Origin of the sequence: Micromonospora sp. NPDC005707, from assembly GCF_040631005.1 — a bacterium.
Lineage (GTDB): Bacteria > Actinomycetota > Actinomycetes > Mycobacteriales > Micromonosporaceae > Micromonospora.
The window spans coordinates 55501-112381 of sequence record NZ_JBEXYR010000011.1 but is presented as its reverse complement, the minus strand read 5'-3'; the positions used below and the strand labels follow the sequence as shown (position 1 = coordinate 112381).

At 73.8% G+C, this 56881-nt stretch carries 54 protein-coding genes (2 of these 54 running past the window's edge); 44 read left to right on the top strand and 10 right to left on the bottom strand.

Going from position 1 to position 56881, the window contains the following annotated elements; all coding sequences use genetic code 11:
- The 4 genes from secD to ABZ452_RS22480 form a co-directional block, all read left to right on the top strand.
- Positions 1-666, top strand: the 3' portion of a protein-coding gene (gene secD, locus ABZ452_RS22495; protein ID WP_357946108.1) for a protein translocase subunit SecD. The gene continues 1257 nt to the left of window position 1, outside the view; 666 of the gene's 1923 nt are visible here — the last part of the coding sequence; its start codon lies off the left edge, out of view; its stop codon occupies positions 664-666.
- Between the two features lies 1 nt (position 667).
- A complete protein-coding gene (secF, locus tag ABZ452_RS22490; protein ID WP_357946106.1) occupies positions 668-1861 on the top strand; it encodes a protein translocase subunit SecF in 1194 nt (397 codons plus the stop codon).
- Positions 1862-1955: 94 nt separating this feature from the next.
- Positions 1956-2522, top strand: a complete 567-nt coding sequence (locus ABZ452_RS22485; RefSeq protein ID WP_357946103.1) for an adenine phosphoribosyltransferase — start codon at positions 1956-1958, stop codon at positions 2520-2522.
- A 257-nt stretch (positions 2523-2779) separates the two neighbouring features.
- Entirely contained in the window at positions 2780-5230 is a 2451-nt protein-coding gene (locus ABZ452_RS22480; RefSeq protein ID WP_357946319.1) for a bifunctional (p)ppGpp synthetase/guanosine-3',5'-bis(diphosphate) 3'-pyrophosphohydrolase, read from the top strand.
- 72 nt (positions 5231-5302) lie between these two features.
- Here the strand turns inward: ABZ452_RS22480 and ABZ452_RS22475 are convergent, their stop codons facing one another.
- Together ABZ452_RS22475 and ABZ452_RS22470 are read right to left on the bottom strand one after the other, a co-directional pair.
- Entirely contained in the window at positions 5303-6142 is an 840-nt protein-coding gene (locus tag ABZ452_RS22475; protein WP_357946101.1) for a peptidylprolyl isomerase, read from the bottom strand.
- A gap of 56 nt (positions 6143-6198) precedes the next feature.
- Complete coding sequence (locus tag ABZ452_RS22470) at positions 6199-7068, bottom strand: peptidylprolyl isomerase (protein ID WP_357946098.1); 870 nt, start codon at positions 7066-7068, stop codon at positions 6199-6201.
- A gap of 258 nt (positions 7069-7326) precedes the next feature.
- On the opposite strand from ABZ452_RS22470, the gene ABZ452_RS22465 reads away from it, so the two are divergent.
- Genes ABZ452_RS22465 through ABZ452_RS22455 form a run of 3 tightly spaced genes read left to right on the top strand, consistent with a single transcriptional unit; the run spans position 7327 to position 10425 of the window.
- On the top strand, positions 7327-8046 hold the full coding sequence (locus tag ABZ452_RS22465; RefSeq protein WP_357946095.1) for an MBL fold metallo-hydrolase: 720 nt from the start codon (positions 7327-7329) through the stop codon (positions 8044-8046).
- Between the two features lie 51 nt (positions 8047-8097).
- Positions 8098-9438, top strand: a complete 1341-nt coding sequence (gene hisS / locus ABZ452_RS22460) for a histidine--tRNA ligase (protein ID WP_357946093.1) — start codon at positions 8098-8100, stop codon at positions 9436-9438.
- Between the two features lie 51 nt (positions 9439-9489).
- Positions 9490-10425: an acyl-ACP desaturase gene (locus tag ABZ452_RS22455; protein WP_357946090.1), complete on the top strand. Its 936-nt coding sequence runs from the start codon at positions 9490-9492 to the stop codon at positions 10423-10425.
- 85 nt (positions 10426-10510) lie between these two features.
- On the opposite strand, the gene ABZ452_RS22450 is transcribed toward ABZ452_RS22455, so the two are convergent.
- A complete protein-coding gene (locus tag ABZ452_RS22450) occupies positions 10511-11020 on the bottom strand; it encodes a PaaI family thioesterase (RefSeq protein WP_357946088.1) in 510 nt (169 codons plus the stop codon).
- A gap of 56 nt (positions 11021-11076) precedes the next feature.
- Between ABZ452_RS22450 and ABZ452_RS22445 the strand changes: the two genes are divergently transcribed.
- Positions 11077-11550: a helix-turn-helix domain-containing protein gene (locus tag ABZ452_RS22445; RefSeq protein ID WP_357946085.1), complete on the top strand. Its 474-nt coding sequence runs from the start codon at positions 11077-11079 to the stop codon at positions 11548-11550.
- Positions 11551-11759: 209 nt separating this feature from the next.
- Positions 11760-12809 (top strand): S1 family peptidase, encoded by a 1050-nt coding sequence (locus ABZ452_RS22440; protein ID WP_357946082.1) that lies wholly within the window; start codon positions 11760-11762, stop codon positions 12807-12809.
- Positions 12810-12862: 53 nt separating this feature from the next.
- On the opposite strand, the gene ABZ452_RS22435 is transcribed toward ABZ452_RS22440, so the two are convergent.
- On the bottom strand, positions 12863-13546 hold the full coding sequence (locus ABZ452_RS22435) for a DUF998 domain-containing protein (RefSeq protein ID WP_357946080.1): 684 nt from the start codon (positions 13544-13546) through the stop codon (positions 12863-12865).
- A 136-nt stretch (positions 13547-13682) separates the two neighbouring features.
- On the opposite strand from ABZ452_RS22435, the gene aspS reads away from it, so the two are divergent.
- On the top strand, positions 13683-15488 hold the full coding sequence (gene aspS, locus ABZ452_RS22430) for an aspartate--tRNA ligase (RefSeq protein ID WP_357946077.1): 1806 nt from the start codon (positions 13683-13685) through the stop codon (positions 15486-15488).
- A gap of 109 nt (positions 15489-15597) precedes the next feature.
- Here the strand turns inward: aspS and ABZ452_RS22425 are convergent, their stop codons facing one another.
- Positions 15598-16194 (bottom strand): TetR family transcriptional regulator, encoded by a 597-nt coding sequence (locus ABZ452_RS22425; RefSeq protein ID WP_357946074.1) that lies wholly within the window; start codon positions 16192-16194, stop codon positions 15598-15600.
- 194 nt (positions 16195-16388) lie between these two features.
- Here ABZ452_RS22425 and ABZ452_RS22420 point away from each other — a divergent pair, with 194 nt between their 5' ends.
- On the top strand, positions 16389-16946 hold the full coding sequence (locus tag ABZ452_RS22420; RefSeq protein WP_357946072.1) for a hypothetical protein: 558 nt from the start codon (positions 16389-16391) through the stop codon (positions 16944-16946).
- 205 nt (positions 16947-17151) lie between these two features.
- On the opposite strand, the gene ABZ452_RS22415 is transcribed toward ABZ452_RS22420, so the two are convergent.
- Complete coding sequence (locus ABZ452_RS22415) at positions 17152-18387, bottom strand: low temperature requirement protein A (protein ID WP_357946070.1); 1236 nt, start codon at positions 18385-18387, stop codon at positions 17152-17154.
- A gap of 197 nt (positions 18388-18584) precedes the next feature.
- On the opposite strand from ABZ452_RS22415, the gene ABZ452_RS22410 reads away from it, so the two are divergent.
- From ABZ452_RS22410 to ABZ452_RS22400, 3 genes are all read left to right on the top strand, one after another.
- Positions 18585-19394: a sugar nucleotide-binding protein gene (locus tag ABZ452_RS22410; protein ID WP_357946067.1), complete on the top strand. Its 810-nt coding sequence runs from the start codon at positions 18585-18587 to the stop codon at positions 19392-19394.
- A gap of 86 nt (positions 19395-19480) precedes the next feature.
- On the top strand, positions 19481-20074 hold the full coding sequence (locus ABZ452_RS22405) for a helix-turn-helix domain-containing protein (RefSeq protein WP_357946065.1): 594 nt from the start codon (positions 19481-19483) through the stop codon (positions 20072-20074).
- On the top strand, positions 20071-21453 hold the full coding sequence (locus ABZ452_RS22400; RefSeq protein ID WP_357946063.1) for an MFS transporter: 1383 nt from the start codon (positions 20071-20073) through the stop codon (positions 21451-21453). The genes ABZ452_RS22405 and ABZ452_RS22400 overlap by 4 nt, the downstream gene beginning before the upstream one ends.
- Positions 21454-21603: 150 nt before the next feature.
- Here the strand turns inward: ABZ452_RS22400 and ABZ452_RS22395 are convergent, their stop codons facing one another.
- Complete coding sequence (locus tag ABZ452_RS22395; protein ID WP_357946061.1) at positions 21604-22344, bottom strand: GNAT family N-acetyltransferase; 741 nt, start codon at positions 22342-22344, stop codon at positions 21604-21606.
- Positions 22345-22370: 26 nt separating this feature from the next.
- On the opposite strand from ABZ452_RS22395, the gene ABZ452_RS22390 reads away from it, so the two are divergent.
- The 12 genes from ABZ452_RS22390 (at position 22371) to ABZ452_RS22335 (ending at position 36427) form a co-directional block, all read left to right on the top strand.
- Positions 22371-22955, top strand: a complete 585-nt coding sequence (locus tag ABZ452_RS22390) for a GNAT family protein (protein WP_357946059.1) — start codon at positions 22371-22373, stop codon at positions 22953-22955.
- A 111-nt stretch (positions 22956-23066) separates the two neighbouring features.
- On the top strand, positions 23067-23279 hold the full coding sequence (locus ABZ452_RS22385) for a hypothetical protein (protein ID WP_357946056.1): 213 nt from the start codon (positions 23067-23069) through the stop codon (positions 23277-23279).
- A gap of 74 nt (positions 23280-23353) precedes the next feature.
- The gene (locus ABZ452_RS22380) at positions 23354-24844 is read left to right on the top strand and encodes a replication-associated recombination protein A (RefSeq protein WP_357946053.1); all 1491 of its coding nucleotides are present in this window, start codon (positions 23354-23356) and stop codon (positions 24842-24844) included.
- A 2963-nt stretch (positions 24845-27807) separates the two neighbouring features.
- Complete coding sequence (locus tag ABZ452_RS22375) at positions 27808-28425, top strand: hypothetical protein (RefSeq protein WP_357946316.1); 618 nt, start codon at positions 27808-27810, stop codon at positions 28423-28425.
- Positions 28426-28577: 152 nt separating this feature from the next.
- Positions 28578-29039 carry a DUF948 domain-containing protein gene (locus ABZ452_RS22370; RefSeq protein ID WP_357342426.1) on the top strand — a complete coding sequence of 154 codons (462 nt, stop codon included), beginning with the start codon at positions 28578-28580 and terminating at the stop codon, positions 29037-29039.
- 31 nt (positions 29040-29070) lie between these two features.
- Complete coding sequence (locus ABZ452_RS22365; RefSeq protein ID WP_357946049.1) at positions 29071-29376, top strand: hypothetical protein; 306 nt, start codon at positions 29071-29073, stop codon at positions 29374-29376.
- On the top strand, positions 29373-32051 hold the full coding sequence (alaS, locus tag ABZ452_RS22360) for an alanine--tRNA ligase (protein ID WP_357946046.1): 2679 nt from the start codon (positions 29373-29375) through the stop codon (positions 32049-32051). The genes ABZ452_RS22365 and alaS overlap by 4 nt, the downstream gene beginning before the upstream one ends.
- A gap of 74 nt (positions 32052-32125) precedes the next feature.
- Positions 32126-32587, top strand: coding sequence for a Holliday junction resolvase RuvX (ruvX, locus tag ABZ452_RS22355; RefSeq protein WP_357946043.1), 462 nt, complete (start codon positions 32126-32128; stop codon positions 32585-32587).
- Positions 32584-33804 carry an endolytic transglycosylase MltG gene (mltG, locus tag ABZ452_RS22350; RefSeq protein WP_357946040.1) on the top strand — a complete coding sequence of 407 codons (1221 nt, stop codon included), beginning with the start codon at positions 32584-32586 and terminating at the stop codon, positions 33802-33804. Before ruvX ends, mltG begins: the two co-directional genes overlap by 4 nt.
- A complete protein-coding gene (locus ABZ452_RS22345; RefSeq protein WP_357946037.1) occupies positions 33804-34619 on the top strand; it encodes a shikimate dehydrogenase in 816 nt (271 codons plus the stop codon). Before mltG ends, ABZ452_RS22345 begins: the two co-directional genes overlap by 1 nt.
- A gap of 123 nt (positions 34620-34742) precedes the next feature.
- The gene (gene aroC / locus ABZ452_RS22340) at positions 34743-35921 is read left to right on the top strand and encodes a chorismate synthase (RefSeq protein WP_357946035.1); all 1179 of its coding nucleotides are present in this window, start codon (positions 34743-34745) and stop codon (positions 35919-35921) included.
- Complete coding sequence (locus ABZ452_RS22335; protein WP_357946032.1) at positions 35918-36427, top strand: shikimate kinase; 510 nt, start codon at positions 35918-35920, stop codon at positions 36425-36427. The genes aroC and ABZ452_RS22335 overlap by 4 nt, the downstream gene beginning before the upstream one ends.
- Here the strand turns inward: ABZ452_RS22335 and ABZ452_RS22330 are convergent.
- Together ABZ452_RS22330 and ABZ452_RS22325 are read right to left on the bottom strand one after the other, a co-directional pair.
- Complete coding sequence (locus ABZ452_RS22330; RefSeq protein WP_357946029.1) at positions 36417-37190, bottom strand: cytochrome c oxidase assembly protein; 774 nt, start codon at positions 37188-37190, stop codon at positions 36417-36419. The genes ABZ452_RS22335 and ABZ452_RS22330 overlap by 11 nt on opposite strands.
- Positions 37187-37711, bottom strand: a complete 525-nt coding sequence (locus ABZ452_RS22325; RefSeq protein ID WP_357946026.1) for a DUF2243 domain-containing protein — start codon at positions 37709-37711, stop codon at positions 37187-37189. Before ABZ452_RS22325 ends, ABZ452_RS22330 begins: the two co-directional genes overlap by 4 nt.
- A gap of 138 nt (positions 37712-37849) precedes the next feature.
- Between ABZ452_RS22325 and aroB the strand changes: the two genes are divergently transcribed.
- The 4 genes from aroB to nusB all read left to right on the top strand — a co-directional run bounded on the left by aroB (position 37850) and on the right by nusB (position 40502).
- Complete coding sequence (gene aroB, locus ABZ452_RS22320; protein WP_357946023.1) at positions 37850-38926, top strand: 3-dehydroquinate synthase; 1077 nt, start codon at positions 37850-37852, stop codon at positions 38924-38926.
- Positions 38923-39363, top strand: a complete 441-nt coding sequence (aroQ, locus tag ABZ452_RS22315; RefSeq protein ID WP_357946021.1) for a type II 3-dehydroquinate dehydratase — start codon at positions 38923-38925, stop codon at positions 39361-39363. Before aroB ends, aroQ begins: the two co-directional genes overlap by 4 nt.
- A 147-nt stretch (positions 39364-39510) precedes the next feature.
- Positions 39511-40068 carry an elongation factor P gene (gene efp / locus ABZ452_RS22310; protein ID WP_151461581.1) on the top strand — a complete coding sequence of 186 codons (558 nt, stop codon included), beginning with the start codon at positions 39511-39513 and terminating at the stop codon, positions 40066-40068.
- Between the two features lie 23 nt (positions 40069-40091).
- Positions 40092-40502 carry a transcription antitermination factor NusB gene (gene nusB / locus ABZ452_RS22305; RefSeq protein WP_210406048.1) on the top strand — a complete coding sequence of 137 codons (411 nt, stop codon included), beginning with the start codon at positions 40092-40094 and terminating at the stop codon, positions 40500-40502.
- 103 nt (positions 40503-40605) lie between these two features.
- Here nusB and ABZ452_RS22300 read toward each other — a convergent pair whose 3' ends face one another.
- Entirely contained in the window at positions 40606-41094 is a 489-nt protein-coding gene (locus ABZ452_RS22300) for a helix-turn-helix domain-containing protein (RefSeq protein ID WP_013285505.1), read from the bottom strand.
- A 285-nt stretch (positions 41095-41379) separates the two neighbouring features.
- Between ABZ452_RS22300 and pyrR the strand changes: the two genes are divergently transcribed.
- From pyrR to ABZ452_RS22230, 14 genes are all read left to right on the top strand, one after another.
- Positions 41380-41961: a bifunctional pyr operon transcriptional regulator/uracil phosphoribosyltransferase PyrR gene (pyrR, locus tag ABZ452_RS22295; RefSeq protein ID WP_357946019.1), complete on the top strand. Its 582-nt coding sequence runs from the start codon at positions 41380-41382 to the stop codon at positions 41959-41961.
- Positions 41958-42884 (top strand): aspartate carbamoyltransferase catalytic subunit, encoded by a 927-nt coding sequence (locus ABZ452_RS22290; RefSeq protein WP_357946017.1) that lies wholly within the window; start codon positions 41958-41960, stop codon positions 42882-42884. Before pyrR ends, ABZ452_RS22290 begins: the two co-directional genes overlap by 4 nt.
- Entirely contained in the window at positions 42881-44158 is a 1278-nt protein-coding gene (locus ABZ452_RS22285; protein WP_357946014.1) for a dihydroorotase, read from the top strand. Before ABZ452_RS22290 ends, ABZ452_RS22285 begins: the two co-directional genes overlap by 4 nt.
- The gene (carA, locus tag ABZ452_RS22280) at positions 44158-45333 is read left to right on the top strand and encodes a glutamine-hydrolyzing carbamoyl-phosphate synthase small subunit (RefSeq protein ID WP_357946012.1); all 1176 of its coding nucleotides are present in this window, start codon (positions 44158-44160) and stop codon (positions 45331-45333) included. The genes ABZ452_RS22285 and carA overlap by 1 nt, the downstream gene beginning before the upstream one ends.
- Entirely contained in the window at positions 45326-48673 is a 3348-nt protein-coding gene (carB, locus tag ABZ452_RS22275; RefSeq protein WP_357946009.1) for a carbamoyl-phosphate synthase large subunit, read from the top strand. Before carA ends, carB begins: the two co-directional genes overlap by 8 nt.
- 97 nt (positions 48674-48770) lie before the next feature.
- The gene (locus ABZ452_RS22270; protein WP_357946007.1) at positions 48771-49787 is read left to right on the top strand and encodes a quinone-dependent dihydroorotate dehydrogenase; all 1017 of its coding nucleotides are present in this window, start codon (positions 48771-48773) and stop codon (positions 49785-49787) included.
- Between the two features lie 17 nt (positions 49788-49804).
- Complete coding sequence (locus tag ABZ452_RS22265; RefSeq protein WP_357946005.1) at positions 49805-51079, top strand: adenosylmethionine--8-amino-7-oxononanoate transaminase; 1275 nt, start codon at positions 49805-49807, stop codon at positions 51077-51079.
- Between the two features lie 85 nt (positions 51080-51164).
- Positions 51165-52004, top strand: a complete 840-nt coding sequence (gene pyrF / locus ABZ452_RS22260) for an orotidine-5'-phosphate decarboxylase (RefSeq protein ID WP_357946003.1) — start codon at positions 51165-51167, stop codon at positions 52002-52004.
- Positions 52005-52179: 175 nt separating this feature from the next.
- Positions 52180-52497 carry an integration host factor, actinobacterial type gene (mihF, locus tag ABZ452_RS22255; protein ID WP_013285515.1) on the top strand — a complete coding sequence of 106 codons (318 nt, stop codon included), beginning with the start codon at positions 52180-52182 and terminating at the stop codon, positions 52495-52497.
- A 25-nt stretch (positions 52498-52522) separates the two neighbouring features.
- The gene (locus ABZ452_RS22250) at positions 52523-53056 is read left to right on the top strand and encodes a guanylate kinase (protein WP_357946000.1); all 534 of its coding nucleotides are present in this window, start codon (positions 52523-52525) and stop codon (positions 53054-53056) included.
- 46 nt (positions 53057-53102) lie between these two features.
- A complete protein-coding gene (gene rpoZ / locus ABZ452_RS22245; RefSeq protein ID WP_007075826.1) occupies positions 53103-53366 on the top strand; it encodes a DNA-directed RNA polymerase subunit omega in 264 nt (87 codons plus the stop codon).
- Between the two features lie 15 nt (positions 53367-53381).
- Positions 53382-54590: a bifunctional phosphopantothenoylcysteine decarboxylase/phosphopantothenate--cysteine ligase CoaBC gene (gene coaBC / locus ABZ452_RS22240; RefSeq protein ID WP_357945998.1), complete on the top strand. Its 1209-nt coding sequence runs from the start codon at positions 53382-53384 to the stop codon at positions 54588-54590.
- Positions 54591-54688: 98 nt separating this feature from the next.
- On the top strand, positions 54689-55879 hold the full coding sequence (gene metK, locus ABZ452_RS22235) for a methionine adenosyltransferase (RefSeq protein WP_357945996.1): 1191 nt from the start codon (positions 54689-54691) through the stop codon (positions 55877-55879).
- A gap of 59 nt (positions 55880-55938) precedes the next feature.
- Positions 55939-56881: the 5' end (the start) of a primosomal protein N' gene (locus ABZ452_RS22230; protein ID WP_357945993.1), read on the top strand. Its footprint extends 1181 nt past the window's final position; 943 of the gene's 2124 nt are visible here — the first part of the coding sequence; its start codon is at positions 55939-55941; its stop codon lies off the right edge, out of view.

Here is a 56881-nt window from a genome sequence, read left to right as displayed (position 1 = left end):
CAGCTCCGCTACGGCGCCCTGCCGGTGACCTTCGAGCCGCAGGAGCAGCAGAACGTCACCGCGACCCTGGGCGACAGCCACCTCAAGGCGGGCCTGCTCGCGGCCGGCATCGGCATGCTGCTGGTCATCATCTACTCGTTCTTCTACTACCGGCTGCTCGGCTCGGTCATCTTCCTGAGCCTGGTGCTCTCGGCGCTGCTGGTCTTCGGCGCGCTCGTGGTGCTCGGCCGGTCGATCGGGTTCACCCTCACGCTCGCCGGCATCGCCGGCATGATCGTCTCGCTCGGTGTGGCGGCGGACTCGTTCGTCATCTACTTCGAACGGCTCAAGGACGAGATCCGGGAGGGGCGCAGCCCCCGCAGCGCGGTGCCGCGGGCCTGGGTCCGGGCCCGGCGGACGATCATCTCGGCCAACGCCATCACCCTGATGTCAGCCGTGGTGCTCTACATCGTCTCGGTCGGCGCGGTGAAGGGCTTCGCCTTCGCGCTCGGCCTGGCGACCGTCCTCGACCTGGTCGTCGTGTTCCTCTTCCGTCACCCGATCATGACGATGTTCGCCCGCACCCGGGCGTTCCTGTCCCCGCGGGTCAGCGGCCTGGGCCGGGCGCTCCCGGCCCGGTCGGCCGAGGCGGGCACCGGCCGCAACCCGCGCGTCAAGGAGGCCTGAGATGGCTAAGAGTGGTCTGGCCGCCCGGCTCTACCGGGGCGAGGCCGATCTCAACATCGTCGGCAAGCGCAAGCTCTGGTTCGGCGTGGCCGGCCTGCTGGTGCTGATCGCCGTGCTGAGCTTCGCGATCAGCGGCTTCAAGCTCGGCATCGAGTTCGCCGGCGGCAACTCGTTCCAGGTGCCGGCCAGCGTCGGCACGCTGGAGCAGGCCGAGACGAAGGTCAATGCCGCGCTCGCCGCCAAGGGCGGCGGTGCCGAGGTCGTCACCGCGCAGAAGGTCGGCAGCACCAGCGGCGAGTACTACGAGTTGCGCACCGGGCAGCTCACGGCGGAGCAGGCCAACCAGGCCAAGACCGAGATGGCGCAGTCGTTCGGCATCCAGGCCGACCAGATCAGCGGCAGCCAGGTTTCCGAGGCGTGGGGCAGCCAGGTCACCTCCCGCGCCCTGCTCGGCCTGGTGATCTTCGTGGCCGTGGTGGCGATCTACCTGATCCTCCGCTTCGAGTGGCGGATGGCGGCCGCCGCGATCGCGTCGCTCTTCACGAACCTGCTGCTCACCGCCGGCATCTACTCGCTGGTCGGCTTCGAGGTCACCCCGTCGACGATCATCGGCTTCCTCACCATCCTGGGCTTCGCGCTCTACGACGTGGTGGTGGTCTTCGACAAGGTCCAGGAGAACACCCGCGGCATCACCGCCAACAACAACCAGACCTACGGCGAGGCCGCCAACCTGGCGTTGAACCAGAGCCTCATGCGGTCGCTGAACACCTCGGTGGTCGCGCTGCTCCCGGTCGGCGGCCTGCTCTTCATCGGTGCCGGCCTGCTGGGCGCGGGCACCCTGAAGGACCTGGGTCTGGTGCTCTTCGTCGGTATGGCGGTGGCCTTCCTGACCTCGATCCTGCTGGCCACCCCGCTGCTGGTGCTGCTCAAGAACCAGGACCCGCGGATCAGCGCGCACAACAAGCGGGTGCTGGCCCGCCGGGGCGCCATCGCCCGTGGCGAGGTCACCCCGAAGGGCGCGCCGCGGGCCGCGGCGGCCAGCGCCGACGAGGCCATCGACCCCGAGGCGGCCGCCCTGGCCGGCGCCGCCCCGAAGGTCGGCGCCCGGCCGGCCGCCAAGCGCCCCACCGGCGCCCGGGGCGGGCGCCCGGCCGGTGGCGGAGGCAACCGGCCCGGTGGCGCGAAGCGTCGCTGACCGCACACCCGGTAGGGATCGACCCGGCGGCGTCCGCCATGCTGTGAAAGCGGCATGACGGACGCCGCCGTCGTTCGAGAGGACATGGGACACCGTGACGGAGACCCACACCACCGGGGTACGAGGAGACAGCGGCCCGGAGGTCGCCCGCCTGGTCGCCAGCCGCGTGCTGGACGTGCCGGACTTCCCGAAGCCCGGGGTCATGTTCAAGGACCTGATGCCGCTCTTCGCCGACGGCACGGCCTTCCGCGAGGTGATCGACGGGATCATCGCGTACCACGGGCGGGACTCGTTCGACGTGGTGGTCGGCATCGAGGCGCGCGGCTTCGTGCTCGCCGCGGCGGTCGCGTACGCCACCGGGGTCGGCGTGGTGCCGGTGCGCAAGGCCGGCAAGCTGCCCCGGGCCACCCACGCGGCCTCCTACGCCCTCGAGTACGGCGAGGCGACCCTGGAGGTGCACCAGGACGCCTTCACCGCCGGGCACCGGGTCCTCGTCCTGGACGACGTGCTCGCCACCGGCGGCACCGCCGAGGCCACCCTGGATCTGGTGGAGCGGGCCGGCGGCACGGTGGTCGGGTTCACGGTCCTGATGGAGCTGGGCTTCCTCAAGGGCCGGGAGCGGCTCGCCCCGCGTCCGGTCCATGCCCTGCTGACCGTTTGAGCCCACCGACCCGTCGGGCGGACCCGGCGCGGTCCGTCCGGCGGAGCGGCGGCGTACCCTGCGTACGGGTAGCATTGCCCTTTGCTTGACCGGGCGGGTGACCGTCCGGCGGCGCGGGGCTGCCGGGGCCGCGAGGTTCCGATGCCCGGCGCGGAACAACTCCGGCCCCTCGGCCGGTTGGACAGGACGTCGGCCGGACGGCCGGCGCTTCCCGGCGAGCGGTGAGGAGGCCGGTGTCCCACGATGTCGTCCCTCCGGTGGAGGGCACGGTGCACCCGACAGGCGACGCGGACGGCTCGGTGACCGAGCGCAGCGGCAACCCGCCGGCGCGGGTGACCGGCGCCGGTGCCAGCGGCGGGCCCGACGGGAAGGCGGACGGCGGGGCGGTCGTGGTGCCGTTCCCGCCGGACGCGGCCGCGGACCCCGCGTCCGGCGGCGGCTTCGCCCTCTCCAACGCGCCGACCGGCCGGAGGGTGCGCGCCCGGCTGGCCCGGTTCAACGCGCCCTGGCAGACCTCGCAGGTCAGCGAGGTGCTGGAGCCGCTGATCGCCACCCATCGCGAGAACCACCCCAAGGCCGACGCCCGGCTGCTGCAGCGCGCCTTCGACACGGCCGCGCGCTGGCACTCGGGTCAGTACCGCAAGTCCGGTGACCCCTACATCACCCACCCCCTCGCGGTGGCGACCATCCTGGGCAACCTGGGTATGGACACCACCACGCTGGTCGCGGCGCTGCTGCACGACACGATCGAGGACACCGAATACACCCTCGACCAGATGCGCGCCGACTTCGGCGGCGAGGTGGCCCTGCTGGTCGACGGCGTCACCAAGCTCGACAAGGTCAAGCTGGGCGACGCGGCCAAGGCGGAGACGATCCGCAAGATGGTCGTGGCCATGGCGAAGGACCCGCGGGTCCTGGTGATCAAGCTGGCCGACCGGCTGCACAACATGCGCACCCTGACCTTCCTGCCCCGCCCCAAGCAGGAGCAGAAGGCCAAGGAGACGCTGGAGATCCTCGCCCCGTTGGCTCACCGCCTCGGTATGAACACCATCAAGTGGGAGCTGGAGGATCTGGCCTTCGGCACCCTGTTCCCGAAGCGGTTCGAGGAGATCAACCGGCTGATCGGGGAGCACCAGCCGCAGCGCGAGGCGCTGCTGCGCCAGGTGACCCAGAAGGTGTCCACCGACCTCAAGGCCGCCAAGATCAAGGCGGAGACCACCGGCCGGCCGAAGCACCTCTACTCGATCTACCAGAAGATGATCGTGCGGGGGCGCGACTTCAACGACATCTACGACCTGGTCGGGGTGCGGATCCTGGTCGACACGGTGCGCGACTGCTACGCGGCGCTGGGCGTCATCCACGCCAACTGGCAGCCGGTGCCGGGCCGGTTCAAGGACTACATCGCCATGCCCAAGTTCAACATGTACCAGTCGTTGCACACGACGGTCATCGGGCCCACCGGCAAGCCGGTGGAGATGCAGATCCGCACCTACGCGATGCACCGCACCGCGGAGTTCGGCATCGCCGCGCACTGGAAGTACAAGGAGCACAAGGGCGTTCCGGTGGTCGGCCCGCCGGCGCACATCGACGAGATGACCTGGCTGCGCCAGCTGCTGGACTGGCAGCGGGAGGCGGCCGACCCGAGCGAGTTCCTCGACGCGCTGCGGTTCGACCTGTCCAGCCAGGAGGTCTACGTCTTCACCCCGAAGGGTGACGTCATCCCGCTGCCGACCGGGTCGACGCCGGTGGACTTCGCGTACGCCGTGCACACCGAGGTCGGGCACAAGTGCATCGGCGCCCGGGTCAACGGCAAGCTGGTGCCGCTGGAGTCGACGCTGTCCAACGGCGACGTGATCGAGATCTTCACCTCGAAGTCCGACACGGCCGGCCCGACGCAGGACTGGCTCGGTTTCGTCAAGAGCCCGCGCGCCCGCACCAAGATCCGCCAGTACTTCAACAAGGAGCGGCGCGAGGAGGCGATCGAGGCCGGCAAGGACTCGATCGTCAAGGCGATGCGCAAGCAGGGCATGCCGTTGCAGCGCATGCTCACCTCGGACGCGCTCATGGCGATCGCCCGGGACCTGCACCTGGCCGACGTGGCCTCGCTCTACGCGGCGGTCGGCGACAGCCAGGTCTCCGCGCAGTCGGTGGTGCAGAAGCTGATGGCCGCGTACGGCGGCGAGGAGGGCGCGGCGGAGGACATCGCCGAGACCGCCGTCGCCACCCGGCCGCCGCGCAGCCGGCAGAGCAGCGCCGACCCGGGCGTGGTGGTCCGCGGGGTCAGCGACGTCTGGATCAAGCTGGCCCGCTGCTGCACCCCGGTCCCGCCGGACGCCGTGTTCGGCTTCGTCACCCGCTCCGGCGGGGTGAGCGTGCACCGGGACGACTGCGCCAACGCCGAGGACCTGCGGGCGCAGAGCGAGCGGGTGGTCGAGGTCAGCTGGAAGCTCACCTCCGCCTCCACGTTCCTGGTGGCCATCCAGGTGGAGGCCCTCGACCGGCACAAGCTCCTCGCGGACGTGACCCGGGTGCTCTCCGACGAGCGGGTCAACATCCTCTCCGCGACGGTCACCACCACCCGCGACCGGGTGGCGGTGAGCCGGTTCAGCTTCGAGATGGCCGACCCGAAGCACCTCGGGCACCTGCTGGCCGCGGTCCGCAAGGTCGACGGCGTCTTCGACGCCTACCGGGTCACCTCGGGCGCCTGACAGCGACAGGGGCACACGGAGAAGCGCCCGCCGGCGGTCTGCCGGCGGGCGCTTCGTCGTCGTGCGGGCGGGTCAGCCGCCCTGGATGTCGCTCAGGCTCATCTTGGTGATGACGATCTCCTTCTTCGGGTGACCGCCGCCGGCCTGCTGGGCGAAGGCGCCGTCGTCACCGGCCGCGGCCACCTGCTTCACCACGTCCATGCCGCCGGTGATGGTGCCGAGCACCGTGTAGTTCGGGTCGAGCTGCGAGTCGCCGTAGACGATGAAGAACTGGCTGCCCGTGCTGCCCGGCTGGCCGGAGTTGGCCATCGCGATGACGCCCTCCGGGTACGGGGGCCGCTTGTTGGTCGGCAGGTTCTCCTCGGCCAGGTTGTAGCTCGGGCCGCCGGTGCCGTCGGTCTCCCGCCAGCCGTTGCCGGTCGCGCTCGGGTCGCCGCACTGGAGCACCTTGATGCCCTCGGTGACGAGCCGGTGGCACTTGGTGTTGTCGAAGAAGCCCTTGCTGGCCAGGTGGGTGAAGCTGCCGGCGGTGCAGGGCACCAGGCCGCGGTCGAGCTTCGCGGTGATCGGGCCCAGGTTGGTGTCGATCGTCATCGTCTGGGCGCCCTTGTTGGCCTGCTGGGCCGGGGGCAGCCCGACGTCCTTGATCTGCTTCGGGCGCCCCTCGGCGGGGACCTCGGTGTAGGCGCACTGGGAGAACCCGTCGCCACCGGCGGCGTTCTGCTTCTTGTCGTCACCGCCGAGCGAGGTGGCGAGCCAGACGGTGCCGGCCACGACGAGCACCAGCACGGCCGCGGCACCGACGATGGCCTGGGTCTGCCGGCGCTTGCGGGCCTTGCCGGCGCGCTCGGCCATCTCCCGCTCGAGGCGGGCCCGCGCCGCCGCGCGCTGCCGCTCTCTCGTGGACGTCACGGTCACTCCTCACATGCTTCTCGGGTACGGCGGTGCTCGCCGCTGCTCAGGATGGGTCAGCCGGCGCTGGGGCTCGCGGCCGGCGCGCTCGTGGCGGCCGGCGCGGCGTTCGGCTCGCCGACGGTGAGGCTCTGGATCACCACGTCCGTCTTCGGCTTGACCTTGGCCCCACTCCCATTGTCCACGGTCGGCAGGGCGCCGATCTTCTCCACCACGTCGAGGCCGCCGGTGACCTTGCCGACGACGGTGTACGCCGGCGTCGCCGGGCTGAAGTCCTTGAAGAAGATCAGGAACTGGCTCCCGTTGCTGCCCGGCGGGTTCCCGATCATGGCGACCGTGCCCTTCGGGTAAGCCGGGGGCTGCGCCGGCGCCGGCGAGGCCGACGGGCTGGCCTCCGGCGTGGTGGGGACGTTCTCGTTGTAGAACGAGTAGGTCGGGCCGCCGAGGCCGCTGCCGCTCGGGTCGCCGCAGCGCAGCGCCCCCTCGGCGGTGATCTCGTGGCACTTGGTGTTGTCGTAGAACGACTTGCCGGCCAGGAACGAGATGCTCGCGGCGCCACACGGGGCGGCGGCCAGGTCCAGGTCGGCGGTGATCGGGCCGCCCTGGTTGGTGGTGACCGTCATCGCCCGGGTGCCGGAGGTGGGCAGGCCGGTGGTGGCCGGGGTGCCCACGTCCTTGAGGTTCGTGTTGGCCGTGGCGTCCTGCGGCGTCCAGAGGCAGGTGTCCTCGGCGGCCTGCTTCTTCGGCTCGGAGTCGAAGGCGCCGAGCGCCCAGGCCGAGCCGACCACGATCAGCGCGAGCACCACGGCGGCGCCGACGCCGGCCTGGATCTGCCGGCGGCGCTTCGCGGCCGCGGCCCGCCGGGCCAACTGCCGGTCGAGCTTGGCCCGCGCCAGTTTGCGCTGCCGGTCCCTGCTGGAAGCCACCCGTGCTCCCCTTCCTCTACCCTGGTCCTCGCCGGCGCCGGGCGCTGCCTGCCCGCTGTCGCGGAGGTGCGCCACGCCACACGCCCGCCAGAGTGTACGGGTACGGGCTGGGAAAGTGGTGTACGAGGTCGGGCCTCGGTTTATCGGGCGTTGTCACTGTTGCTGGCGGGGCCACCGGGGCCGGTGGTCGGCGAAAGCCGGTGGCTCGTGCGACTAGGCTGCTGACAGGGACGACGACCGGACGGAAGGGGAGCGGACGTGCTCGTGGCCGGCTTTCCCGCGGACGCCTTCGGCACCAACTGCTATGTGGTGGCGACCGCGCCGGGGGAGCAGTGCGTGGTGGTCGACCCCGGCATCGGGGTCCTCGACCGGCTCGACGCCGTGCTCGCCGAGCACCGCCTGCACCCGGCCGCCGTGCTGCTCACCCACGGCCACCTCGACCACACCTTCTCGGTGGCCCCGGTCTGCGGCGCGCGGGGCATCCCCGCGTACGTCCACCCGGAGGACCGGGAGCTGCTGGCCGACCCGGCCAAGGCGCTCTCGATGGACCTCACCCAGCTCTTCGGCGGCCGGCTGCCGTACGCCGAGCCGGAGGACGTGGCGGAGCTGACCGACGGCGCGACGTTGTCGCTGGCCGGGTTGGAGATCACCGTCGACCACGCTCCGGGCCATACCGGCGGGTCGGTGCTGTTCCGGATGCCCGGCGCCGGCTCGCCCTGGGAGGCCGAGCAGATCTGCCTCTCCGGTGACGTGCTGTTCGCCGGCTCGATCGGCCGCACCGACCTGCCGGGCGGCAGCATGCCCCGCATGCTGGCCAGCCTCCGGGAGAAGGTCCTCCCGCTGGCCGACGACACCGTCGTCCTGCCCGGCCACGGCCCGCAGACCACCATCGGCCGCGAGCGCGCGACCAACCCGTACCTCGTCGAGGTGTCGGGCACCGGCGGCGCGCGCCCGGCCGCGCCCACCCGCGGCCTGTAGCCGCACCCACGACCTCCCCACGCGGTCCGCGTGGGACGCAAGGAGTACGCGATGAGCAAGCCCACGCCCATCTCCGGTTTCCCGGAGTGGACGCCCGCCCAGCGGATGATCGAGCAGTTCGTGCTCGACCGGATCCGCGCCACCTTCGAGCTGTACGGCTTCGCGCCGCTGGAGACCCGCTCGGTCGAGCCCCTCGACCAGCTGCTGCGCAAGGGGGAGACCTCGAAGGAGGTCTACGTGCTGCGCCGGCTGCAGGCCGACACCGACGGCCCCGCCGGTGACGACGCGCTCGGCCTGCACTTCGACCTGACCGTGCCGTTCGCCCGGTACGTGCTGGAGAACGCCGGCAAGCTCCAGTTCCCGTTCCGCCGCTACCAGATCCAGAAGGTGTGGCGGGGCGAGCGCCCGCAGGAGGGGCGCTACCGGGAGTTCCTCCAGGCCGACATCGACATCGTCGACCGGGACACCCTGCCGGCCCACTACGAGGCCGAGATGCCGCTGGTGATCGGCGACGCGCTGCGCTCGCTGCCGATCCCGCCGGTGCGGATCCAGGTCAACAACCGCAAGATCTGCGAGGGCTTCTACCGGGGCGTCGGGCTGACCGACCCCGAGGCGGCGCTGCGGGCGGTCGACAAGCTCGACAAGATCGGCCCCGCGAAGGTGGCCGAGCTGCTGGCGGAGACCGCCGGGGCGAGCGAGGCGCAGGCCAAGGCGGTCCTGGCCCTCGCGGAGATCTCCGCGCCGGACGCCTCGTTCGCCGACGCGGTGCGCGCCCTCGGGGTGACCGACCCGCTGCTCGACGAGGGCATCGCGGAGCTGGTCGGGGTCGTGGAGACCGCCGCGGCGCACTCGCCCGGTCTCTGCGTCGCCGACCTGCGGATCGCCCGCGGCCTGGACTACTACACCGGCACGGTCTACGAGACGCAGATGATCGGCTACGAGCGGTTCGGCTCGGTCTGCTCCGGTGGCCGGTACGACAACCTGGCGAGTTCCGGCGCCACCCGCTTCCCGGGGGTGGGCATCTCGATCGGGGTGACCCGGCTGCTCGGCCTGCTCTTCGGCGCGGGCGCGCTGTCGGTGTCCCGGGACGTGCCGACCTGCGTGCTGGTCGCGGTGACCGCCGAGGAGGAGCGGGCGGCCAGCAACCGGGTGGCCGAGGCGCTGCGCTCCCGGGGCATCCCGACCGAGGTGTCGCCGAGCGCGGCCAAGTTCGGCAAGCAGATCCGGTACGCCGAGCGGCGCGGGATCCCGTACGTCTGGTTCCCCGGCGCCGAGGGCGACGAGGTGAAGGACATCCGCTCGGGCGAGCAGGTGGCCGCCGCGGCGGGGGAGTGGACGCCGCCCCGGGCCGACCTCAAACCGCTGGTCGGACCCGCGACCGCTGGCGCCTGACGACGATTGGACCTACGGTGGCGTAAGTTACGCCACCGTAGGGAGATCGCCGTGACCGTGCTCAGCCAGACCGCCCTGCTCCTCGAACTCGAACCCGTGGTCGAGAAGAACCTCGACCGGCACCTGTCGCTGGCCAAGGAGTGGTTCCCGCACGAGTACGTGCCGTGGAGCGAGGGGCGGACCTTCGACGGCCCGCTCGGCGGCGAGCCGTGGGCGGAGGGCGACTCGACCATCCCCGAGGTGGCCCGGACCGCGCTGATCGTCAACCTGCTCACCGAGGACAACCTGCCCTCGTACCACCACGAAATCGCCACGCTGTTCGGGCGGGACGGCGCGTGGGGGACCTGGGTGCACCGGTGGACCGCCGAGGAGGGGCGGCACGGCACGGCGATCCGCGACTACCTGACGGTGACCCGGGCGGTCGACCCGGTGGCCCTGGAGCGGGCCCGGATGACGCACATGTCGGCGGGCTACGTGAACACCCACGACGACGAGGTGCTGCACTCGCTGGCGTACGTCTCGTTCCAGGAGCTGGCCACCCGGATCTCGCACCGCAACACCGGCCGGGCGACCGGCGACCCGGCCTGCGAGGCGCTGCTGTCCCGGGTGGCCGCCGACGAGAACCTGCACATGGTCTTCTACCGCAACCTGCTCGGGGCGGCCATCGAGCTGGCACCGAGCCAGGCCATGCGGGCCGTGGCCGACGTGTTGGCCGACTTCCAGATGCCGGGCGTGGGCATCGACGGCTTCGCCCGCAAGTCGGTGGCGATCGCCCTGGCCGGCATCTACGACCTGCGGCAGCACCGGGACGAGGTGGTGGTGCCGGTGCTGCGCCAGTGGAACCTGTTCGAGGCGACCGGCCTGGACGCCGACGGCGAGGCCGCCCGCGACCAGATCGCCGCCCAGTTGGAGAGCCTGGAGACCCAGGCGGCCCGGTTCGAGGAGAAGCGCGCGGCCCGCGCCGCCCGCCTCGCCGCGGCGCGCTGAGCGCAGGCTCCGGGCGCGGCCGCCGGCGGCTCTCGGGACGGCGGCCGGCGCGCGGAGCGGCTCTCGCGCTCCACGCCGGCCCCGGTCAGGCCGGCTGGTCGAGGGGGAAGAGCAGGCAGCTCGACGTGGCGTGGGCGATCAGCCGGTCCCGCCCGTCGGTAAGCCGGGCCTCGGCCAGGGCGGTGCGGCGGCCCCGCTGGAGCACGGTGCCCTCGCAGCGCAGGGTGCCGCTCGCGACGGTGACGGGGCGGAGGAACTTCACGTTCAGGTCCAGCGAGGTGTAGCCGACGCCGGCCGGCAGGGTGGTGTGCACGGCGCACGCGGCGGCGGTGTCCAGCAGCGTGGAGAGGACGCCGCCGTGCACGGTGCCGAGCGGGTTGTAGTGGAACTCCTGCGGCACCAGCTCGACCGCGACGCGGCCCTCGTCGGCCTCCATCCGGGCCATGTCGATGAGGTGCATGACCGGCGGCGCGGCCAGCTCCCCGGCGATCATCGCGCGGAGCAGCTCCAGGCCGCCGCGCCGGCCGATGTGGGCGGCCCCGGCGACCGGGTCGGACCAGGTGAAGGTGCGGCTGCGCTCCTGCGTCTGTGTCATGGACTCAGCCTCGCAGCGCGTTGCTGAGTCTGTCAATCAGACCTAGCCTGGTCGGCATGAGACCCGCGGCACTGGACTGGTCGGTGGAGAACTGCACGATCGCCCGCGCCATGGAGATCCTCGGCGAGCGGTGGACCCTGGTCGTGCTCCGGGAGGTCTTCAACGGCGTGCGCCGCTTCGACGACATGCGGGTGCGCACCGGCATCCCCCGGCAGGTGCTCACCAACCGGCTGGCCATGCTGGTCGAGCAGGGCGTGCTGCGCCGGGAGCCGTACCGGGAGCCGGGCAGCCGGCTGCGGCACGAGTACCGGCTCACCGACAAGGGCCTCGACCTCTGGCCGGTGCTGGTGGCGGTGCTCGGCTGGGGCGACCGCTACCTGGCCGATCCGGACGGCTCGCCGCTGGCCGTGGCCCACCGCGACTGCGGCGCCGAGGTGCGGGTGGCGCTGCGCTGCGCCGAGGGCCACGAGGTGGCCGACCCGCGCGACGTGCTGCCGCGACCCGGCCCGGGGGCCCGCCGCCGGGCCTGAGCGTACCGGCCGGCTCTGACAGCCGATGTCGATGATGTTGCTTCGCGGTTACATCGCACAGCCCTGCGAATTCGGGCAAAGCCATGTCTTGCTTACGATCTTAAATATGTGAATACTTTGGTGACCCGGCCGGTTTCCCCAGGTCGGCCGGGTTGTCCCCGGGCACGTCCGCATGACAGTGCCCGTCACCCCCATCCGGAGGTTGTTACATGCGACCCACGAGGTCCACGCTCCGCCGCGCCATGGTCGTCGCGGTGGCCGGCACCCTGGTCACCGGATCACTGCTCGGCGCTCCCGCCCAGGCGGCCCCCGCCTCGCCCGCCTCGCCCGACGCCGCCGCCGCCCTCGCCACGAAGCTCGGTGACCGCGCCGCCGGCGCGTACGCCGACAGCAGCGGCAAGATGGTCGTCGCGGTGACCGACGCCGCGGCCGCCCGCCAGGTCCGCGCCGCCGGCGCCACGCCGAAGCTCGTCACCCGGGGCGCCGACAAGCTCCGTTCCGCCACCGCGGAGCTGGAGAGGTCCGCCAAGATCCCGGGCACCGCCTGGTGGACCGACGCCGTCACCAACCAGGTCGTCGTCTCCGTCGACAGCACCGTCACCGGCGCCAAGCTGGAGCGGGTCAAGGCCGCGGCCGCGCGTACCGGCGGCACGGTCCGGATCGAGGCCGAGGCCGGCGTGCTCAGCACCCGGATCTCCGGCGGCCAGGCCATCTACACCGGTGGCTACCGCTGCTCGCTGGGCTTCAACGTGCGCAGCGGCTCGACCTACTACTTCCTGACCGCCGGTCACTGCACCAACCTGGGCTCGACCTGGTACTCGAACTCCGGCCAGACCAGCGTGCTGGGCACCCGTACCGGCACCAGCTTCCCGGGCAACGACTACGGCATCGTGCGGCACAGCAACTCGGCCAACGCGACCGGCAACGTGTACCTCTACAACGGCACCTACCAGGACATCACCACGGCCGGCAACGCCTACGTCGGCCAGTCGGTCCGCCGCTCCGGCAGCACCACCGGCGTGCGCAGCGGCTCGGTGACCGCCTTGAACGCCACCGTCAACTACGCCGAGGGCAGCGTCTCCGGCCTGATCCGCACCACCGTCTGCGCCGAGGGCGGCGACAGTGGCGGCTCGCTCTTCGCCGGCAGCACCGCGCTGGGCCTCACCTCCGGTGGCAGCGGCAACTGCTCCTCCGGCGGCACCACCTACTTCCAGCCGGTCACCGAGGTGCTGAGCCGCTACGGCGTCAGCGTCTTCTGACCGATCGCACGTGAACGGGCCGCCGGGCGACCGGCGGCCCGTCCGCGTGCGGATCACCGGACCGGGCGCCGCCGGGACTCCTTCGCCACCGGCGGGTCGGGGCGCCGCGCCGACCAGTTGCGGTGGGCCCGGCGGGCGGAGAGGACCGCGGCCAGCGGCCAGAGCGCGACGGCCAGCGCGGCCACCCGCTCGGCCAGCCCGGTCCGCGAGCCGCCGGTCACCTCGACGACGAACCAGCCGAAGAGGACCAGCAGCAGCGCGGTCGCGGCCAGCGCCACCGGCCGGCGGAACGCCCACGGCGGCGTGCCGGCGGGCGCGGCCGCCACACCACGCCGGACGGCCCGGGGCAGCCGCAACGCCGACCCGGCCGGCCAGAGCGACAGGGCCAGCACCGCTACCGTCGCCACCGTCCCGTGCGCCGGCGATCCGCCGACCTGCGGCCGGGGGAAGGCGATCAGCGCGATGGTGGCCGTCCCCCCGAGCGCGAGCAGGAACCGGCTGGGCAGCCCGGCCGCGTGCAGGACCAGTGCCGTGCCCACGTAGCAGCAGCCGAGCAGCACCAGGCAGGCCGCCATCAGCCACGAGTCGGTCGCGCCCTCGCCGGCCAGCTCGCTGATGCTGTCCCGGACCGGGTCGTAGCCCGGCGGCTGCCGGGCCCCGGCCACCGTCCAACCCGCCACCAGCAGGACCGGCGCCGCCGCCGCCGTGGCCACGGCCCAGCTCGGTACGGCACGCACCCGGCCACGGTAACCGCCGCGACCGGCCCCGGCCCGGGGTTCGCGGCGGCCCGTCCCGCCGGGTGCCGGGGAGCCGGCCCGCCCGTCCTGACAGAATGCGGGAAGCAGACGTGGACCAGATGAGGAGACGCAAGCCGTGATCCGTACCCACAATGCCGGAAGCCTGCGCGCCGCGGACGCCGGCTCGACGGTGACGCTCGCCGGGTGGGTGGCCCGCCGGCGCGACCACGGCGGTGTCATCTTCGTCGACCTGCGCGACGCCTCCGGCGTCGTGCAGGTGGTGTTCCGCGAGGAGGACGCGCACGCGCTGCGCAACGAGTTCTGCGTCAAGGTGACCGGCGAGGTGACCCGCCGCCCCGAGGGCAACGAGAACCCGGACCTGCCCACCGGCGAGGTCGAGGTGACCGCGACCGCGCTGGAGGTGCTCTCCGAGGCCGCGCCGCTGCCGCTGCCCGTCGACGACCAGATCGAGGCCGGCGACGACATCCGGCTCAAGTACCGCTACCTCGACCTGCGCCGCGGTGGCCCGGCGAAGGCCATGCGGCTGCGCTCGCGGGCCAACCAGCTGGCCCGCGCGGTGCTGCACGAGCGGGACTTCCTGGAGATCGAGACCCCGACGCTGACCCGCTCCACCCCGGAGGGCGCCCGCGACTTCCTGGTCCCGGTCCGCCTCCAGCCCGGCAGCTGGTACGCGCTGCCGCAGTCGCCGCAGCTGTTCAAGCAGCTGCTCATGGTCGGCGGCATGGAGCGCTACTACCAGATCGCCCGCTGCTACCGCGACGAGGACTTCCGCGCCGACCGGCAGCCGGAGTTCACCCAGCTCGACATCGAGATGTCCTTCGTCACCGAGGACGACGTGATCGACCTCGGCGAGGCGATCGTGGCGAAGCTCTGGTCCGACCTGGCCGGCTACGAGATCCCCCGGCCGATCCCGCGGATCACCTGGCACGACGCCATGTCCCGGTACGGCTCGGACAAGCCGGACCTGCGCTACGGCGTCGAGCTGACCGAGCTGACCGACTACCTGCGCGGCACCGAGTTCCGGGTGTTCGCCGGCGCGATCGACGCGGGCGGCTACGTGGGCGCCGTGGTCATGCCGGGCGGGGCGAGCCAGACCCGCAAGGAGCTGGACGGCTGGCAGGACTGGGCCAAGGCGCGCGGCGCGCGGGGCCTCGCGTACGTGGTGCTCGACGCGGAGACCGGCGAGGCGCGCGGCCCGGTGGCCAAGAACCTCTCCGAGGCGCATCTGGCCGGCCTGGCCGACGCGGTCGGCGCGAAGCCCGGCGACGCCGTCTTCTTCGCCGCCGGCACCGACGCCCGGGAGGCGCAGGAGCTGCTCGGCGCCGCCCGGATCGAGATCGCCAAGCGGGCCAAGCTGGTCGACGAGAGCGCCTGGGCCTTCTGCTGGGTCGTGGACGCGCCCATGTTCGAGAAGACGGACGAGGGCGGCTGGACCGCCGTGCACCACCCGTTCACCTCGCCGAACGCCGACTGGGTGGACCGGTTCGAGGAGGCTCCGGACCGGGCGCTGGCCTACGCGTACGACATCGTCTGCAACGGCAACGAGATCGGCGGCGGCTCGATCCGTATCCACCGCGGCGACGTGCAGCAGCGGGTGTTCGACCTGCTCGGCATCACCGCCGACGAGGCACAGGACAAGTTCGGCTTCCTGCTGGAGGCGTTCAAGTACGGCGCGCCGCCGCACGGCGGCATCGCGTTCGGCTGGGACCGGGTCTGCATGCTGCTGGCCGGCGCGGACTCGATCCGCGAGGTCATCGCCTTCCCGAAGACCCGCGGCGGCTTCGACCCGCTGACCGGCGCGCCGACGCCGATCACCGGCCAGCAGCGCGCCGAGGCCGGCATCGACGCCAAGCCGAAGGCGCCCACCGGCCCGCGCGCCGGCACCGCCGGCCCGGCCGCCCCGGTGGCCGACCCGACCTGACCCACCGCTCCCTCGCCGCCGATCATGAGGTTGGCCGTGGCCGCTCCGGCGTGTCGCGCCGCTTACCTCATGATCGGCGTGTGTGAGGGGTGGGTGGGTCGAGCTGGAGTCAGGCTGGCCGGCGTGCGGCGTGGGTGCGGATGAGTTCCTCGACACCGCGGCGGAAGGTCTCCGAGATCAGCGCGGGGTCGAAGAGGCAGCCGGCTGCCATGGCGCCGTCGCGGAGCATGACGAAATGCCGCGCGGCGGCCTCGGCCTCGGTCTCGTCAATGCTCGCCAGCAGGGTGTTGATCGTGTCGAGGAACCACTGCCGGTGCGCGAGGACGGCCTGGTGCACGGGGTGGTCGGGGTCGGGATACTCCGCCACGGCGTTCAGGAAGGCGCAGCCGCGGAAGCCGGCGGACTGGATGTCCCCGGCGATCGACTCCGCGACGGCCCGGAGGGCGTCGGGCGCCGGAAGGGCGGCGGCGGAGGCCGCGTCCACCTGGTCACGGATGGCTTGATCCGCCGCCTGCAGATACGCGAGGACGAGGTCCTCCTTGCCCGGGAAGTGCCGGTAGAACGTGGCCCGGGTCACTTTCGCCTCGGCGATGATCCGGTCGACACCCACCGAGTGGATTCCCTCGCCGTAGAAAACCCTGGTCGCGGTGGCGAGGAGCCGCTGTCGCGCCTCGGACGGCCGGACGCCGGATTCGCTGCGTGCCATGAGGCCCACGATAACGAACAGAACGTTCGGTCACTACTTCCGACCGGGCGGGTGGGTAGAACGTTCGGTCTTGACGATGCGGCGCATGGCCGCTACCTTGACAACAAGACAGAACGTTCGTTCTACCTGGTGACGCTCCGGTCGCACGCCCCTGCTGGACGCGGCCCCCCTCGGGCGCCACCGAAAGGATCACCATGACCACCGTTGCCGCACCCCGCACCTCGACGACGGCGTCCGCCTTGCGGCGGCTGTACTTCGTCCGCTTCGCCTTCGCCATCGTCTGGGCCGGCGTGACGTTTGCGATCGCCGGAGACCTCACCCCACTCGCCGTCACACTCTTCGTGGTCTACCCGCTGTTCGATGTGGCCGCCGCCGTCATCGACGCCCGCGCGTCGCGCGCCACCGGATCGCCCACCCTGCTCTACGTGAACATCGCGGTCAGCCTGCTCGCCGCGATCGGCCTGGCCGTCGCCGGCACCTCCGGTGTCCCGGCGATGCTGCAGGTCTGGGGTGCCTGGGCGATCGTGGCCGGGCTGGTGCAGCTGCTCGTGGGGGTGACCCGCCGCAGCCTGGGCGGCCAGTGGCCGATGATCATCAGCGGTGGCCTCTCCGTGCTCGCCGGCGGCTCGTTCGTCGCGGCCGCCGCCGCGGACAACCCGGCGCTGGCCAACGCGATCGGCTACGCCATCCCCGGCGCCATCTTCTTCCTCATCTCGGCCGTCCGCCTCGGCCGCGCCGCGAAGGCGAACTGACCTGGAGAACCCGGGTACGACGTGGTCGTCGACGGCGCGGGGCCGGTGGGCTGGCGGCGGTCTTGTGCAGACCGGTGAGACTCGGGGAGTGCGAGAGAACCATCGCCACCGGCCGGTCACGTCGCTCGCTAGCCGGAGGCTGCGTCGTCTGATGCGGCAGCGTCGCTCGCACGGGCGGCCGCGTTATCCGACCGCTGACGGCGGGTCACGCCTCGGGGTCGCGATCGCCGGATGCCTCCCGCGTGATCGGCGAGGCGGAAGGCTCCAGCGGCCGTCCCCGACTGCGCAGCGCGTCGAGCAGCGCGACCAGGGCCAGCACTCCGGCCACCACGCTCAGCCCGACCATCGGTGTCCAGCGGGCCAACGCCGGCGTGAGCAGCAGCAGGGCCACCAAGCCGCTCACCCGGGACAGGGAAACCCGGCCGAAGATCTCGTACTCCAGCAGCGTACGGGCGACGAGGAAGAGCACCGGGCCGCCCACCACGAACAGGAGCCAACTGGGCCGCGACGGCCCGTACGGGTGATCGATCACCAACTCGTAGCCGACCGCGGTGACGAGCACGCTGAGCACGATCAGCAAATGCGTCCGTTCCGACACCGTGCCCAGCCGGCCGGGCATACCCGCCCGACCCAGCGCCTCGGTCAGCAGCAGACCGGCGCGGTGGTAGTAGATCCGCCAAATCAGCGCGCTGGTGGCGAACGCGACCCCGAAGGCCGCTGCCCGCACCGAGGAGTAGTCCGTGCCGCTGAAAACCAGGCCGATGACCAGGATCGTCTCACCGAGTGCGACGAGGAACATCTGCTGGTGACGATCGGCAAGATGCGTCCCGGCGATCCGCCAGCGGCGCACCGCTGAGGCCCCGAGCCGCGGCAGCGGCCAGCCCAGGACCCAGGCGAGGTAGTCGACGGTGAGGGCGGCAGCCCACAGCGGCAGGCGAAGTGGGTCCGGGCCCAGCGCGCCGACCAGCCAGAGCGGCGCGCTCGCCGCAGCCCAGGCGGCAAGCCGGAACGGCACCAGTCGTCGCGGATGGCCACGCAGCGCGGCGGCGATCACCAGCGGCCGCACCAACATCACCATCAGGTATGCGGCCGCGAACGGCAGCGCTCGCTCCTCCATGGCTCGTGGCAACGTCACGGCCATGACCAGGCCGGCGAGCATGGTGCCGACCACGACGGCCTGGATGATCGACCGCTCTGGTTCGTAGCGACTGGTGATCCAGGTGGTGTGCGACCAGATCAGCCACAGCGCCAGGAAGAGCAGCAGGGTACGGCCGAGCCCTGCGACGAGCGCCCAGCCGGTGTCACCGCTCAGGTCGACGAATCGTTGCGTGACCCGGGTGAGGGCCACGACGAAGGCCAGGTCGAAGAAGAGCTCCAGGAACGTGGCGCGGCCCGAACTCGTGGGAGGGCGCAGCAGGTCGGCACCGCGTCCCGCCGCCATCATCCGCCTCCGTCCACCACTCGTCGCACAAACGAGCCAGCCGCCGGAGACGTTGCGTCAGCCTTCGACGGTGACCCCTCACCCCGCCGCGGTGACACGTGGCGAAACCGGAACTCCAGCCGGGGCACCGAGCCGGCTGGGGCGGTGCCCGTTCACCGCGTCATGATGACGCGGGCTTTCGACGGCTGGAGGACGGGATGAACCTGCTCGTGGTGGGGGCCAGCGGCTTCCTCGGCGCCGAGGTGTGCCGGCAGGCGGTCGCCGCCGGGCACCGGGTGACCGGCACGTACCACTCGGCCGCCGTCGCGGTGCCGGGCGTCGCGCCGCGCCGGCTCGACGTCACCGACCGGGCCGCCGTGCGCGCGCTGCTGACCGGGGTACGTCCCGACGCCGTCGTGGCCACCCCCTACCGGTACGACGACTGGCGGGTCACCGCGGACGGGGCGGCCCACATCGCGTGCGCCGCCGCCGAGGTGGGGGCGCGGCTGGTGCACCTGTCCAGCGATGCGCTGCACGCCGGCCGGCCGACGCCGTACGCCGACGACGACGTGCCCACGCCGCTGCACCCGTACGGGGCGGCGAAGGCGGCCGCCGAGACGGCGGTACGCGCGCTCGATCCGGGCGCGGTGCTGGTGCGGACCTCGTTGATCGTGGGGGAGGGGAGCAAGCAGATCCAGCTCTGCCGGGACGCTCTGGCCGGCCGGGCCGTCCTCTTCACCGACGAGGCCCGTTGCCCCGTGCACGTGACCGACCTGGCCGCGGCGGTGCTCGAACTGGTGCCCACCGACCTGGCCGGCCCGCTCAACGTGGCCGGTCCGGAGGCGGTCAGCCGCGCCGAGATGGGGCTGCTGGTGGCCCGGCACGAGGGCCTCGACCCGGCGGGCCTGAAGACGGCGACGATCGCCGAGGCCGGCCTGCACCGTCCCGCCCAGGTGCGCCTCGACTCGTCGCGGGCGGCCGGCCTGGTGCGTACCCGGCTGCGTGGCATCAGCGAGGTGCTGGCCTGAGCCCGGTGCTGGCCTGAGCCTTCCCATGCACAACTTCTATGCAAAACTCTTGTGCATAGAAGTTGTGCACAGATATTGTGCACGGCATGGAGAACGAGGGGTCGCGTCCCGAGCCGCGCGAGGTGCGGCTGGACCATCGACAGGTGCGGGTGCTGGCCCACCCGCTGCGGATGCGCCTGCTCGGCGCGCTGCGGGTGAAGGGCCCGTCCACCGCCACGGCGCTCGCCGAGATCCTCGGCACCAACACCGGCGCCACCAGCTACCACCTGCGCCAGCTCGCCGAGGTGGGGCTGGTCGTGGAGGACCCCGAGCGGGGCACCGGCCGGCAGCGCTGGTGGCAGGCCGCGCACGACGTCACCAACTGGGAGCCGACCGACTTCGACGGCGACCCGGACGCCCGCGCCGCGATTGACTGGATACAGGGCGACCAGGTGCGTCTCCTGGCGCATCACGCGGAGCAGTGGTTCGCCACCCAGCACGAGTGGGCGCCGGCCTGGCGGGACGCCTTCGGCATGAGCGACATCTTCATGACCGTCCCGGCCTCCCGGCTCGAGGCGATCACCGCCGAGGTCTGGGCGCTGCTCGAACGCCACCGCGCCGAGGCCGACCCGGCCGAGCCCGGCGCCGAGCCGGTCCAGATCTACCTCGCCACCTACCCGCTGCCGAAGGAGTTCCGGTGACCGCGCTGTCCGTACGCCAGGTCCGGTTCCGCTACCTCACCCTCTACGGCCTGCGCTGGCTGCCCACCGGCCTGCTCACCCCGGTGATGATCCTGCTCATGCAGGAACGCGGCCTGTCGCTGTCCCAGATCGGCCTGGTGGCCACCGCCCAGGGCCTCGTCGTGCTGGCGCTGGAGCTGCCCACCGGTGGTCTCGCCGACGCGCTCGGCCGCAAGCCGGTGCTGGTCGTCGCCTGGGCGGTCTGCCTGGTCTCGCTGGTGCTCTTCGTGGTGGCCGACTCGTTCTGGATGTTCTTCCTGGTCTGGGCGTTGCAGGGCGTCTACCGGGCGCTCGACAGCGGCCCGCTGGAGTCCTGGTACGTCGACGCCACCCTGGCCGCCGACCCGAAGGCCGAGTACGAGCGCGGCCTGGGCTGGGCCGGCACCGTCATCGGCGTCGCCATCGGCGCGGGCGCGCTGCTCGGTGGCGGCCTGGTCGCGCTCGGGCCGGTCGGGCCGCTCAGCGCGCTGACCCTGCCCGTGCTGGTGGCCATCGCCCTCCAGGTGGCCGCGCTGGTCGCGCTCACCGCGCTGCTGGTCGAGCACCGGCACGCCCAGGGCGCCGCCGCGGTCCGCGCCTCGGTGGCCGAGGCGCCCCGGATGGTCGGCCAGGCCGTCGGCCTGCTGCGCCGCAACCGGGTCCTGCTCGCGCTGGTCGCCGTCGAGCTGTTCTGGGGCTTCGGCATGATCACCTTCGAGTCGCTGCTGCCCGTGCGCCTCGCCGAGGTGGTCGGCGGCGCCGACCGGGCCGCCGCGCTGCTCGGCCCGGCCAGTTCGGCGGCCTGGCTGGCCAACGCGGCCGGCGCCGCGCTGACCCCGCTGCTGCTGCGCCGCCTCGGCGCCGCGCCCGCCGCCGCGCTCATGCGGGTGCTCCAGGGCGTCACCGTGGTCGGGATGGGCCTGCTCGCCGGCCCGGTCGGCGTGCTCATCGCCTACCTGGCCTGCTACACCGTGCACGGCGCGTCGAACCCCCTGCACATGGGGCTGCTGCACCGGCAGGTCGACGGCCCGTACCGGACCAGCGTGCTCTCGCTGAACTCGATGATGGGCCAGCCGGCCGGCGCGCTCGGCGCGGTGGTGCTCACGGCCGTGGCCGACGCCACCAGCATCACCGTCGCCATGCTGGTCGGCGGCGTGGTGCTCGCCGTGGCCGCCCCGCTCTACCTGCCCGCCTGGCGGGCCGGCCGCCGGACGCCCGGCCCGGTGGCGGAGTCCGACCGGGGCGAGCACGGTCCCGGTGAGTCGGCCGCCGGCCCGGGCCATCCCGGCCCGGCGCTCGACCCGGCCGGCCCGGTCGACCCGGTCCTGGCCGCCGTCTCCGCGCCCGCTCGGTCGGACTGAGCGCCCCGTGCCCGGCCCCGCCGCTTCGGCCCGACCTCGCCAGGTCGGCGAGCTGGCGGGGCCGGGGCGGTGGGTGAGCCGCCGACTCGGCGAGGTGGCCGGGCCAGGTTGACGGGGAAGCCGCAGTGGGAGGTGGCCGTGATCGGCGGGTCAGCCCAGGTGGACCGAGGTACGGGGCTCGGTGCCGGTGTAGCCGAGCCGGCGGTAGAGCCGGACCGCCCCGACGTTGGCGGTGTAGACGCCGAGCGCCACGTGGTCGTACCGGGCCAGCAGGGCGCGGGTCATCCCGGCGGTGAGGGCCGCGCCGAGCCCGCGGCCCCGGTGGCCGGGCGCCACGGTCAGCCCGGCCAGGAAACCGACGTCGCCCCGGCTGCGGTCGGCGCCGCACGCCACCAGCCGGTCGCCGTCCCGGATGCCGTACCAGTCGACGATGCGCGGGTCGCCCGGGCGGGACGTCGTGCTCGGAAAGGCCTCCTCGATCAGCGCGGCCAGCGCGGGGTGGTCGGCCTCGGTGAGGCGGACCACGCGCCCCTCCTCCGGCTGCTCCGGCGGGGCGGCGGTGGTCCAGAGGAAGTCCCACTCGTCGAGCCGGGCCACGGCGACCCGGCCGGCCACCTCCGCCGGGTCGGTCCGGGGCAGGTGCAGCCACTGGCCGGCGTGCAGCGTCCCGCCCGCCACCAGACCTGCGAAGACGTCCAGCGCCGGCCCGGCCGCCCCGAGCGCGCCCCCGGCCGGCCCGTGCTCCGGCGGGAGCAGCCAGCCCACCGCGCCGTCCCGGCGCCAGCCCCGCGCCTCCCGGTCGCGCCAGAGGGCGTGCCGGGCGTACGGGTGGTGGCCGGTGGCGGCGAGCAGGGTGTCCCGCCCCGACAGGACCTCCTCGGCAGTGATCATGCGGCCAGCCTACGAGAGGAGAACTCATGACCCCCCTCCACTCCGTACGACCGGTGCGCCTGCCCGGCCCGCGCTGCGTGCTGCGGGAATGGGCCGACGACGACGTGCCGGCGCTGCACGCGCTGCTGACCGAGCCACGGGTGTGCGACCGGATGCTGGACGAGCGGGCCCCCACCCGGGACGAGGTTCACGCCGCCCTGTCCACCTGGCGGGAGGCGGCGGTCGGCGAGCCGCGGCCCGCGTACCGGCTGGCCGCCGTCGAGCCGGCCCACGACGACACCGGGTCGGCAGGTCGGGCGCCGCTGCTCGGGCTGGGCACCCTCACCGTGGAGAGCGTGGCGCACCGGCGGGGCGAGATCGGCTACGTGGTGCACCCCGACCACTGGGGCCGGGGGCTCGGCACGGAGATCGCCGGCCTGCTGCTCGACCTGGCGTTCGGGCCGGTGGGGTTGCACCGGGTGGAGGCGACGACCCGGCCGGACCACGCCGCCTCGCGGCGGGTGCTGGAGAAGGCCGGCATGCGATGCGAGGGGATCAGCAGGGACCACCTGCTGGTTCGGGGCTCCTGGTGGGACTCCGTCCGGTACGCGATCCTCGCCACCGACCGCTGACGCGAAACCGCCGCCCGCCGACGGGGCGTTCCATGGTGGAGATTGACGAACAGACCGATCGGGTACATCCGTGGCCGACCTACTGGGACCCCCCCCACCGGAGGAACGACCATGCTCGCCATTCTCGCGGCCATCGTGTTCGGCTTCGCCCTGTTGATCGACTTCCTGGACACGAACCTCGGCGCGCCCGACCTGTTCAACACCCACACCCTCATGCTCATCGGCTTCCTGCTGCTCTCCCTCTACCTGGCCGGGGTCGGCTCCGGCACCCGGGGCGGGGGCGGCGGCCGCTGGTACCGGGGCCGGCGTCCGGGTCGCGGCTGACCGGAAACGACCATCCCGGGCCGGGCGGCGGCGCGATTCCAGCGTCGTCGGCCCGGCCCGGTACTGTTCTCGTGATGGAATCCGACGCCCTCTTCACCCTCGGCGAACCCGCCGGAGCGCCCAGCGCCCCCGCGGGTTCCGGCGGCGTCGACGGGTTCACCGCCGCCGCGACGGATTCGCCGCTGCCCGTCCGGATGCGGCCGGCCAGCATCGACGAGCTGGTCGGTCAGGACCACCTGCTCGCGCCCGGCGCCCCGCTGCGCCAGCTCGTCGAGGCCGCGGCACCGATGTCGGTGATCCTCTGGGGGCCGCCCGGCAGCGGCAAGACCACCATCGCGCACCTGGTGGCCCGGGCCACCGATCGCCGCTTCGTCGCCATGTCGGCGCTGACCGCCGGGGTGAAGGACGTCCGCGCGGTCATCGAGACCGCCCGCCGGCAGCGCCGCGCCGGGGGCCCGCCGACCGTGCTCTTCATCGACGAGGTGCACCGGTTCAGCAAGACCCAGCAGGACTCGCTGCTCGCCGCCGTCGAGGACCGCACGGTCACCCTGCTCGCGGCGACCACCGAGAACCCGTACTTCTCGGTCATCTCACCGCTGCTCTCCCGCTGCGTGCTGCTGACCCTCCAGCCGCTGGACGACGACGCCGTACGCGGCCTGCTGCGCCGCGCGGTCGCCGACGAGCGCGGGCTGGGTGGCGCGCTCACCCTGGCGACCGACGCCGAGGACCACCTCGTCCGCCTCGCCGGCGGTGACGTGCGCAAGGCGCTCACCGCGCTGGAGGCGGCGGCGGCCACCGCGACCGCGCGCGGCGTCGACCGGATCGACCTCGCCGTCGCCGAGCAGGCGGTCGACGTGGCGGCCGTCCGCTACGACCGCGACGGCGACGCCCACTACGACGTGACCAGCGCGTTCATCAAGAGCATGCGCGGCTCGGACGTGGACGCCGCGCTGCACTGGCTGGCCCGGATGCTGGTCGCCGGCGAGGACGCCCGGTTCATCGCCCGGCGCATGGTGATCTTCGCCAGCGAGGACGTCGGCATGGCCGATCCCACGGCGCTGACCGTCGCGACCGCCGCCGCGCACGCCGTCGAATACGTCGGCCTGCCCGAGGCCCAGCTCAACCTGGCCCAGGCGGTCATCCACCTGGCCACCGCCCCGAAGTCCAACTCGGCCACCACCGCCATCGGCGCGGCCATCGCCGACGTACGCGCCGGTCGCGGCGGGGCGGTGCCGCGCGGGCTGCGCGACTCCCACTACGCCGGCGCTCGGGGCCTCGGGCACGGTGCCGGCTACCGCTACCCGCACGACGACCACCGTGGGGTAGTCACCCAGCAGTACGTTCCGGACGACCTCGTCGGGACCGACTACTACCAACCCAGCGGGCACGGCGCGGAGCGGGCGGTGGCCACCCGGCTGCCGTTGCTGCGCCGGATCGTGCGCGGGCTGCCCGCGCCGCCGGCGCGGGTCGAGGCGGCGGTGAGCGGCGGCCGCCCGGCGGACGCCGCGCGGGCCGACGGCGCGAACGAGGGCGGCAGCGACGCCGTGGGGGAGGGTCAGCAGTGATGGCGCGTGGTCCGGAGCAGCCGACGGACGGCCCCGACGAGCGGCGGGACCCGCGCGCCAAGGGCCGCCGGTGGGGGCGCGGCAAGGCCGACGCGGAGCCCGCCGAGGCGACCGCCGGCGAGGAGTTCGGCTGGATCGACGACCTGCGGACGGCCAAGCAGCAGCGCAACGACCTGGGCCCGGGCGGGGAAGCGCCCGGCGCCGTGCCGCCCGCCGCTCCGGGTCCCCGGCCCGGTCCGCCCGCGCCGGAACCGCCCGGGGCGGCCCGCCCGGGCGCGGTGCCACCGCCCGCGCCCGCCCGGCCCGGGCCGCAGACCCCGCCGGCCCGCCGTGCCCCCGAGGCCGGACCGGCTGGCCCCGTCGACGGCCCCTGGCCCGGCGCACCCGAACCGACCCGGCGTCCCGCCGAGCCCACCCGCGCCCCCGGTGAGCCGTCCCGCCCGCCCCGCCGCAACCCCGACGCCCCGGCCGGCCAGCAGCCGCCGGCTCCCGGCCGGGTGAGCGGCCCGCCCGGCCCGCGTGTCGCGCCCCCCGCCGGCCCGGTTCCCGGCCGCGCCGGTCAGGGCGCCGGTCCCGGCCCCGAACGCGGTTACGGTGGCCCGAATCCCGGTCCCGGCTGGCCCGGCCCGGACGGCGCCCGGAACGCGGTTCCGCCCACCCCGCGCGGTCGCCACGGCGCCGAGGCGCCCGCCGGCCCGGCCGGCGGCCCCCGGCCGGGTGGCGTCGACCCGGCGGTGCGACCCGTCTCCGGTGGCGGCCGGCGGGCCCTGCCCGACGGCGCCGAGCCGGGCGTCCGCCCGGTCTCGGGCGCCGGTCGGCGGCCAGCCCCGGAGGGCGGCGTGCCCGCGCCGGGCCGTCGCGGCGTATCCGACCCCGGTCCCGGCGTCCCGCCGGCCGCCGGCGGTGCCCGTCGGGCGGTGCCCGACGGTGCCCCGCCCGCCGCCGGGCGTCGGGCCGCCGCGGGTCCTGCCGATCCCGCGGTCCGGCCCGTCTCCGGTGCCGGCCGGCGGGCCACCGCGGCGCCAGGCCGCGCCGGTGCGCCCTCGGAGTCCGGCCGGGCCGGTGTGCCCTTGGAGTCCGGCCGCGCCGGTGCGCCCTCGGCGCGCGCCGCCGCGCCCGGCGTTAGCCGGCCCACCGATCCGGTGAGCGGCGGGCCGCAGCCGGGCGACCCCGGGCCGGGCCGTGGCCGCGCCCCGCAGCGCCCCGAGCCGTCCACCGCCGGAATGCCCACGATGGACGGTGCCGGCGGTCGGCCCGGTGGCCGCCGGCGCGCCGGGGAACCGGACCACCCGGCGGTGCCGCGCAGCGGAAACGCCCCGCCGGTGCCGGGCGCCGGTCCCGACGCCGACCGTCGACCGGACGGCGCCACCCCGACCCCGCGCCGCGCCCAGGCCGGCGCCGCACCCGGCACCCGGCCCGCTGCCGACGTCCCGCCGCCGACCGGCCGGCGAGCCGGCGCCGTCCCGGCGTCCCCGCCCGGCCGCCGGGCGGCTCCCGACGGGCCGGCGGTCCCGCCGGGTCGCCGGGGCGCTCCCGACGACGTCGCGCCGCCGACCGGCGCGCCCGACATCGCCGCCGTGCCGCGTGGCCGCCGGATCGCTCCCGACGAGGCGGCGATGCCGTCGGGTCGACGGCCCGCCGCCGGTGACCCCGGAACGCCGCCGGGCCGTCGGGGTGCTCCCGACGGCGCGGCCACGGCTCCCGGCCACCGTGCCCCCGGCGACGCCCCGCCCGCGGCCGGCCACCGCGCCGCGCCCGACGCCGGCCACCGTGCCGCGCCCGACGCGCCGGCCGGTCGCCGTGCCGCGCCGGACGCCCCGGCGGGCGGTCACGCCGCGCCCGAGGCCCCGGCCGGCCGCCGCGCCGCCCCTGACGTCCCGACCGGCCGTCGCGCCGCCGCTGACCCGCCGGGCGGACCCGGTGCCACCGGCGGCGCTCCGCCGGCCGCACGGCGTGGGGCCCGTGAGGCCGCGGACGAGTCCCGCCCGTCGCGGCCCGAGCGGCCCGCCGACTGGCTGCGCCAGGCCGGCCGCACCTCGCACAGCGACCCCGCCATGCCGGCGGTCCGCCGCCCGGGCGGCCCTCCGGCGGACGAGCCGACCGCCGCGCGGCGCGGCGGCCCGGCCGCCCCCGACCGTGGCGCGACCGGCCGCGTCGGCGCAGCGGTGCCTCCGCTGAAGCCCGACCAGCCCGGTCCCGCGCGCGGCCCGGCCCGGCCCGGCGGACGCCCGCCCACCGACGACCCCGCCCGCACCGGCGGTTTCCCGGCCGGCGGTGACGCCGCCCGCACCGGCGGTTTCCCGGTCGGCGGTGACCCGGCGCGTACCGGTGGTTTCCCGGCCGGCGGTGACCCGGCGCGCACCGGTGGCTTCGCCGCGGGCGACCCCGCACGGACCGGTGGCTTCCCCGCCGGGGGCGCCCCCGAGCGGACCGGCCCCGACGCCGGCCGTCGCCCCGTGCCGCCGGGACGCCCCGGAGCGGGTCCGGCCGGCGGCGACGCGCGTGGTCCGGCCCGCGGCTCCGCCCGCCCGGACGGCGGCGACCCGACCGGCGACCCGCGCGCCGCGGCCGGTGGCCCCCCGGTGGCCCGGGCGGCCGCCCCGGTGGCCCGCCCCGCGGGGCCGGACGAGCGGCCGGCCGGCCGGGCGAACCCGCTCCCGCCGGAGCCCACCCGGCCCGGAACGAATGGCCCGGGCGCCGTGCCGCAGGGGCCCGGCGCGCCGGCGGTGGCGCGGGCCGCGGCGGCCGTACCCCCCGGGGAACCGGCGGTGGCGCGGGCGGCGGCGGTCGTACCCGCCGGGGAGCCGGCGGTGGCGCGGGCCGCGGCCGTCGTACCCCCGGCAGAGCCGGCGCGGCCGGGCGATGGCGCCGGACCGGCGCTGCGTCGGGCCGAGGCCGGGCCGGCGGACGCCGACGACGCGGCGGGCGGCCTGCGGGGCGCCCGCTCGGAACTGCGCCGGCAGATGCGCGAGCGGCGGCGGCTGCGGATGGGCATCCTCGCCCTGGTCAGCGTCGTGCTGCTCGGCGCGTTGCCGCTCTACTTCGGGCTGCGCACGCTGAGCCACGACCCGGTCTTCGACACCCTCGACGCGTTGAACGTGCCGTCCTGGGCGGCGGCGAAGACGGTGGACAACGTCAGCGGCAGCCGGTGGTGCCTCCAGGACTGCCGGCTGCGGGAACGCACCGTCGAGTCGCAGAAGCCCTGGAAGGAGACCGCGCAGGCCTACGAGGCGGCCCTGTCCGGGGACGGCTGGCAGCGGTGGAAGGTGGACCGCTGCCCGGAGCAGAAGGTCAAGGGGAGCTACACCTGCTGGCGCCGGGACGAGCTCACCCTCGACCTCTGGGTGCGCGAGCCCACCTGCGTGCCGCCACCGGTGGCGGGCGAGCCCCCGCCGTCTACGGCGCCCGCGCCCGCAGCGGGTGAGTGCACCGGCTCGTTGGTGTCGGTGAAGGTGCGCAACGCGATCGACGACGAGCGGACCGGACCACAGCCGACCACCGATCCGTCACTCACCGGCGAGGACCCGTACCCGACCCTCACCGACGACCCGCTCGGCGAGTCGGCACCCTCACCGTCGTGAGCCGGTTTCCATCACGGACGGTAGGGTCTGGGGCTGGCGGGCCCGCCCGCGCCCGTTGACCGGTCACGGGTCGGCGCGCGGCGGACCGGGTAGGTACGGTCGCGCGTCCCGGGGCGTCGGGTCCCGGGACACTGCTTGAGGAGGACATGCGCGTGAGTGGTGGAGAGATCGCTGCGCTGATCGCGGCCGGCGCGTTCCTGATGCTGGTGCTCGTGCTGGCGGTGCCGATCCTGCGGCTGCGGCACACCGTCGACGCGACGACCCGCATGATCGCCGACCTGAACGACCGCACCGCGCCGCTGCTCGGTGACGTGAACACCACGGTGAAGAACGTCAACACCGCCCTGGAGCAGGTGCAGACCTCCCTCGACGGTGTCAACCTCCAGCTGGCCAAGGTGGACACCATGACCACCCACGCGCAGAACGTCACCGCCAACGTGGCGAACCTGGCCGCCGTGGTCTCCGCCGCCGCCGCGAACCCGCTGGTCAAGGTCGCGGCGTTCGGCTACGGCGTGCGCAAGGCCGCCGCCGCGCGCCGGCACGCCGAGACCGAGCGCGAGGTGCGCGACACCATCAAGCAGCAGCGCCGGGCCGCCAAGCGCGGCAACCGCTGACCCGGCCGGCTGACAGCGGGAGGATGAGAGCATGAGGCGCTTGTTCTGGCTGGGCATCGGCCTGGCCGTGGGCGTGCTGGTGGTCCGCAAGGCCACCCGGACCGCGCAGGCGTACACGCCGGCGGGCATCGCCAGCGGGCTGTCCGAGTCGGCCGGCGGTCTCGTCGAGTCGGTCCGCAGCTTCGTGGACGACGTCCGGGTCGGGATGGCCGAGCGTGAGCAGGAGATCCACGAGGCCTTCGCCCGCGGCGAGGCGTACGACGACCAGTTCGCCGAGCTGCGGGAGGACCCGCGGATCGGTGACCGAGAGATTTTCCCGGAGGAGCACCAGCGATGAAGACGGCGGAGATCAAGCGGCGGTACCTCGCCCACTTCGAGGCCAACGGCCACGCCGTGGTGCCGTCCGCTCCGCTGCCCGCCATCAGCGACCCGAACCTGCTGTTCGTCAACGCCGGCATGGTGCAGTTCGTCCCCTACTTCCTGGGCCAGCAGACCCCGCCGTACCGGCGGGCGGTCAGCGTGCAGAAGTGCATCCGGACGCCGGACATCGACGAGGTCGGCAAGACCAGCCGGCACGGCACGTTCTTCCAGATGAACGGCAACTTCTCCTTCGGCGACTACTTCAAGGACGGCGCCATCCCGCTGGCCTGGGACCTGGTCACCAAGCCGGTCGAGGCGGGCGGCTTCGGGCTGGACCCGGAGCGGGTCTGGCCGACGGTCTACCTGGACGACGACGAGGCGTACCAGATCTGGCGGTCGGTCGGCGTGCCGGCCGAGCGGATCGTGCGCCGGGGCAAGGCGGACAACTTCTGGTCGATGGGCATCCCCGGCCCGTGCGGCCCCTGCTCCGAGCTGTTCTACGACCGTGGCCCGGAGTACGGGCGCGAGGGCGGGCCGGCGGTCGACGAGGACCGCTACATGGAGTTCTGGAACCTCGTCTTCATGCAGTTCGAGCGGGGGCCGGGCACCGGCAAGGAGGACTACCCGATCCTCGGTGAGCTGCCGGCGAAGAACATCGACACCGGCATGGGCCTGGAGCGGATGGCCTCCATCCTGCAGGGCGTCGACAACCTCTACGAGATCGACGAGGTCCGGCCGATCCTGGCCCGGGCCGCCGAGCTGACCGGCAAGCGCTACGGCGCGCACTCGGGTCACGTGGCCAGCGAGTCGCACCCGGACGACGTGCGCCTGCGGGTGATCGCCGACCACGTGCGCACCGCGCTCATGCTGATCGGCGACGGGGTGACCCCGTCGAACGAGGGCCGTGGCTACGTGCTGCGCCGGATCATGCGCCGGGCCATCCGCGCGGTCCGCCTGCTCGGCTACCAGGACCGGGCGCTGCCCGAGCTGCTGCCGGTGGCCCGGGACTGCATGGCCCCGTCCTACCCGGAGCTGGCCGAGGACTTCGGCCGGATCTCGCAGTACGCGTACGCCGAGGAGGACGCCTTCCTCGCCACGCTGCGGGCGGGCACCACGATCCTGGACACCGCGATCGCGGAGACCAAGTCGGCCGGGCAGGCGTCGATCTCCGGCGACAAGGCGTTCCAGCTGCACGACACGTACGGCTTCCCGATCGACCTGACCCTGGAGATCGCTGCCGAGCAGGGCCTGCAGGTCGACGCCGAGGGCTTCCGCCGGCTGATGGCCGACCAGCGCAGCCGGGCCAAGGCCGACGCCCAGGCACGCAAGACCGGGCACACCGACGTGTCGGCGTACCGGTCGGTGCTCGACGGCGGCGGCGCGGTTGAGTTCACCGGTTACACGGAGCTGACCCGGGAGTCCCGGGTGCGGGCGCTGCTGGCCGGCGGCGCCGAGGTGGCCGCGGCGGTCGAGGGCGACACGATCGAGCTGGTGCTCGACACCACCCCGTTCTACGCCGAGGGCGGCGGCCAGCAGCCCGACCAGGGCCTGATCACGGTCGGTGGCGGCCAGCTCGAGGTCTTCGACGTGCAGCAGCCGGTGCCGGGGTTGATCGTGCACCGGGCCAAGGTGCTCCGTGGCGAGGTGCGCGCCGGCGAGACCGGCTACGCCGAGATCGACGTGTCCCGGCGGCGGGCCATCTCCCGTTCGCACACGGCCACGCACCTGGTGCACCAGACCATGCGCAACTTCCTCGGGGAGTCGGCCACGCAGGCGGGTTCGCTGAACGCGCCGGGCCGGCTCCGGTTCGACTTCAACACCCCGACCGGGGTGGCGCCGAGCGTGCTGCACGACGTGGAGCAGCAGGTCAACGAGGTGCTGCTGGCCGACCTGGAGGTGCACGCCTTCGTCACCTCGCAGGAGGAGGCGCGCCGGATCGGCGCCATGGCCCTGTTCGGCGAGAAGTACGGCGAGCGGGTCCGGGTCGTCGAGGTCGGCGACTACGCCCGCGAGCTGTGCGGCGGCACGCACGTGGCCCGCTCGGCGCAGCTCGGCCTCGTCAAGATCCTCTCTGAGGCGTCGGTGGGTTCCGGCGTGCGCCGGATCGAGGCGCTGGTCGGCATGGACGCCTTCGGCTTCCTGGCCCGCGAGCACCTGCTGGTCTCCCGACTCGCTGAGCTGTTCCGGGTGCCGGGCGAGCAGGTCGCCGACCGGGTGGAGCAGACCGTCACGCAGCTCCGCGACGCGGAGAAGGAGCTGGAGAAGCTCCGCGCCCAGCTGGTGCTCGGCGGGGCCGCGGCCCTGGCGGCGCAGGCGAAGGACGTCCGCGGCGTCGCGTACGTCGGCACCGAGGCGCCCGAGGGCGCGGCCGGCAACGACGTGCGGACCCTGGCCCAGGAGATCCGGGGCCGGATCGACCCGGCCCGCCCGGCCGTGGTCGCGGTGGCCGCCCGGTCGGGCGGCAAGGCGTCGCTGGTGGTGGCCGTGAACCAGGCCGCCCGGGGCCGGGGCCTGACCGCGAAGGACCTGGTGAAGGCGGCCTTCTCCGGCCGGGGCGGCGGCAGCGACGACCTCGCGCAGGGCGGCGGCCTGCCCGCCGCGGAGGCGCCGAACCTGCTGGCGACCGTGGAGAAGGCGATCGCCGACGTCTGATGTGCGCACCGATGGAAGCCAGGGCGGACCGCTCGGTCCGCCCTGGCCCGTACCGGGGGAAAGGTGTCCGGTAGATGGCTGAACTGTCCCGTGGTGTCCGGCTCGGCGTCGACGTCGGCCAGGTCCGGGTCGGGGTGGCCCGCTCCGATCCGCACGGCATCCTGGCCACCCCGCTGGTCACCCTGGCCCGTGACCTGACGACCGGGCCGGACGCGGTGCCCACCGACATCGCCGAGCTGGTCCGGCTGGCCGCCGAGCACGAGGCGGTGGAGATCGTGGTGGGTCTGCCGGTCAACCTCGCCGGAAAGCACGGCCCCGCGGCGGCGAACGTCTCAACGTACGCTGACCGGTTGGCCGATGTAATGGGGCCGATTCCGGTGACGCTGACGGACGAGAGGATGTCGACCGTGGTCGCGAGTCGTAGGCTGGCCGAACGGGGCGTCCGGGGAAAGCGCCAACGGGCGGTGGTCGACCAGGCCGCCGCGGTGGAGATTCTGCAGAGCTGGCTGGACGCGCAGCGGAGGCGGACGCAATGATCGACGATCTTGATCTGGGGTTCGACGAGGCGGAGAGGGGGGAGAAGGGCCGGCACCGGCGCAGCGCCGTGCGCAAGCGCAACGGCGGGTCGGGTGGCGGCCGGGGCAAGACCATCTTCGCCCTGCTCATGGCGATCGTGCTGCTGGGCGGCATCGGCGGCGGCGTGTACGTGGGCTTCGACCGGATCCGCAACCACTTCGTCACCCCGGACTACGACGGCCCGGGCACGGGCGAGACGCTGGTCGAGGTGAAGGCCGGCGACACCCTCACCGACATGGGCATCACCCTCTACGAAGCCGGTGTGGTGAAGAGCACCAAGGCGTTCATCGAGGCCGCCGACGCGAACTCGCGCAGCAAGAACATCCAGGTCGGCCGCTACAAGGTCCGCAAGCAGATGAAGGCCGCGGACGTGATCACGCTGATGCTCGACCCGAAGAGCCGGGTGGTCAACGGGGTGACCATCCCCGAGGGCACCATCAGCCTGAACATCTATCAGATCCTCTCGAAGCAGACGAAGATCCCGGTCAAGGACTTCCAGACCGCCGCGAAGGATCCGGTCAAGCTGGGCGTGCCCGCCTTCTGGTTCAACCGGGAGGACGGCAAGAAGGGCCCGAAGAGCATCGAGGGCTTCCTCTACCCGTCCACCTACGAGATCCCGCCGAAGGCCACCGCCGAGCAGATCCTGTCGATGATGGTGGACCAGTTCATGACCGTGGCCGGGCAGCTCGACTTCGTCGACCGGGCGCAGAAGGAACGGAAGATCTCCCCGTACGAGGCGCTGATCACCGCCTCGATCGCCGAGGCCGAATCGGTCAACGCGGTGGACCTGCCGAAGGTCTCCCGGGTCATCTACAACCGGGTCTACGCCGGCAAGATCGGCTGCAAGTGCCTCGGCATCGACAGCGGCATCAACTACTACTTCCGCCTGCAGGGCAAGGACCCGAAGGACTCCGACGACCTGCTGCAGAGCGAGATCAACGACCTGAAGAACCCGTACAACACGCACAACGTGGCCGGCCTGCCGATCACCCCGATCAGCAACCCGGGTGAGGCCGCGCTCAAGGGCGCCCTGGAGCCGCCGCCCGGCGACTGGATCTTCTTCATGACGATCGACCAGAAGGGCACCATGGGCTACGGCTCGAACGACGCCGACTTCCGTCAGCTGCAGAAGAAGATGTGCGACAACAAGGTGCTCACCGGGGAGAACTGCACCTGATGAAGGCCGCCGTCGTCGGCCGGCCGATCGCCCACTCGCTCTCCCCGGTGATCCACAACGCCGGGTACGCGGCGGCCGGGTTGACCGGGTGGTCGTACACCCGGATCGAGTGCGCGGCCGACGAGCTGCCCGGCCTGGTCGCGGGCCTGGGCCCCGAGTGGGCCGGCCTGTCGGTGACCATGCCGGGCAAGGAGGCCGCGCTCGCGCTGGCCGACGAGGCCTCGCCGGTCGCCGCCGCGGTCGGCGCCGCCAACACGTTGGTACGCCGGCCCGACGGCACCTGGTACGCCGACAACACCGACGTCGCCGGCATGGTCGACGTGCTCACCGCCGCCGGGTGCGCCTCCGGTGCCACCGTCACCGTGCTCGGCGCGGGCGGCACCGCCCGGGCGGCCGTCGCGGCGGCGGCCCGGATCGGCGCGGCCGAGGTGACCGTGGTGGCCCGCCGGCCGGAGGCGGTACGGGAGCTGGGCTCGACGGCCGAGGCGGTCGGCGTCCCGCTGGTCGGCGCGCCCTGGGACGGCGCCCCGGCGCACGCCCGGGCCGACCTCGTGGTCTCCACGGTGCCGAAGGGCGTGGCCGACCCGCTCGCCGACAACTTCGACTGGCGGCCCGGAACGGTCTTCTTCGACGTGGTCTACGACCCGTGGCCCACCCCGCTCGCCGCGGCGGCGGTCGCCGCCGGCTGCCGGGTGGTCTCCGGGCTGGACCTGCTGCTGGCCCAGGCGGTCGGCCAGTTCGAGCACTTCACCGGCGTGTCCGCGCCCCGGGAGGCGATGCGCGCCGCGCTGGCCGAGGCCCGCGCCCCGGCCTGACCCGGGGGCCGCCCGATTCCCGGAGCCGCGCCACGCGCCCGCCGCCCGGACGGCCGCGTCCGCAGGGCGGGACGCGGCGGGCAGTGCGAGGTGTCGCACACCGGGCGTGACAGACTGACCGCTGTGTTGCGCTGGCTGACTGCAGGTGAATCGCACGGACCCGCCCTCGTCGCGCTGCTGGAGGGGGTGCCCGCCGGCATCGAGGTGACCACCGCGGAGATCTCCGGCGAGCTGGCCCGGCGCCGGCTCGGCTACGGCCGGGGCGCCCGGATGTCCTTCGAGCAGGACGAGATCGAGATCATCGGCGGGCTCCGGCACGGCGTGACCATCGGCAGCCCGGTGGCCGTCCGGGTGGGCAACTCGGAGTGGCCGAAGTGGCGCACCGTGATGGCCGCCGACCCGGTCGACGCGGAGGAGCTGGCCGGTCAGGCCCGCAACGCCCCGCTCACCCGCCCCCGCCCCGGCCACGCCGACCTGGCGGGCATGCAGAAGTACGGCCACACCGACGCCCGGCCGATCCTGGAGCGGGCCAGCGCCCGGGAGACCGCCGCGCGGGTCGCCGTGGGCGCCGTCGCCAAGGCCCTGATCAAGCAGGCCCTCGGCGTCGAGATCGTCTCCCACGTGGTGGAGCTCGGCCCGGTCGGCGTCAAGCCCGGCCTGCGGCCCGCCCCGTCCGACGCCGCCCGGATCGACGCCGACCCGCTGCGCTGCCTCGACCCGGAGGCCAGCGCCCGGATGGTCGCCGAGGTCGACGCCGCCAAGAAGGCCGCCGACACGCTCGGCGGCGTGGTCGAGGTGCTGGCGTACGGGGTGCCGCCGGGCCTGGGCAGCCACGTCCAGTGGGACCGCAAGCTCGACGCCCGGCTGGCCACCGCGCTGATGTCGATCCAGGCCATCAAGGGCGTGGAGATCGGCGACGGCTGGTCGCAGGCGCGCTCGCGCGGCTCCGAGGCGCACGACGAGATCCTGCCCACCGCCACCGGCGTGCGCCGGGTGACCGACCGGGCCGGCGGCCTGGAGGGTGGCATCACCACCGGCGAGCCGCTGCGGGTGAAGGCGGCCATGAAGCCGATCTCCTCGCTGAACCGGGCGCTGTCCACCGTCGACGTGCTCACCGGCGAGCCCGCCACCGCGATCAACCAGCGCTCGGACGTGTGCGCCGTGCCGGCCGCGGCCGTGGTGGCCGAGGCCATGGTGGCGCTGGTGCTGGCCGAGGCGGCGGTGGAGAAGTTCGGCGGCGACTCGGTCGCCGAGATGCGCCGCAACCTGTCCGGCTACCTCGACGCGCTGGTGATCAAATGAGCACCCGGCCGGTCTGCGTGCTGGTCGGGGCGCCCGGCTCCGGCAAGACCACGGTGGGGCGGGCGCTCGCCGGTGCGCTCGGCGTCGAGTTCCGGGACACCGACGCCGACATCGAGCAGCTCGCCGGCAAGCCGATCCCAGAGATCTTCGTGGACGAGGGCGAGGATCACTTCCGTACCCTCGAACGGGCCGCGGTGGCGGCGGGGCTGGCCTCGCACGCGGGCGTGCTCGCCCTCGGCGGCGGCGCGATCCTGGCCGAGGAGAACCGCGCCGCGCTGATCGGGCACACCGTGGTGCACCTGTCCGTGGAGCTGCCCGACGCGGTCAAGCGGGTCGGTCTCGGGTCCGGCCGGCCGCTGCTGGCGCTGAACCCGCGCGCCACCCTCAAGCACCTCATGGAGCAGCGCCGCCCGCTCTACGCCGAGGTGGCCACCGCGACCGTGCTGACCGACGGGCGTGCCCCGGAGGAGATCGCCGGCGAGATCGCGGCCCTGCTCAAGCCCTGACCGCCGCGGGCCGGGGCGCCCGCTCCGGCCGCCAGGTGACGAGCAGGGCGAGGGCCAGCAGGATCTCGGCCAGGTCGCCGCCGTAGTACATGACCGTCGCGCCGGCCCGCAGCTCGTCCCCGGTCGCCGTCACGTCCACGAGCACGCCGGCGTAGAGGAGCTGGGCGAGCACGGCGTGCGCCGCCACCCCCACCCCGAGCACGACCAGCCGGACCGGGACCCGGGGCCGGTGCGGGCCGGGATCCGGCCCGGCGATCGACCAGGTGAACAGGTACCCGCTGAGCACGAAGTGCAGCAGCACCAGCCCGTGCAGCGCCGGATGGGTCAGGGTGGCCCGGTGGAGCGGGGTCAGGTACAGCAGCCAGAGCCCGCCCGCCGTGAGCAGCAGCCCGGTCACCGGGTGGGCGAGCGCCTGGAGGGCCGGGCGGCGCAGCACCCGCAGCGCCGCGCGACCGACCCGCCGGTCCACCGTCCGCAGGGCCAGCGTGCCGGGTGCGCCGAGCACCAGGGCCAGCGGCGCCAGCATGCCGAGCAGCAGGTGCTGGGCCATGTGCCCGGGCAGGTCGGCGGCGGGCAGCAGCAGCCCGGCGGCGAGCAGCGCGGCGCCGAGGCCGAAGCTCGCCGTCCGCCGGTGGTCCCATCCGGGCCCGCCCGGGTCCCGCTGCCGCAGCGCCGCCGCCAGGTAGGCCCAGAACAGCACCGGGGGTACGAGCGCGGCGGCCGGGAAGGCGCCGGCGGCGTGCCCGGCGTGGGCGAGGCTCACCGCCGCTCCGGAGCGCAGAGGTCGACGGCGGACGCCCGCCGCTGCACCGCCCAGCCGACCGCGACGAAGACCGCGCCGAGCGCCAGGAAGCCGAGGTCCCACCAGAGCTGCTGCGGACCGCCGTGCACGTGGTGGATGCCGAGGATCTGGTGGTCGACGAGCCCTTCGACCAGGTTGAACAGGCCCCAGCCGACCAGCGCCCAGCCCCACAGCGCGGGGGAGCGCCACAGCCGGCCCCGGGACCGGGTGACCCGGGCGTACAGCAGGGCCAGGCCGGTCAGCACCGCCACCCAGGTGACCGTGTGGAACAGCCCGTCCCAGAGCGTGTTCATCCTCAGCCCGGCGACCGTGTCCACGGGGTAGTACCTGATCCCGATCCGGTCGGTGTCGGTGCTGCTCAGCAGGTGGTGCCACTGGAGTACCTGGTGGAGCAGGATGCCGTCGACGAAGCCGCCGAGGCCCACGCCGAGGATCGTCGCCGGCACGCGGATGTCCGCGCCGTCCATGGTTGGTCGGGTCATGCCTGCACCTCCGCCGTCGGGGGGTTCGTCCCCACCGTTACTGCCCGCCCCTGCCCGGTCAAACGTCGGCGACGGCGGATCGGCCACGGAGTGGACAGTCGCCGCCCCGGCGCAGCCCGCTCGACTAGGCTGCCCGCGATGGACGAGGTGACCCGGATCCCGGTCGGCGGCGAGCGGCCGTACGACGTGCTGGTGGGACGCGACCTGCTCGACCCGCCGCCCCGGCTGCTGCCCGACGCCGAGCGGGTGGCCTTCCTGCACGCGCCCCCGCTCAAGGGGCTGGCCGAGGAGCTGGCCGAACGGGTGCGCGCGGCCGGGGTGACCCCGCTGCTCATCGAGGTGCCCGACGCCGAGGCGGGCAAGCACGTCGAGGTGGCCGCGGCCTGCTGGGACCGGCTCGGCGAGGCGGGCTTCACCCGCACCGACGCGGTGGTCGGGGTCGGCGGCGGGGCGGTCACCGACCTGGCCGGATTCGTCGCGGCCAGCTGGCTGCGCGGGGTGCGCTGGGTGCCGGTGGCGACCTCCCTGCTCGGCATGGTCGACGCCGCCGTCGGTGGCAAGACCGGGATCAACACGGCGGCCGGCAAGAACCTGGTCGGTGCCTTCCACCCACCGGCCGGGGTCATCTGCGACCTGGCGACGCTGGACAGCCTGCCGCCGGCCGACCTGGCCGCCGGCATGGCCGAGGTGGTCAAGTGCGGCTTCATCGCCGACCCGGTGATCCTCGACCTGGTGGAGCGGGACCCGGCCGCCGCGCTGGACCCGACCGGGCCGGTGACCCGCGAGCTGATCGAGCGGGCGGTGCGGGTCAAGGCGGACGTGGTCTCCGGTGACCTGCGCGAGTCCGGGGTGCGTGAGGTGCTCAACTACGGGCACACGCTGGCCCACGCGATCGAGAAGGTGGAGGGCTACCGCTGGCGGCACGGGCACGCCGTCGCCGTGGGCCTGGTCTACGCGGCCACGCTGGCGCGGCTCGCCGGGCGGCTGGACGCGGCCACCGCGGAGCGGCACCGGGCCGTGGTGGCGGCGCTCGGCCTGCCCACCGGCTACCGGGCCGACGCCTGGCCGGAGCTGCTGGCCGCCATGCGGGTGGACAAGAAGGCCCGGGGCAGCCGGCTGCGCTTCGTGGTGCTGGACGGCCTGGCCCGCCCGGCGATCCTGGAGGCGCCGTCGGACGAGCTGCTGGCGCGGGCGTACGAGGAGATCAGCGGATGAGGGTCCACGTGCTCAACGGGCCGAACCTGGGCCGGCTCGGCACCCGCCAGGTCGACGTCTACGGGGTCACCAGCTACGCCGACCTGGTGACCCTCTGCGAGGAGACCGGTCGCGAGCTGGGGCTGGACGTGGTGGTGCGGCAGACCGACGCCGAGCACGAGCTGCTGGGCTGGCTGCACGCGGCGGCCGACGAGGGCGCGGCGGTGGTGCTCAACCCGGCCGCCTGGTCGCACTACTCGATAGCGGTCCGGGACGCCTGCGCCCTGCTGCGCGGCCCGCTGGTCGAGGTGCACATCTCCAACATCCACGCCCGCGAGGAGTTCCGGCACCACTCGGTGGTCTCCGCGGTGGCCACCGGGGTGATCTGCGGGCTGGGCGTGGACGGCTACCGGCTGGCCCTGCACCACCTGGCCGGGCGCCTCGCCGACGGCGCCTGACGAGCGGTCCCGCTGCGTGACGTTCCGCACGTCCGGGCCGGTGCGCCGGGCTCGGCGGGGCCCGGCCGGCGAGCAGCCCGGCGACCCGGTTCGACACAGCTAGTAGACTTCGTAGGTCTGTCCGCCAATTGAAGATCAAGGCAGGAAATGGCCTCCACCAACGACCTCAAGAACGGCCTGGTACTCAACCTCGACGGGGAGCTGTGGGCCGTCGTCGAGTTCCAGCACGTCAAGCCCGGTAAGGGCGGTGCGTTCGTGCGTACCACGCTGAAGAACGTGCTGTCCGGCAAGGTGGTCGACAAGACCTTCAACGCGGGCACCAAGGTCGAGACCGCCACCGTCGACAAGCGCACCATGCAGTACCTCTACGCCGACGGCGAGGACTACGTCTTCATGGACCTGGAGACGTTCGACCAGATCACCGTTCCCGGCGGCACCGTCGGCGAGGCGGCCAACTACCTCCTCCCCGAGGCCGAGGCCACCGTCGCCACCCACGAGGGCCTGCCGCTCTACATCGAGCTGCCGACCTCGGTGGTGCTCGAGATCACCTACACCGAGCCGGGCCTGCAGGGCGACCGGTCGACCGGCGGCAACAAGCCGGCCACCGTCGAGACCGGCGCCACCGTCCAGGTGCCGCTCTTCATCACCACCGGCGAGAAGATCAAGGTCGACACCCGCGACGGCCGTTACCTCGGCCGAGCCTGATGGCGGAGGGTGCCAAGCAGCAGATGCCGGCGCGCCGCAAGGCGCGCAAGCGGGCGCTGGACGTGCTCTTCGAGGCCGACCTGCGGGACCGGCCGCCCGTCGAGGTCCTCGCCGGCTACCTGGAGCGGATCGAGAAGCCCCGCCCCGAGCACGTCGGCTACGCGGTCGGCCTGGTCGAGGGGGTCGCCGCGCACCTCGACCGGATCGACGAGGTGATCGCGAGCTACGCCGAGGGCTGGACGCTGGACCGGATGCCGGCGGTCGACCGCAACCTGGCCCGGATCGCGGTCTACGAGCTGCTCTACGTCGACGAGATCGACGACGCGGTGGCGATCAGCGAGGCCGTCGAGCTGGCCCGGCAGATGTCGACCGACGACTCGCCGCGCTTCCTCAACGGCATCCTCGGCCGGATCGCCGAGTACGCCACCCGCTGACGCCGCGGCAACGCCAGCTCGCGCGTCCCGGCGCCGCGACCCGGAGCCGCAGACAAACGAAAGGGCCCGCGCCGAACGGCGCGGGCCCTTCGTGTCGGGCGCGTCAGGAGGCGAAGAACGCCCGCGGGTCGGCGACCAGCACACCGTGCTCGGTGAGCCGCTCGATCAGGCCCGACGGCGAGGCGTCGTAGACGATCGCGAGGGCGCGCAGGTCGTCGGCGCGGATGGAGAGCACCCGGCCGTTGTAGTCGCCGCGCTGCTGCTGGATGGCGCGGGCGTACCGGGCGACGTAGGCCAGGTCCTCGGAGGCCTCGTCGTAGAGCCGCTCCAGGTCCAGAACGATCTTGCTGGTGGGCTCGTGGCGCACCCCGCTGCCGTCGGGCAGCAGCTCCGAGACGGGAACTCGGTAGAAGTCGGCCAGCTCCGCCAGGCGGGACACGGTGACGGCGCGGTCGCCACGCTCGTACGAGCCGACCACCACGGCCTTCCACCGCCCGTTCGACTTCTCCTCCACACCCTGCAGGGACAGGCCCTGCTGCTGGCGGATGGAGCGCAGGCGGGCGCCCAGCGACTTGGCGTATTCAGAGGGCATTCGGACACTCCCAGTGCTGCTCGGGGTTCTCCCAGCTATCGCTACGGAGCGTGACGGTACGGGGATTGCGACACGCGGTCAAGTGTTCGTGACGACCCCGGTAGGCCCGGCGTACGGGTTGTCCACATTTCTCCACGCTGACCGGCTGGTCAGTCCCGGCGGTGGCCGGCCCGGTGACCGCTGGTAACGTGGCGTGAAGCCCCGGTCCGGGCCCTGCGCGGCCCGCCGGAGTCAACCAGACGTCCTTTAACGACCCGTCCCGTGAGGCGGGGAAGGAGGTCCGCCGTGGCCTACCCACCGGCTGCCCACCCGTCGCCGCCGCGACAACCCTCGGTGAAGGTCATCCTCGCCGCCGCCGACGTGTCGCGGGTGGTCGACCGCATCGCCCACCAGATCCTCGAGAAGACCCAGGGCGCCGCCGACACCGTGCTGCTCGGCATCCCCACCCGCGGGGTCCCGCTCGCGAGGCGCCTCGCCGCCCGGATCAGCACCTTCGAGGACGTGACCGTCCCGGTCGGGGTGCTCGACATCACGCTCTACCGCGACGACCTGCGCCGGCACGCCACCCGCGCGGTCGGCCCCACCGACCTGCCCCCGGGCGGGATCGACGGCCGGCGGGTGGTCCTCGTCGACGACGTGCTCTTCTCCGGCCGCACCGTGCGGGCCGCCCTGGACGCGCTCAGCGACGTCGGCCGCCCGGCCTCGGTGCAGCTCGCCGTCCTGGTCGACCGGGGGCACCGCCAGTTGCCGATCCGCGCCGACTACGTCGGCAAGAACATCCCCACCGCGCTCGCCGAGAGCGTCAAGGTCACCCTGGCCGAGACGGACGGCGCGGACGAGGTCCGGCTGCACGGAGGCGCCGCATGATCCGTCACCTGCTCTCCGGGGCCGACCTGGACGCGGCCACCGCCACCCGGATCCTGGACACCGCGGCCGAGATGGCCACGGTCGCCGGCCGCGAGGTCAAGAAGCTGCCGGCGCTGCGCGGCCGGACCGTGGTCAACCTCTTCTACGAGGACTCCACCCGGACCCGGATCTCGTTCGAGGCGGCCGCCAAGCGGCTCAGCGCCGACGTGATCAACTTTTCCGCCAAGGGCTCCAGCGTGACCAAGGGCGAGAGCCTGAAGGACACGGCGCTCACCCTCCAGGCCATGGGCGCCGACGCGGTGGTCGTCCGGCACCCCGCCTCCGGCGCCCCGCACCGCCTGGCCAACTGGGTGGACGGCTCGGTGGTCAACGCCGGCGACGGCACCCACGAGCACCCCACCCAGGCGCTGCTGGACGCCTACACGATGCGGTCCCGGCTGGGTCGCCTGGACGGCCTGCACGTGGCGATCGTCGGCGACGTGCTGCACTCCCGGGTGGCCCGCTCCAACGTCCTGCTGCTCTCCACCCTGGGCGCGAAGGTCACCCTGGTCGGCCCGCCGACCCTCATCCCGGTCGACATCTCTCCCGCACTGGCACCCGGCACCGACGTCTCCTACGACCTCGACACCGTTCTTCCCGGTGTGGACGTGGTGATGATGCTGCGGGTGCAGCGGGAGCGGATGAACGACTCCTACTTCCCCTCCGCCCGCGAGTACGCCCGCCGCTACGGGCTGGACGGGCCGCGGATGCGCCGGCTGCCGGAGCACGCGATCGTCATGCACCCCGGCCCGATGAACCGGGGGATGGAGATCACGCCCGAGGTGGCCGACTCGCCCCGCTCCACCATCGTCGAACAGGTCGCCAACGGGGTCTCCGTGCGGATGGCCGTCCTCTACCTGCTGCTCGGAGGGAACAACCGGTGACCGCGTACCTGGTCAGGAACGTGAGTGTGGTCGGCGCCGCGCCGACCGACCTGCTGATCCGCGACGGCGTCGTGGTGGAGACCGGGGCCGGCCTGGCCGCGCCCGACGCCACGGTGCTCGACGCCACCGGCCTGGTGGCCCTGCCCGGCCTGGTCGACCTGCACACCCACCTGCGCGAGCCGGGCCGGGAGGACGCCGAGACCGTGGAGTCCGGCTCCCGGGCGGCGGCGCTGGGCGGCTACACGGCGGTCTGCGCCATGGCGAACACCTCGCCGGTGGCCGACACGGCCGGCGTGGTCGAGCAGGTCTGGCGGCTCGGCCGGGAGGCCGGGCTGGTCGACGTGCAGCCGATCGGCGCGGTCACCGTCGGCCTGGCCGGCGAGCGGCTCGCCGAGCTGGGCGCGATGGCCGACTCGGCGGCCCGGGTGCGGATCTTCTCCGACGACGGACACTGCGTCGCCGACCCGAAGCTGATGCGCCGGGCGTTGGAGTACGTCAAGGCGTTCGACGGGGTGATCGCCCAGCACGCCGAGGAGCCCCGGCTCACCGAGGGCGCCCAGATGCACGAGGGCGAGGTCTCCACCCGGCTCGGGCTGACCGGCTGGCCGGCGGTCGCCGAGGAGGCGATCATCGCCCGCGACGTGCTGCTGGCCGAGCACGTCGGCAGCCGCCTGCACATCTGCCACGTCTCCACGGCGGGCAGCGTCGAGGTGCTGCGGCACGCCAAGGCCCGGGGGGTGAAGGTCACCGCCGAGGTGACCCCGCACCACCTCCTGCTCACCGACGAGAAGGCCGCCAGCTACGACCCGGTCTACAAGGTCAACCCGCCGCTGCGCACCGCCGCCGACGTCGCCGCGCTGCGGGCGGCCCTGGCCGAGGGCGTGATCGACATCGTCGCCACCGACCACGCGCCGCACGCCGTGGAGGACAAGGAGTGCGAGTGGGCGTACGCCCGGCCGGGCATGCTCGGTCTGGAGACGGCGCTCTCCATCGCGCTGGACGTGCTCGGGCCGCAGTGGGACCTCATCGCCGAGCGGATGTCCCGCGCCCCGGCCCGGATCGCCGGGCTGGACTCCCACGGCCTCGACCCGGCCCCCGGCGTGCCGGCCAACCTGACCCTGGTCGACCCGGCCGCCCGCCGGGTCGTCGAGCCGGCGGAGCTGGCCAGCCGCAGTCGCAACACCCCGTACGCCCGCATGACGCTGCCGGGTCGCATCGTGGCGACCTTCCTGCGCGGCGAGCCGACGGTCCTGGACGGAAAGGCTGTCAAGTAATGGCGAAGCGCAGAAGCGCGATCCTCGTCCTGGAGGACGGGCGCACGTTCCACGGCGAGGCGTACGGCAGCGTCGGGGAGACCTTCGGTGAGGCGGTCTTCAACACCGGCATGACCGGCTACCAGGAGACCCTCACCGACCCCTCCTACCACCGCCAGGTGGTGGTGCAGACCGCGCCGCACATCGGCAACACCGGCGTCAACGGCGAGGACGACGAGTCCGGCCGGATCTGGGTGGCCGGCTACGTGGTGCGCGACCCGGCCCGGATCGGCTCCAACTGGCGGGCCACGGGCGGGCTGGAGGACCGGCTCGCCGCCGAGGGTGTGGTCGGCATCAGCGGCGTGGACACCCGGGCGCTCACCCGGCACCTGCGCGAGCGGGGCGCCATGCGGGTCGGCATCTCCAGCATCGACGACGACCCGGTCGCCCTCCTCGACCGGGTCCGCCGCGCGCCGCAGATGGTCGGCGCGGACCTTTCCGCGGAGGTGACCACCGAGAAGCCGTACGTCGTCGAGGCGGTCGGCGAGCACCGGTTCACCGTCGCGGCGCTCGACCTGGGCATCAAGCGCAACGTGCCGCGCCGGCTGGCCGCCCGCGGCGTGACCACCCACGTGCTGCCCGCCGGCTCCCGCATCGAGGACCTGCTGGCCACCGGCGCGGACGCGGTCTTCTTCTCGCCCGGGCCGGGCGACCCGGCCACCGCCGACGGGCCGGTCGCCCTGGCGCGGGAGGTGCTAGGCCGGCGGATCCCGCTGTTCGGCATCTGCTTCGGCAGCCAGATCCTCGGCCGGGCGCTCGGCTTCGGCACCTACAAGCTCGGCTACGGCCACCGCGGCATCAACCAGCCGGTGCTCGACCGGGCCACCGGCAAGGTCGAGGTGACCAGCCACAACCACGGCTTCGCCGTCCAGGTGCCGGGCGCGCAGGCCGGGGCGGTCGTCCCCGACCAGGTGATCGACACCGAGTTCGGCGGCGTCCAGGTCTCCCATGTCTGCCTCAATGACAACGTGGTCGAGGGGCTGCGGGCCACGGACGTGCCCGCCTTCACCGTCCAGTACCACCCCGAGGCGGCGGCCGGCCCGCACGACGCGGACTACCTCTTCGACCGTTTCGCCGAGCTGATCGAGGGCCGCGGCCCCGACCGGAAGCAGAGTGAGGGGCGCACGGATGCCTAAGCGGACCGACCTCAAGCACGTCCTGGTCATCGGCTCCGGGCCGATCGTCATCGGCCAGGCCTGCGAGTTCGACTACTCCGGCACGCAGGCCTGCCGGGTGCTGCGCAGCGAGGGGATCCGGGTCAGCCTGGTCAACTCCAACCCGGCCACGATCATGACCGACCCCGAGTTCGCCGACGCCACCTACGTCGAGCCGATCACCCCGGAGTTCGTCGAGCTGGTCATCGCCAAGGAGCGCCCCGACGCGCTGCTGCCCACCCTGGGCGGGCAGACCGCGCTGAACACCGCGGTCGCCCTGCACGAGGCCGGCGTCCTGGAGAAGTACGGCGTCGAGCTGATCGGCGCCAACATCGACGCCATCAACCGGGGCGAGGACCGCCAGCTGTTCAAGGACATCGTGGCCAAGGCCGGCGTACGCCTCGGGCTGGACGACCCGTCGTCGCTGGTGCCCCGCTCCCGGGTCTGCCACTCGATGGACGAGGTCCGCGACACCGTCGGGGAGCTGGGCCTGCCGGTGGTGATCCGGCCGTCGTTCACCATGGGCGGCCTGGGCTCCGGCATGGCGCACACCGACGAGGACCTGACCCGGATCGCCGGGGCCGGCCTGGCCGCCAGCCCGGTGCACGAGGTGCTCATCGAGGAGAGCGTGCTCGGGTGGAAGGAGTACGAGCTCGAACTCATGCGCGACCGCCACGACAACGTGGTGGTGGTCTGCTCGATCGAGAACGTCGACCCGATGGGCGTGCACACCGGCGACAGCGTCACCGTGGCCCCGTCCATGACGCTGACCGACCGGGAGTACCAGCGCCTGCGTGACCTGGGCATCGCGGTGCTCCGCGAGGTCGGCGTCGACACCGGCGGCTGCAACATCCAGTTCGCGGTGAACCCGGCCGACGGCCGGATCGTCGTGATCGAGATGAACCCGCGGGTGTCCCGCTCCTCGGCGCTCGCGTCGAAGGCCACCGGCTTCCCGATCGCCAAGATCGCCGCCAAGCTGGCCATCGGCTACACCCTCGACGAGATCCCCAACGACATCACCCTGAAGACCCCGGCGGCGTTCGAGCCGACCCTGGACTACGTGGTGGTGAAGATCCCGCGGTTCGCGTTCGAGAAGTTCCCCGGCGCGGACCCGGAGCTGACCACCACCATGAAGTCGGTCGGCGAGGCCATGAGCCTCGGGCGCAACTTCACCGAGGCGCTGAACAAGGCGATGCGCTCGATGGAAACCAAGTCGTCGGGTTTCTGGACCACCCCGGACCCGGCGGGGGCCACCAGGGAGAACACCCTCGCCGCGCTGCGGATGCCGCACGACGGCCGGATCTACACGGTCGAGCGGGCGCTGCGGTTGGGCGCGTCGATCGCCGAGGTGACCGAGGCGTCCGGCGGCATCGACCCCTGGTTCCTGGACCAGATCGCCGCGCTCGTGGAGCTGCGGACCGAGATCGTCGACGCCCCGGTGCTCGACGCCCAGCTGCTGCGCCGGGCCAAGCGGGCCGGCCTCTCCGACCGGCAGCTCGCCGCGCTGCGCCCCGAGCTGGCGGCCGAGGACGGCGTCCGCACCCTGCGCCACCGGCTCGGCATCCGGCCGGTCTACAAGACAGTGGACACCTGCGCGGCCGAGTTCGAGGCGACCACGCCGTACCACTACTCGACGTACGACCAGGAGACCGAGGTCGGGCCCTCGGACCGGCCGAAGGTGCTCATCCTGGGCTCCGGGCCGAACCGGATCGGGCAGGGCATCGAGTTCGACTACTCCTGCGTGCACGCCGTGCAGGCGTTGCGGGAGGTCGGCTACGAGACGGTGATGGTCAACTGCAACCCGGAGACCGTCTCCACCGACTACGACACCGCCGACCGGCTCTACTTCGAGCCGCTCACCTTCGAGGACGTGCTGGAGGTCTGGCACGCCGAGGACTCCTCCGGCAAGGCGGCCGGCGGTCCGGGCGTGGTCGGGGTGATCGTGCAGCTCGGCGGGCAGACCCCGCTCGGCCTGGCAAAGCGGCTCAAGGCCGCCGGCGTGCCGATCGTCGGCACCTCCCCGGAGTCGATCCACCTGGCCGAGGAGCGCGGCGCGTTCGGCGCGGTGCTGTCCCGGGCCGGGCTGCGCGCCCCGGCGCACGGCATGGCCACCTCGTACGACGAGGCCAAGGCGATCGCCGACGAGATCGGGTACCCGGTGCTGGTGCGGCCCTCGTACGTGCTCGGCGGCCGCGGCATGGAGATCGTCTACGACGACGCCACCCTGCGCGACTACATCGGCCGGGCCACCGACATCTCGCCGGACCACCCGGTGCTGGTGGACCGCTTCCTCGACGACGCCATCGAGATCGACGTGGACGCCCTGGTCGACGCCGACGGCGCGGTCTACCTGGGCGGCGTGATGGAGCACATCGAGGAGGCCGGCATCCACTCCGGCGACTCCTCGTGCGCGCTGCCGCCGATCACCCTGGCCGGCTCGCACCTGGCCCAGGTGCGCCGCTACACCGAGGAGATCGCCCGCGGGGTCGGGGTGAAGGGCCTGCTCAACGTCCAGTACGCGCTCCAGGGCGACACGCTCTACGTGCTGGAGGCCAACCCGCGCGCCTCCCGGACGGTCCCGTTCGTCTCCAAGGCCACGGCGGTGCCGCTGGCCAAGGCGGCGGCCCGGATCGCGCTCGGCGCCACCATCGCCGAGCTGCGCGCCGAGGGGATGCTGCCGCCCACCGGTGACGGCGGCACCATGCCCGCCGACGCCCCGATCGCGGTCAAGGAGGCGGTGCTGCCGTTCAAGCGGTTCCGCACGCCGTCCGGCAAGGGCATCGACGTGCTGCTCGGCCCGGAGATGAAGTCCACCGGCGAGGTGATGGGCATCGACACCAACTTCGGGCACGCCTTCGCCAAGTCGCAGTCCGCCGCGTACGGGTCGCTGCCGACCGCCGGGAAGATCTTCGTCTCGGTGGCCAACCGGGACAAGCGCGGCATGATCTTCCCGATCAAGCGCCTGGCCGACCTGGGCTTCGAGATCGTGGCCACCACCGGCACGGCCGAGGTGCTGCGCCGGCACGGCATCGCCTGCGAGCAGATCCGCAAGCACTACGAGTCGGGCGAGGGCGAGGACGCCGTCTCGCTGATCCTCGGCGGCGACGTGGCCCTGGTGGTGAACACCCCGCAGGGCTCCGGCGCGAGCGCCCGCTCCGACGGCTACGAGATCCGCAGCGCCGCCGTGACGGCGGACATCCCCTGCGTCACGACGGTGCCCGGCGCGGCAGCGGCGGTAATGGGCATCGAGGCGAGGATCCGGGGCGACATGCGGGTCCGCCCCCTCCAGGAGCTCCACGCCGCCCTCCGGGCCGGCGAGTGACAGCCCCGCTGCCGTTGATCATGAAGTTGTTGTCCGGCGCGTCGGCGTGTCGGGGCGATAACTTCATGATCAACGCGGTCGGGCCGGGGAGGCGGGCGTGATCTTCGAGAAGGTCGTGCGGCCTCGGTTGTTTCGGATCGGGGGTGGGGACGCCGAGGTGGCGCACGAGTGGACCTTGGCGCGGCTTTCCTCCGTGGCTCGGCGGGCGGCCGTGCTCGGGGCGCTGCGGGCGCGGTACTTCCGGGGGGCGCCGCGGACCGTGTTCGGGGTGGAGTTCCCCAATCCGGTCGGGTTGGCGGCCGGGATGGACAAGAACGGGGTGGCGCTGCCCGCCTGGCCGGCGTTGGGCTTCGGCTTCGTCGAGGTCGGCACCGTCACCGCGCACGCCCAGCCGGGCAACCCCCGGCCCCGGCTGTTCCGGCTGCCCGACAGCGAGGCCGTGGTCAACCGGATGGGCTTCAACAACGCCGGCGCCGACGCCCTCGCGGCCCGGCTGGCGGCGCTGCCACGCCCGCTCGGCGTACCGCTGGGCATCTCGCTCGGCAAGTCCAAGGTGACCCCGCTGGACGACGCCGTCGAGGACTACCTGGCCTCCTACCGGGCGCTGAAGGGGCACGGGGACTACTTCGCGGTCAACGTGTCCTCACCGAACACCCCGGGGCTGCGGTCCCTCCAGGACCGGTCCCACCTGGACGCGCTGCTCGCGGCCCTGGTGGGGGAGAAGCCGGTGCTCGTGAAGATCGCCCCCGACCTCACCGAGCCGGCCGTCGCCGAGCTGCTGGAGGTCTGCCTCGACCGCGGCGCGGCCGGGGTGATCGCCACCAACACCACCCTGGCCCGCGACGGGCTCGCCCCGGCCGACCGGGAGCGGGGCGCGGAGACCGGCGGCCTCTCCGGCCGACCGCTGACCGCCCGCGCCCGCGAGGTGGTCGCCTTCGTGCACCGCGAGACCGGCGGCCGGCTGCCGGTCATCGGCGTGGGCGGGATCCTCGACCCGGACGACGCGACCCGGATGTTCGACGCCGGGGCGAGCCTCGTCCAGCTCTACACCGGTTTCATCTACCGGGGCCCGGCCCTGGTCCGGTCGGTGGCCCGGGCGGCCGCCCGGCGCTGACACCACGAAGGAGAACCGTGACGCCCGAGGAGATCCTCGCCGCCGACCGCCGGCACGTCTGGCACCCGTACGCGGCCCTGCCGCCGGCCAGCCCACCGTACGTCGTGGAGAGTGCCGAGGGCGTACGGCTGCGGCTGGCCGACGGCCGGGAGCTGGTCGACGGGATGTCGTCCTGGTGGGCGGCGATCCACGGCTACCGGCACCCGGTGCTGGACGCCGCGGTCACCGACCAGCTCGGCCGGATGAGCCACGTCATGTTCGGCGGCCTCACCCACGAGCCCGCCGTACGCCTGGCGCGGACCCTGGTGGAGCTGGCCCCGGACGGCCTGGAGCACGTCTTCCTGGCCGACTCGGGCTCGGTCAGCGTCGAGGTGGCGGTGAAGATGTGCCTGCAGTACCAGCGGGCCCTGGGGCGGCCGGAGCGCCGCCGGCTGGGCACCTGGCGGGGCGGCTACCACGGCGACACGTTCCACCCCATGAGCGTCTGCGACCCGGAGGGGGGCATGCACCACCTCTGGGGCGACGTGCTGCCCCGGCAGGTGTTCGCGCCGGTGCCACCGTCCGGCTTCGACACCCCGCCCGACCCGGCGTACGAGGCGGCGCTCGTGGACGCCGTCGAGCGGCACGCCGGCGAGCTGGCCGCGGTCATCGTGGAGCCGGTGGTGCAGGGCGCCGGCGGGATGCGCTTCCACAATCCGCACTACCTGCGGGTGCTGCGCGAGGTGACCCGCGCGCACGGGATCCTGCTGGTCTTCGACGAGATCGCCACCGGCTTCGGCCGGACCGGCACCATGTTCGCCGCAGAGCACGCCGGGGTCGCCCCGGACGTGCTCTGCGTCGGCAAGGCGCTCACCGGCGGGTACCTCACCCTCGCCGCGGCGCTCTGCACCCCCGAGGTGGCCCGCGCCATCTCGGCCGACGGGGTGCTGGCGCACGGCCCCACCTTCATGGGCAACCCGCTCGCCTGCGCGGTCGCCAACGCCTCCCTGGACCTGCTGCGGGCCGGGGACTGGGCCGGCCGGGTGGTGGGCATCGCCGAGGGGCTGCGGGCCGGCCTGGCGCCGCTGCGCGACGCCCCCGGGGTGACCGACGTGCGGGTGCTCGGCGCGATCGGCGTCGTGCAGCTCGACCACGAGGTGGACCTGCCCCGGGCGACCGCCGCCGCGGTGGCGCAGGGGGTCTGGCTGCGCCCGTTCCGGGACCTCGTCTACACCATGCCGCCGTACGTCTGCGACGACGCGGACGTGGCGCGGATCGCGGCCGGCGTGGCCGCGGCCGTCAAGGCCGGCTGAGCCCGGCGGACGGGACGACCGGCGGCGGGACGCCGTCGCCGGACACGACGCGGCCCGACGCCGCGCCAGGAGAGGGAGAGACGCGATGGAGACCTTCGGCGCCCGCCTGCACCGGGCCGTGGCCGAGCGGGGACCGCTCTGCGTGGGGATCGACCCGCACCCCGGGCTGCTCGCCCGCTGGGGACTGTCCGACGACGTCGAGGGCCTCGACCGGTTCTGCCGGACGGTGGTGGAGGCCATCGGCGACCGGGTGGCCGTGGTCAAGCCCCAGTCGGCGTTCTTCGAGCGCTTCGGGTCCCGGGGTGTCGGAATTCTTGAGTCAACTATCCGACAGTTGCGAAATTCGGGCTCGCTCGTTCTCCTCGACGTCAAGCGCGGCGACATCGGCTCGACGGTCAGCGCGTACGCGTCGGCCTACCTCGATCCATCCAGCTCGCTGTATGTCGACGCGGTCACCGCGAGTCCCTACCTCGGGGTAGGTTCGCTCGCGCCGATGTTCGAGCTGGCGGCCGCGCACGGCGGCGGCGTCTTCGTCCTGGCGCTCACCTCGAACCCCGAGGGAGCCGCCGTGCAGCGTGCCGTCGGGGCCGACGGGCGCACCGTGGCGCAGACCGTCATCGACGAGATTTCCCAGCTCAACCGGGGTGCCGAGCCGCTCGGCAGCTTCGGGCTGGTGGTCGGCGCCACGATCGGTGACACCGGTCACGACCTCACCGCGGTGAACGGTCCGCTGCTCGCCCCGGGGCTCGGCGCGCAGGGCGCGACGGCCGCCGACCTGCGTACCGTCTTCGGCTCGGCCCTGCCCTCGGTGCTGCCGTCGTACTCCCGGGAGGTGCTGGGCGCGGGGCCGGACCAGGCCGCCCTGCTGGCCGCCACCGACCGCGTGCTGGCCGAGTGTCGGGCCGCCCTGGCCACGCGTGACTGACTGACGGCTCGGTCACTTTCCGTTGATCTTCGCGCGCCCACGTTGCCGAAAACGCCGTTGACCGCTAGTTTTCCCCGCGCTGGGAACCACTGACCCCTTTGGTTGCCAGCGACACCACGTTTCACAGCTGCGGCGGTGCACCCCGCCCGCCGTACTAGGGACCTGAGGAGAACTGGTGCCGCTCCCGTCACTGACCCCCGAGCAGCGCGCTGCCGCGCTGGAGAAGGCCGCGGAGATCCGCAAGGCCCGTGCTGAGCTGAAGGAACAGCTCAAGCAGGGCAAGACCACCCTCGCCACCGTCCTCGAGCGGGCCGAGTCCGACGACGTCGTGGGCAAGCTGAAGGTTTCGGCCGTGCTCCAGGCGATGCCGGGCATCGGCAAGATCCGAGCCACCCAGATCATGGAGAAGCTCAAGATCGCTGACAGCCGCCGACTGCGTGGCCTGGGCGAGCAGCAGCGCAAGGCGCTGCTTGGAGAGTTCGCCGCCAACTGAACGACCCACCGTGTAGAAACAAGCGGTGAGCACGGATGACGAGGCGCGCCCGGCGGCTCGGCTCACTGTCCTGGCCGGACCTTCGGGAGCCGGCCGGGAGAGTGTCGTCGAGCTGGTCCGGGCGCGCTTTCCGTCCGTGTGGGTGCCGGTGGCCGTGACCACCCGGCCGGCCTGCCCCGGCGAGGTGGACGGCGTCGACCGGCTCTTCGTCGACGCGGGCGACTTCGACCGCATGGTCGCGGCCGACGAGCTGCTGGAGTGGAGCCGGATCGGGCCGTACCGGCGCGGGGTGCCGCGCGCGGGCGTGCGGTCCCGGCTCGCCGAGGGGCGGCCGGTGCTGCTCCCGCTGGACCTGCCGGGCGCGCTCGCCGTCCGAGCCGTGGCGCCGGACGCGCGGCTGGTGCTGCTCACCCCGCCCGCGTACCGGCCGGACCCGGCCGTCGCGGCCGCCTTCGCACACGCCGTCGTGCACGACCGGACCGAGCGCGCGGCCGACGAGCTGGTAGGCTTGCTCGGTTCTTCCTTCCTGGCTCCGGCCCGACCGCGCCCGAGCGGTTGAGAGGCCACCGCCCCCGGGCGGTGCACAACGACGCAGAGGTTAATTCGTGGGATCCATCGCCAACCCCGAAGGCATCACCAACCCGCCGATCGACGAGCTCCTCGAGAAGACCACCTCGAAGTACGCGCTGGTCATCTTCGCCGCCAAGCGCGCGCGCCAGGTCAACGCCTACTACAGCCAGCTCGGTGAGGGCCTGCTGGAGTACGTCGGCCCGCTGGTGGAGACCACCCCCCAGGAGAAGCCGCTCTCCATCGCCATGCGCGAGATCAACGCGGGTCTGCTCACCGCCGAGCCGACCGACCAGCCGTAAGCCCCGCCCGCGCCGATGGCCGCCGAGATCGTCCTCGGGGTCGGTGGCGGCATCGCCGCCTACAAGGCGTGTGAGCTGCTCCGGCTCTTCACCGAGTCGGGTCACCGGGTCCGGGTCGTGCCGACCGCGTCGGCGCTCCGTTTCGTCGGGGCGCCGACCTGGGCCGCGCTCTCCGGTCAGCCGGTCGCCGACGACGTCTGGTCCGACGTGCACGAGGTGCCGCACGTCCGCCTCGGGCAGCACGCCGACCTGGTCGTGGTGGCGCCCACCACCGCCGACCTGCTCGCCAAGGCCGCCCACGGCCTCGCCGACGACCTGCTCACCAACACCCTGCTGACCGCGCGCTGCCCGGTGGTGCTGGCGCCGGCCATGCACACCGAGATGTGGGAGCACCCGGCCACCGTCGCCAACGTGGCCACCCTGCGGTCCCGCGGCGTCCTGGTGATCGAGCCCACCGTCGGCCGGCTCACCGGCAAGGACACCGGCAAGGGCCGGCTGCCCGACCCGGCCGAGATCTTCGCGGTCGCCCGCCGGGCCCTGGCCCGCGGCGGCGCCGCCCCCGCCGACCTGGCCGGCCGCCACGTGGTGGTCACCGCCGGCGGCACCCGGGAGCCGCTCGACCCGGTCCGCTTCCTCGGCAACCGCTCCTCCGGCAAGCAGGGTTACGCGTTCGCCCGCGCCGCCGTGGCCCGGGGCGCCCGGGTCACCCTGGTCTCGGCGAACGTCGCCCTCACCGACCCGGCCGGTGCGGACCTGGTCCGGGTGGGCAGCACCGAGGAACTGCGCAAGGCCACCCTGGAGGCGGCCGCCGACGCGGACGCCGTGGTGATGGCCGCCGCGCCCGCCGATTTCCGCCCCGCGACGTACGCGCCCGGTAAGATCAAGAAGTCGGACGACGGCAGCGCGCCCACGATCGAGCTGGTCACCAACCCGGACATCGCGGCCGAGCTGGGCCGGCGCCGGCGGCCGGAGCAGGTGCTGGTGGTCTTCGCCGCGGAGACCGGCGACGCCGAGGCCAACGGCCGGGCCAAACTCGCCCGCAAGCGCGCCGACCTCATCGTGATCAACGAGGTCGGCGTGGACAAGGTCTTCGGGGCCGAGACCAACGCCGCCACGGTGATCGGGGCGGACGGGTCGGTGCACCGGATGCCCGAGCAGCCCAAGGAGGACCTGGCCGACGCCGTCTGGGACCTCGTGGTCGCCCGCCTGCCGGAGCGGTCCTGACGGTTGGTCACTCTCCGGTTCCCCGGGTCACCCTGGGAGCACGGTGACTAAACTGCCGCCGAGCGACCTTTAAAAGTCTTCACATGCTTAGGAGTGCCGTGACACGTCTCTTCACGTCCGAATCGGTCACGGAAGGCCACCCGGACAAGATCGCCGACCAGATCAGTGACGGCATTCTCGACGCACTGCTCGCCCAGGACCCCCACAGCCGCGTGGCGGTCGAAACCCTGATCACCACCGGCCAGGTGCACGTCGCCGGCGAGGTGACCACGAAGGCGTACGCCGACATCCCGACCATCGTGCGGGACACCATCCTGTCGATCGGCTACGACTCGTCGAAGAAGGGCTTCGACGGCGCCTCCTGCGGCGTGAGCGTCTCCATCGGCGCCCAGTCGCCGGACATCGCGCAGGGCGTCGACAACGCGTTCGAGCTGCGTACCGGCTCGTCGGAGAGCGCGCTGGACGCGCAGGGCGCCGGCGACCAGGGCATGATGTTCGGCTTCGCCTGCTCCGAGACCCCCGAGCTGATGCCGCTGCCGATCGCGCTCGCCCACCGGCTGGCCCGCCGGCTCGCCCAGGTACGCAAGGACGGCACGATCCCCTACCTGCGGCCCGACGGCAAGACCCAGGTGACCATCGAGTACGACGGGCTGCGCCCCGTCCGGCTCAACACCGTCGTGGTCTCCAGCCAGCACGCGGCCGACATCTCGCTCGAATCGCTGCTCACGCCGGACGTCCGCGACCACGTCATCACCCCGGAGCTGGAGGGCCTCGGCCTGGACACCGAGGGCTACCGGCTGCTGGTCAACCCGACCGGGCGCTTCGAGATCGGCGGCCCGATGGGCGACGCCGGCCTCACCGGCCGAAAGATCATCGTCGACACCTACGGCGGCTACGCCCGGCACGGTGGCGGCGCGTTCTCCGGCAAGGACCCGTCCAAGGTGGACCGCTCCGCCGCGTACGCGATGCGCTGGGTCGCCAAGAACGTGGTCGCCGCCGGCCTGGCCGAGCGCTGCGAGGCGCAGGTCGCGTACGCCATCGGCAAGGCCCACCCGGTGAGCCTCTTCATCGAGACCTTCGGCACCGAGACCGTGCCGGTCGCCTCGATCGAGAAGGCCGTCGCCGAGGTCTTCGACCTGCGCCCGGCCGCGATCATCCGGGACCTCAACCTGCTCCGCCCGATCTACCAGCAGACCGCCGCCTACGGCCACTTCGGCCGCGAGCTGCCGGACCTCACCTGGGAGAGCACCGACCGGGCCGCCGACCTCAAGTCGGCCGCGGGAGCCTGACCGGCACCAGGCGAGGCGACCGGCGACCCGCCGAGGGGTCGCCGGTCGCTCGCGTCTGCGTGGACGTGCCCCTGCCGCACCTCGACCGCCCCTTCGACTACCTGGTTCCCGACACCCTGGACGCCGACGCCCGGCCCGGGGTGCGGGTGAAGGTCCGCTTCGCCGGCCAGCTCGTCGACGGCTGGCTGCTGGAGCGCGTCGCGGAGTCCGCGCACCCGAAGCTGGCGTACCTGGAGAAGGTCGTCTCCCCGGTGCCGGTGCTGGCGCCGGAGGTGGCCGCGCTGGCCCGCGCGGTCGCCGACCGCTACGCCGGCAGCCTCGCCGACGTGCTCCGGCTCGCCGTCCCACCCCGGCACGCCCGGGTCGAGAAGGACGTCACGGCGACCGACACGGCCGCCGCCGACGCCCCGCCGGCCGCCGCCGACCCGGGCACCGGCCCCGGCCCCGATGCCGCCACCGCGGCGACCGCGCCCGCGGACGCCGGCCCGGACGCCGCCACCGCGGCGACCGCGCCCGTCGACGCCGGCCCGGACGCCGCCACCCCGGTGACCGCGCCCCCGGACGCCGGGCCCGATGCCGCCACCCCGGCGACCGCGCCCGCAGACGCCGGCCCGGACGCCGCGGAGCCGGTCGACCCGCGCGGCTGGCGGGACTACCCGGCCGGGCCGGCCCTCCTGCGCGCCCTCACCGCCGGCCGGGCGCCCCGGGCCGTCTGGTCCGCGCTGCCCGGCGAGGACTGGGCCGACCGGTACGCCGACGCCGTGGCGGCCACCGTGGCCGGCGGCCGGGGCGCCGTGGTCGTGGTGGCCGACGCCCGGGACCTGGACCGCCTGGACGCCGCCCTGACCGCCGTCCTCGGGCCCGGGCGGCACGCCTGCCTCTCCGCGGCGGCCGGGCCGGCCCGCCGCTACCGGGCCTTCCTCGCCGCGCGCCGCGGCGACGTGCCCGTGGTGATCGGCACCCGGGCGGCGATGTTCGCCCCGGTCGAGCGGCTCGGCCTGG

Excerpts from the sequence above, each read along its gene's own strand:
- ABZ452_RS22410 (WP_357946067.1), top strand. The coding sequence starts at position 18,585 with ATGAACCTGCTCGTGGTGGGGGCCAGCGGCTTCCTCGGCGCCGAGGTG.
- ABZ452_RS22385 (WP_357946056.1), top strand. The coding sequence starts at position 23,067 with ATGCTCGCCATTCTCGCGGCCATCGTGTTCGGCTTCGCCCTGTTGATC.
- aroQ (WP_357946021.1), top strand. The coding sequence starts at position 38,923 with ATGAGGGTCCACGTGCTCAACGGGCCGAACCTGGGCCGGCTCGGCACC.
- ABZ452_RS22375 (WP_357946316.1), top strand. The coding sequence starts at position 27,808 with ATGCGCGAGCGGCGGCGGCTGCGGATGGGCATCCTCGCCCTGGTCAGC.
- ABZ452_RS22300 (WP_013285505.1), bottom strand. The coding sequence starts at position 41,094 with ATGCCCTCTGAATACGCCAAGTCGCTGGGCGCCCGCCTGCGCTCCATC.
- ABZ452_RS22390 (WP_357946059.1), top strand. The coding sequence starts at position 22,371 with ATGACCCCCCTCCACTCCGTACGACCGGTGCGCCTGCCCGGCCCGCGC.
- ABZ452_RS22380 (WP_357946053.1), top strand. The coding sequence starts at position 23,354 with ATGGAATCCGACGCCCTCTTCACCCTCGGCGAACCCGCCGGAGCGCCC.
- ABZ452_RS22405 (WP_357946065.1), top strand. The coding sequence starts at position 19,481 with ATGGAGAACGAGGGGTCGCGTCCCGAGCCGCGCGAGGTGCGGCTGGAC.
- ruvX (WP_357946043.1), top strand. The coding sequence starts at position 32,126 with ATGGCTGAACTGTCCCGTGGTGTCCGGCTCGGCGTCGACGTCGGCCAG.
- aroB (WP_357946023.1), top strand. The coding sequence starts at position 37,850 with ATGGACGAGGTGACCCGGATCCCGGTCGGCGGCGAGCGGCCGTACGAC.
- hisS (WP_357946093.1), top strand. The coding sequence starts at position 8,098 with ATGAGCAAGCCCACGCCCATCTCCGGTTTCCCGGAGTGGACGCCCGCC.
- ABZ452_RS22445 (WP_357946085.1), top strand. The coding sequence starts at position 11,077 with ATGAGACCCGCGGCACTGGACTGGTCGGTGGAGAACTGCACGATCGCC.
- ABZ452_RS22345 (WP_357946037.1), top strand. The coding sequence starts at position 33,804 with ATGAAGGCCGCCGTCGTCGGCCGGCCGATCGCCCACTCGCTCTCCCCG.
- ABZ452_RS22450 (WP_357946088.1), bottom strand. The coding sequence starts at position 11,020 with ATGACACAGACGCAGGAGCGCAGCCGCACCTTCACCTGGTCCGACCCG.
- carA (WP_357946012.1), top strand. The coding sequence starts at position 44,158 with ATGGCGAAGCGCAGAAGCGCGATCCTCGTCCTGGAGGACGGGCGCACG.
- ABZ452_RS22395 (WP_357946061.1), bottom strand. The coding sequence starts at position 22,344 with ATGATCACTGCCGAGGAGGTCCTGTCGGGGCGGGACACCCTGCTCGCC.
- ABZ452_RS22425 (WP_357946074.1), bottom strand. The coding sequence starts at position 16,194 with ATGGCACGCAGCGAATCCGGCGTCCGGCCGTCCGAGGCGCGACAGCGG.
- ABZ452_RS22335 (WP_357946032.1), top strand. The coding sequence starts at position 35,918 with ATGAGCACCCGGCCGGTCTGCGTGCTGGTCGGGGCGCCCGGCTCCGGC.
- secF (WP_357946106.1), top strand. The coding sequence starts at position 668 with ATGGCTAAGAGTGGTCTGGCCGCCCGGCTCTACCGGGGCGAGGCCGAT.
- alaS (WP_357946046.1), top strand. The coding sequence starts at position 29,373 with ATGAAGACGGCGGAGATCAAGCGGCGGTACCTCGCCCACTTCGAGGCC.
- ABZ452_RS22290 (WP_357946017.1), top strand. The coding sequence starts at position 41,958 with ATGATCCGTCACCTGCTCTCCGGGGCCGACCTGGACGCGGCCACCGCC.
- ABZ452_RS22325 (WP_357946026.1), bottom strand. The coding sequence starts at position 37,711 with ATGACCCGACCAACCATGGACGGCGCGGACATCCGCGTGCCGGCGACG.
- ABZ452_RS22415 (WP_357946070.1), bottom strand. The coding sequence starts at position 18,387 with ATGGCGGCGGGACGCGGTGCCGACCTGCTGCGCCCTCCCACGAGTTCG.
- ABZ452_RS22440 (WP_357946082.1), top strand. The coding sequence starts at position 11,760 with ATGCGACCCACGAGGTCCACGCTCCGCCGCGCCATGGTCGTCGCGGTG.
- ABZ452_RS22365 (WP_357946049.1), top strand. The coding sequence starts at position 29,071 with ATGAGGCGCTTGTTCTGGCTGGGCATCGGCCTGGCCGTGGGCGTGCTG.
- carB (WP_357946009.1), top strand. The coding sequence starts at position 45,326 with ATGCCTAAGCGGACCGACCTCAAGCACGTCCTGGTCATCGGCTCCGGG.
- efp (WP_151461581.1), top strand. The coding sequence starts at position 39,511 with ATGGCCTCCACCAACGACCTCAAGAACGGCCTGGTACTCAACCTCGAC.
- coaBC (WP_357945998.1), top strand. The coding sequence starts at position 53,382 with ATGGCCGCCGAGATCGTCCTCGGGGTCGGTGGCGGCATCGCCGCCTAC.
- pyrF (WP_357946003.1), top strand. The coding sequence starts at position 51,165 with ATGGAGACCTTCGGCGCCCGCCTGCACCGGGCCGTGGCCGAGCGGGGA.
- nusB (WP_210406048.1), top strand. The coding sequence starts at position 40,092 with ATGCCGGCGCGCCGCAAGGCGCGCAAGCGGGCGCTGGACGTGCTCTTC.
- mltG (WP_357946040.1), top strand. The coding sequence starts at position 32,584 with ATGATCGACGATCTTGATCTGGGGTTCGACGAGGCGGAGAGGGGGGAG.
- ABZ452_RS22420 (WP_357946072.1), top strand. The coding sequence starts at position 16,389 with ATGACCACCGTTGCCGCACCCCGCACCTCGACGACGGCGTCCGCCTTG.